Origin of the sequence: Streptomyces abyssalis (assembly GCF_001751365.1) — a bacterium.
Taxonomy (GTDB): domain Bacteria; phylum Actinomycetota; class Actinomycetes; order Streptomycetales; family Streptomycetaceae; genus Streptomyces; species Streptomyces abyssalis.
In genome coordinates this window covers 1,156,170-1,213,721 of sequence record NZ_LJGT01000038.1, presented here as the reverse complement: position 1 = coordinate 1,213,721, position 57,552 = coordinate 1,156,170, and the positions used below count along the sequence as shown (strand labels likewise).

At 71.3% G+C, this 57,552-nt stretch carries 48 protein-coding genes and 1 pseudogene (1 of these 49 cut by a window edge); 28 read left to right on the top strand and 21 right to left on the bottom strand.

From position 1 onward, the window contains the following. Both AN215_RS12570 and AN215_RS12565 read left to right on the top strand, forming a co-directional pair. Positions 1 to 1,033, top strand: the 3' portion of a protein-coding gene (locus AN215_RS12570; RefSeq protein ID WP_070009189.1) for an aminopeptidase P family protein. The gene continues 410 nt to the left of window position 1, outside the view; only the last 1,033 of its 1,443 coding nucleotides appear in the window; its start codon lies off the left edge, out of view; the stop codon is at positions 1,031 to 1,033. 226 nt (positions 1,034 to 1,259) lie between these two features. Continuing rightward, positions 1,260 to 2,261, top strand: coding sequence for a PP2C family protein-serine/threonine phosphatase (locus tag AN215_RS12565; RefSeq protein WP_070009532.1), 1,002 nt, complete (start codon positions 1,260 to 1,262; stop codon positions 2,259 to 2,261). A gap of 15 nt (positions 2,262 to 2,276) precedes the next feature. Here the strand turns inward: AN215_RS12565 and AN215_RS12560 are convergent, their stop codons facing one another. Continuing rightward, positions 2,277 to 2,759 carry an ATP-binding protein gene (locus tag AN215_RS12560; RefSeq protein ID WP_070009188.1) on the bottom strand — a complete coding sequence of 161 codons (483 nt, stop codon included), beginning with the start codon at positions 2,757 to 2,759 and terminating at the stop codon, positions 2,277 to 2,279. Positions 2,760 to 3,006: 247 nt separating this feature from the next. Here AN215_RS12560 and AN215_RS12555 point away from each other — a divergent pair, with 247 nt between their 5' ends. The 6 genes from AN215_RS12555 (at position 3,007) to efeB (ending at position 9,713) form a co-directional block, all read left to right on the top strand. Next, positions 3,007 to 3,900: a hypothetical protein gene (locus AN215_RS12555; RefSeq protein ID WP_070009187.1), complete on the top strand. Its 894-nt coding sequence runs from the start codon at positions 3,007 to 3,009 to the stop codon at positions 3,898 to 3,900. A gap of 121 nt (positions 3,901 to 4,021) precedes the next feature. Further along, a complete protein-coding gene (locus tag AN215_RS12550) occupies positions 4,022 to 4,756 on the top strand; it encodes a YcnI family copper-binding membrane protein (RefSeq protein ID WP_070009186.1) in 735 nt (244 codons plus the stop codon). 106 nt (positions 4,757 to 4,862) lie between these two features. Then, positions 4,863 to 5,534: an SCO family protein gene (locus AN215_RS12545; RefSeq protein WP_070009185.1), complete on the top strand. Its 672-nt coding sequence runs from the start codon at positions 4,863 to 4,865 to the stop codon at positions 5,532 to 5,534. Continuing rightward, the gene (locus tag AN215_RS12540; RefSeq protein ID WP_070009184.1) at positions 5,531 to 6,037 is read left to right on the top strand and encodes a copper chaperone PCu(A)C; all 507 of its coding nucleotides are present in this window, start codon (positions 5,531 to 5,533) and stop codon (positions 6,035 to 6,037) included. The genes AN215_RS12545 and AN215_RS12540 overlap by 4 nt, the downstream gene beginning before the upstream one ends. Before the next feature lie 44 nt (positions 6,038 to 6,081). After that, on the top strand, positions 6,082 to 8,256 hold the full coding sequence (locus AN215_RS12535) for a copper resistance CopC/CopD family protein (RefSeq protein WP_070009531.1): 2,175 nt from the start codon (positions 6,082 to 6,084) through the stop codon (positions 8,254 to 8,256). 206 nt (positions 8,257 to 8,462) lie between these two features. Continuing rightward, on the top strand, positions 8,463 to 9,713 hold the full coding sequence (gene efeB / locus AN215_RS12530; RefSeq protein ID WP_070009183.1) for an iron uptake transporter deferrochelatase/peroxidase subunit: 1,251 nt from the start codon (positions 8,463 to 8,465) through the stop codon (positions 9,711 to 9,713). A gap of 262 nt (positions 9,714 to 9,975) precedes the next feature. Here efeB and AN215_RS12525 read toward each other — a convergent pair whose 3' ends face one another. After that, entirely contained in the window at positions 9,976 to 10,647 is a 672-nt protein-coding gene (locus AN215_RS12525; RefSeq protein WP_070009182.1) for a TIGR03086 family metal-binding protein, read from the bottom strand. Positions 10,648 to 10,822: 175 nt separating this feature from the next. Between AN215_RS12525 and AN215_RS12520 the strand changes: the two genes are divergently transcribed. The 5 genes from AN215_RS12520 to AN215_RS12500 all read left to right on the top strand — a co-directional run bounded on the left by AN215_RS12520 (position 10,823) and on the right by AN215_RS12500 (position 16,809). After that, on the top strand, positions 10,823 to 11,827 hold the full coding sequence (locus AN215_RS12520; RefSeq protein ID WP_070009530.1) for a helix-turn-helix transcriptional regulator: 1,005 nt from the start codon (positions 10,823 to 10,825) through the stop codon (positions 11,825 to 11,827). A 105-nt stretch (positions 11,828 to 11,932) separates the two neighbouring features. After that, the gene (locus AN215_RS12515; RefSeq protein WP_079122928.1) at positions 11,933 to 13,237 is read left to right on the top strand and encodes a GDSL-type esterase/lipase family protein; all 1,305 of its coding nucleotides are present in this window, start codon (positions 11,933 to 11,935) and stop codon (positions 13,235 to 13,237) included. Positions 13,238 to 13,415: 178 nt separating this feature from the next. Next, a complete protein-coding gene (locus AN215_RS12510; RefSeq protein ID WP_070009181.1) occupies positions 13,416 to 13,859 on the top strand; it encodes a helix-turn-helix transcriptional regulator in 444 nt (147 codons plus the stop codon). A 4-nt stretch (positions 13,860 to 13,863) separates the two neighbouring features. After that, positions 13,864 to 14,274, top strand: a complete 411-nt coding sequence (locus tag AN215_RS12505; protein ID WP_070009180.1) for a VOC family protein — start codon at positions 13,864 to 13,866, stop codon at positions 14,272 to 14,274. Between the two features lie 135 nt (positions 14,275 to 14,409). Next, on the top strand, positions 14,410 to 16,809 hold the full coding sequence (locus tag AN215_RS12500) for an ATP-binding cassette domain-containing protein (protein WP_070009179.1): 2,400 nt from the start codon (positions 14,410 to 14,412) through the stop codon (positions 16,807 to 16,809). A 132-nt stretch (positions 16,810 to 16,941) separates the two neighbouring features. Here the strand turns inward: AN215_RS12500 and AN215_RS12495 are convergent, their stop codons facing one another. The 7 genes from AN215_RS12495 to AN215_RS12465 all read right to left on the bottom strand — a co-directional run bounded on the left by AN215_RS12495 (position 16,942) and on the right by AN215_RS12465 (position 24,590). Further along, the gene (locus AN215_RS12495) at positions 16,942 to 17,784 is read right to left on the bottom strand and encodes an HAD family hydrolase (protein WP_070009528.1); all 843 of its coding nucleotides are present in this window, start codon (positions 17,782 to 17,784) and stop codon (positions 16,942 to 16,944) included. 23 nt (positions 17,785 to 17,807) lie between these two features. After that, the gene (serS, locus tag AN215_RS12490) at positions 17,808 to 19,085 is read right to left on the bottom strand and encodes a serine--tRNA ligase (RefSeq protein ID WP_070009178.1); all 1,278 of its coding nucleotides are present in this window, start codon (positions 19,083 to 19,085) and stop codon (positions 17,808 to 17,810) included. Between the two features lie 591 nt (positions 19,086 to 19,676). Continuing rightward, positions 19,677 to 20,606, bottom strand: a complete 930-nt coding sequence (gene pheA / locus AN215_RS12485; protein ID WP_070009177.1) for a prephenate dehydratase — start codon at positions 20,604 to 20,606, stop codon at positions 19,677 to 19,679. A gap of 219 nt (positions 20,607 to 20,825) precedes the next feature. Further along, entirely contained in the window at positions 20,826 to 21,548 is a 723-nt protein-coding gene (locus AN215_RS12480; RefSeq protein WP_070009176.1) for an ABC transporter permease subunit, read from the bottom strand. 14 nt (positions 21,549 to 21,562) lie between these two features. Next, positions 21,563 to 22,480, bottom strand: a complete 918-nt coding sequence (locus AN215_RS12475; protein WP_070009175.1) for an ABC transporter ATP-binding protein — start codon at positions 22,478 to 22,480, stop codon at positions 21,563 to 21,565. A 132-nt stretch (positions 22,481 to 22,612) separates the two neighbouring features. Continuing rightward, the gene (locus AN215_RS12470) at positions 22,613 to 23,551 is read right to left on the bottom strand and encodes an ABC transporter permease subunit (RefSeq protein ID WP_079122927.1); all 939 of its coding nucleotides are present in this window, start codon (positions 23,549 to 23,551) and stop codon (positions 22,613 to 22,615) included. Further along, positions 23,541 to 24,590, bottom strand: coding sequence for an ABC transporter ATP-binding protein (locus AN215_RS12465; protein ID WP_079122926.1), 1,050 nt, complete (start codon positions 24,588 to 24,590; stop codon positions 23,541 to 23,543). The genes AN215_RS12470 and AN215_RS12465 overlap by 11 nt, the downstream gene beginning before the upstream one ends. A gap of 422 nt (positions 24,591 to 25,012) precedes the next feature. Between AN215_RS12465 and AN215_RS12460 the strand changes: the two genes are divergently transcribed. From AN215_RS12460 to AN215_RS12450, 3 genes are all read left to right on the top strand, one after another. Continuing rightward, positions 25,013 to 26,788, top strand: coding sequence for an SDR family oxidoreductase (locus AN215_RS12460; RefSeq protein ID WP_070009526.1), 1,776 nt, complete (start codon positions 25,013 to 25,015; stop codon positions 26,786 to 26,788). 140 nt (positions 26,789 to 26,928) lie between these two features. Then, positions 26,929 to 27,942, top strand: coding sequence for a MerR family transcriptional regulator (locus AN215_RS12455; protein WP_070009525.1), 1,014 nt, complete (start codon positions 26,929 to 26,931; stop codon positions 27,940 to 27,942). Positions 27,943 to 28,172: 230 nt separating this feature from the next. Further along, complete coding sequence (locus tag AN215_RS12450) at positions 28,173 to 29,651, top strand: cryptochrome/photolyase family protein (protein ID WP_070009173.1); 1,479 nt, start codon at positions 28,173 to 28,175, stop codon at positions 29,649 to 29,651. Positions 29,652 to 29,767: 116 nt separating this feature from the next. Here the strand turns inward: AN215_RS12450 and pspAB are convergent, their stop codons facing one another. Continuing rightward, positions 29,768 to 30,457, bottom strand: a complete 690-nt coding sequence (gene pspAB / locus AN215_RS12445; protein ID WP_070009172.1) for a PspA-associated protein PspAB — start codon at positions 30,455 to 30,457, stop codon at positions 29,768 to 29,770. Positions 30,458 to 30,563: 106 nt separating this feature from the next. Continuing rightward, positions 30,564 to 31,478 (bottom strand): zinc metalloprotease HtpX, encoded by a 915-nt coding sequence (gene htpX / locus AN215_RS12440; RefSeq protein WP_070009171.1) that lies wholly within the window; start codon positions 31,476 to 31,478, stop codon positions 30,564 to 30,566. Positions 31,479 to 31,617: 139 nt separating this feature from the next. On the opposite strand from htpX, the gene AN215_RS12435 reads away from it, so the two are divergent. After that, positions 31,618 to 32,550 carry an LLM class flavin-dependent oxidoreductase gene (locus AN215_RS12435; RefSeq protein WP_070009524.1) on the top strand — a complete coding sequence of 311 codons (933 nt, stop codon included), beginning with the start codon at positions 31,618 to 31,620 and terminating at the stop codon, positions 32,548 to 32,550. Between the two features lie 90 nt (positions 32,551 to 32,640). On the opposite strand, the gene AN215_RS12430 is transcribed toward AN215_RS12435, so the two are convergent. Further along, a complete protein-coding gene (locus AN215_RS12430) occupies positions 32,641 to 33,096 on the bottom strand; it encodes a MarR family winged helix-turn-helix transcriptional regulator (RefSeq protein WP_070009170.1) in 456 nt (151 codons plus the stop codon). Between the two features lie 115 nt (positions 33,097 to 33,211). Between AN215_RS12430 and AN215_RS12425 the strand changes: the two genes are divergently transcribed. After that, positions 33,212 to 33,631, top strand: coding sequence for a DUF1398 family protein (locus AN215_RS12425; RefSeq protein ID WP_070009169.1), 420 nt, complete (start codon positions 33,212 to 33,214; stop codon positions 33,629 to 33,631). 254 nt (positions 33,632 to 33,885) lie between these two features. Further along, positions 33,886 to 34,710: pseudogene (locus tag AN215_RS30335) on the top strand (Cof-type HAD-IIB family hydrolase); the annotation flags it as partial. On the opposite strand, the gene cydD reads toward AN215_RS30335, so the two are convergent. The 4 genes from cydD to hisC all read right to left on the bottom strand — a co-directional run bounded on the left by cydD (position 34,688) and on the right by hisC (position 42,419). Further along, positions 34,688 to 38,494: a thiol reductant ABC exporter subunit CydD gene (gene cydD / locus AN215_RS12415; protein ID WP_070009168.1), complete on the bottom strand. Its 3,807-nt coding sequence runs from the start codon at positions 38,492 to 38,494 to the stop codon at positions 34,688 to 34,690. The pseudogene AN215_RS30335 and the gene cydD sit on opposite strands and share 23 nt — an antisense overlap. Before the next feature lie 13 nt (positions 38,495 to 38,507). Beyond that, on the bottom strand, positions 38,508 to 39,509 hold the full coding sequence (gene cydB, locus AN215_RS12410) for a cytochrome d ubiquinol oxidase subunit II (protein ID WP_070009167.1): 1,002 nt from the start codon (positions 39,507 to 39,509) through the stop codon (positions 38,508 to 38,510). Positions 39,510 to 39,556: 47 nt separating this feature from the next. Further along, on the bottom strand, positions 39,557 to 41,086 hold the full coding sequence (locus AN215_RS12405) for a cytochrome ubiquinol oxidase subunit I (RefSeq protein WP_070009523.1): 1,530 nt from the start codon (positions 41,084 to 41,086) through the stop codon (positions 39,557 to 39,559). A gap of 253 nt (positions 41,087 to 41,339) precedes the next feature. After that, positions 41,340 to 42,419: a histidinol-phosphate transaminase gene (hisC, locus tag AN215_RS12400; protein WP_070009166.1), complete on the bottom strand. Its 1,080-nt coding sequence runs from the start codon at positions 42,417 to 42,419 to the stop codon at positions 41,340 to 41,342. A gap of 438 nt (positions 42,420 to 42,857) precedes the next feature. Between hisC and AN215_RS12395 the strand changes: the two genes are divergently transcribed. The 3 genes from AN215_RS12395 (at position 42,858) to AN215_RS12385 (ending at position 46,965) form a co-directional block, all read left to right on the top strand. Then, positions 42,858 to 44,000 (top strand): LacI family DNA-binding transcriptional regulator, encoded by a 1,143-nt coding sequence (locus tag AN215_RS12395; protein WP_070009165.1) that lies wholly within the window; start codon positions 42,858 to 42,860, stop codon positions 43,998 to 44,000. Between the two features lie 278 nt (positions 44,001 to 44,278). Next, a complete protein-coding gene (locus tag AN215_RS12390; protein WP_070009164.1) occupies positions 44,279 to 45,538 on the top strand; it encodes a metallophosphoesterase in 1,260 nt (419 codons plus the stop codon). A 392-nt stretch (positions 45,539 to 45,930) separates the two neighbouring features. Further along, positions 45,931 to 46,965, top strand: a complete 1,035-nt coding sequence (locus AN215_RS12385; RefSeq protein WP_070009522.1) for a hypothetical protein — start codon at positions 45,931 to 45,933, stop codon at positions 46,963 to 46,965. A gap of 56 nt (positions 46,966 to 47,021) precedes the next feature. Here AN215_RS12385 and AN215_RS12380 read toward each other — a convergent pair whose 3' ends face one another. The 4 genes from AN215_RS12380 to AN215_RS12365 form a co-directional block, all read right to left on the bottom strand. Next, positions 47,022 to 48,161 (bottom strand): cystathionine gamma-lyase, encoded by a 1,140-nt coding sequence (locus AN215_RS12380; protein ID WP_070009163.1) that lies wholly within the window; start codon positions 48,159 to 48,161, stop codon positions 47,022 to 47,024. 85 nt (positions 48,162 to 48,246) lie between these two features. Continuing rightward, on the bottom strand, positions 48,247 to 49,164 hold the full coding sequence (locus AN215_RS12375; protein WP_070009162.1) for a fructosamine kinase family protein: 918 nt from the start codon (positions 49,162 to 49,164) through the stop codon (positions 48,247 to 48,249). Beyond that, entirely contained in the window at positions 49,164 to 49,742 is a 579-nt protein-coding gene (locus AN215_RS12370; RefSeq protein ID WP_079122924.1) for a low molecular weight protein-tyrosine-phosphatase, read from the bottom strand. Before AN215_RS12370 ends, AN215_RS12375 begins: the two co-directional genes overlap by 1 nt. A 44-nt stretch (positions 49,743 to 49,786) precedes the next feature. Continuing rightward, a complete protein-coding gene (locus AN215_RS12365) occupies positions 49,787 to 50,164 on the bottom strand; it encodes a phage holin family protein (protein ID WP_070009161.1) in 378 nt (125 codons plus the stop codon). Positions 50,165 to 50,268: 104 nt separating this feature from the next. Between AN215_RS12365 and AN215_RS12360 the strand changes: the two genes are divergently transcribed. Then, positions 50,269 to 50,586 carry a cupin domain-containing protein gene (locus tag AN215_RS12360; RefSeq protein WP_070009160.1) on the top strand — a complete coding sequence of 106 codons (318 nt, stop codon included), beginning with the start codon at positions 50,269 to 50,271 and terminating at the stop codon, positions 50,584 to 50,586. A 247-nt stretch (positions 50,587 to 50,833) separates the two neighbouring features. Next, the gene (locus tag AN215_RS12355; RefSeq protein ID WP_070009159.1) at positions 50,834 to 51,058 is read left to right on the top strand and encodes a DUF5326 family protein; all 225 of its coding nucleotides are present in this window, start codon (positions 50,834 to 50,836) and stop codon (positions 51,056 to 51,058) included. Here the strand turns inward: AN215_RS12355 and AN215_RS12350 are convergent. Beyond that, a complete protein-coding gene (locus AN215_RS12350) occupies positions 51,018 to 52,649 on the bottom strand; it encodes a YibE/F family protein (protein ID WP_079122923.1) in 1,632 nt (543 codons plus the stop codon). The genes AN215_RS12355 and AN215_RS12350 overlap by 41 nt on opposite strands. 212 nt (positions 52,650 to 52,861) lie before the next feature. Between AN215_RS12350 and thiC the strand changes: the two genes are divergently transcribed. From thiC to AN215_RS12330, 4 genes are all read left to right on the top strand, one after another. Further along, positions 52,862 to 54,682 (top strand): phosphomethylpyrimidine synthase ThiC, encoded by a 1,821-nt coding sequence (thiC, locus tag AN215_RS12345; protein ID WP_070009157.1) that lies wholly within the window; start codon positions 52,862 to 52,864, stop codon positions 54,680 to 54,682. A gap of 337 nt (positions 54,683 to 55,019) precedes the next feature. Continuing rightward, entirely contained in the window at positions 55,020 to 55,604 is a 585-nt protein-coding gene (locus AN215_RS12340; RefSeq protein ID WP_070009156.1) for an MTB12 C-terminal domain-containing protein, read from the top strand. Between the two features lie 202 nt (positions 55,605 to 55,806). Continuing rightward, positions 55,807 to 56,901, top strand: a complete 1,095-nt coding sequence (locus AN215_RS12335; RefSeq protein WP_070009155.1) for a cation diffusion facilitator family transporter — start codon at positions 55,807 to 55,809, stop codon at positions 56,899 to 56,901. Positions 56,902 to 56,914: 13 nt separating this feature from the next. Then, positions 56,915 to 57,469: a GNAT family N-acetyltransferase gene (locus AN215_RS12330; protein ID WP_070009154.1), complete on the top strand. Its 555-nt coding sequence runs from the start codon at positions 56,915 to 56,917 to the stop codon at positions 57,467 to 57,469. Positions 57,470 to 57,552 lie beyond the last annotated feature (83 nt).

Sequence of the window (57,552 nt, the reverse complement as noted above, 5' to 3'; positions counted from 1 at the left end):
CGAGCTGTGGGTGGGCCGCCGCCACAGCCTCACCGAGGCGCAGCAGCTGTACGGAATCCACTGCGCCGACGTCCGCGACGTCACCGGCGAACTCCGCGCGGCGACCGGCCCGGTGCGCGTGGTGCGCGGCTACGACTCGGCCGTGGACGCAGCCCTGACCGACAAGGTCACCGCCGAACGCGACAGCGAGTTCCAGGTCTTCCTCTCCGAAATGCGCCTGGTGAAGGACGACTTCGAGATCGGCGAGATGGAGAAGGCCTGCGCGTCGACGGTGCGCGGCTTCGAGGACGTCGTGAAGGTGCTGGACCGGGCGGAGGCCACCTCCGAGCGCTACATCGAGGGCACCTTCTTCCTCCGCGCACGCGTCGAGGGCAACGACATCGGCTACGGCTCGATCTGCGCGGCAGGCCCGCACGCCACGACGCTGCACTGGGTTCGCAACGACGGCGCCGTCCGCTCCGGCGAACTGCTGCTGCTGGACGCGGGAGTCGAGACGCACACCCTCTACACCGCCGACGTCACACGCACCCTGCCCGTCGGCGGCAGCTTCACCGCGCTCCAGCGGAAGATCTACGACGCGGTATACGAGGCGCAGGAAGCGGGCATCGCCGCCGTCAAACCGGGCGCCAAATACCTCGACTTCCACCTGGCGGCGCAGCGCGTTCTCGCCACGAAACTCGTGGAGTGGGGGCTGCTGGACGGCCCTGTCGAACGCGTACTGGAGCTGGGGCTGCAGCGCCGCTGGACGCTGCACGGCACGGGCCACATGCTCGGCCTGGACGTGCACGACTGCGCCACCGCACGCCGCGAGAGCTACGCCGAGGGCACGCTGGAGCCCGGCATGTGCCTGACCGTGGAGCCCGGACTGTACTTCCAGCCCGACGATCTGACCGTCCCGGAGGACTACCGCGGAATCGGTGTGCGCATCGAGGACGACATCCTCGTCACGGCCGACGGCAACCGGAATCTCTCCGCAGGTCTGCCGCGCAGCAGTTCGGACGTCGAGGCCTGGATGGCGCGTCTGAAGGGCTGAGCGGTACATCCCGTCCGACGGCCGGAGGGAACCGGCCCGTGCAGGGACCGGCACGACCGGTCACGACGGATTCCGCACCAGGTTTCGTCGCATCCCTGGCCCTGAATCGGGCTTACATGCCTAACCTTGCACGTGTCCGGCATCCGTCATCGGTCGAGGAAGAGAGCTCAGGGTGGTCACGCTTCAGTTCCGGCCCCGCCTGCTGGCTGCGCTCCCCTTCATCGCCATGGGCAGCGTCGTCGTGGTCGACGTCGTCGCTGGCCCCGCGATCGGCTTCCTCCCGATGATGGCCCTGGGGCCCGCGTTCGCCGGTCTCATCGGGAACGTACGCCGCAGCGTGGTCATCGGAGCGGTCGCGCTGGCGCTGTCGTTGATGCTCAGCATCTACAACTCCCAGGTCGACAACCGCCGCGGCTACACGACACTCATCTCCGTCGCCGGCGTCGCGGTCGCCGGCGTCGCCGCCACGGCGATGCGCAAACGGCGCGAGGCCGAACTGGCCAACGTCCGCTCGATCGCCGAGGCCGCGCAGCGCGTGCTGCTGCGTCCGGTGCCGCGCAGCGCCGGACATCTGCGCGCCGCCGTCTCCTACACCTCGGCGGTGGCGGAGGCGCGCATCGGCGGTGACCTGTACGAGGTGGTGACCTCGCCGACGGGAGTGCGGGTCATCGTGGGAGACGTGCAGGGCAAGGGACTCGAAGCGGTCGAGACGGCCGCGGTCGTGGTGGGCGCCTTCCGGGAGGCCGCGTACGACGAGCCGGACCTGATGGCGGTCGGCAAGCGGCTGGAGAGGGCGCTGGCCAGACACCTGCTGGGTGAGAAGTTCGTGACGGCCGTGCTGGCCGAGGTTCGCGAGCGGGACGGTGCGACGCTTCTCAACTTCGGCCACCCGGCGCCGCTGGTGATCCGCCCGGACAGCTCCGTGCACTTCGCGGAGCCTCCCGAACGTGCCCTGCCGCTGGGCCTCGACATCGAGGAGGGTCCGGCGCCGGAGCCGCACCTGGTGGACTTCGTGCCGGGTGACCAGATGCTCTTCTACACCGACGGCGTGAGCGAGGCCCGCGACCGCACCAACCGCTTCTACCCGCTGGACGAACGCGGCGGCCTCCTCAAGGACCCCGACCCCGACGCGGCGCTGGCGGCCGTACGGCTGGATCTCGCCGATCACATAGGAGCTCAGCCGCACGACGATGCGGCGATGCTGCTGCTGCGCTACCGGGACCAGTAGGCGACCGGTCCCTGCTCAGCCTGCCGCGAGCAGCGGGCTGCCGCCGCTCTGTTCCGTACGGCGGTCGCCTGCCGGAGCGCCGTCCCGGTGCTGCCACTTGAGGGTCTTGTCGAAGGTGACCACCGCTCCCCCGTGGCCGGGCCGGTTCCGTACGCGCACGTGGTCGGCGAGGGACTCGATGAGGAACATGCCGCGGCCGTTCTCCGCGTCCACGGGCAGGCTCCGCGGCAGAGCGGAGGTGCGGAATCCGGGGCCCGAGTCGGCGACCTCGATGCGGCACTGGTCACCGTCGAGGTAGGTGGTCACGCAGTAGGCGTCGGAGTGTTCGCCCCGGCCGTGCTCGACGGCGTTCGCACACGCTTCGGAGAGTGCGAGCGACAGTTCGTACGAGATCTCGCTGTCCACCCCGGCGCTGTCCATGGCATCGAGAAGCAGCCGCCGGGCGAGCGGCACGCTGGCAGCTTCGCGCCTCAACTGGAGACACCACCACATGCTCATGCTCAACCTCCACAGGCCGAGGCTCGACGGTCGGCCCCGCAGGGGCCACCCCGGCCATGGGCATACGTATTGCCGGTTGGGCGGGCGGTACGCACCCGTGTCTGCGCATCCCGTCCTATCGGAGGACGCCGGGCGGTCCGGCTGCGCGGACGCCCTCCCCGGACCAGGGGCAGCGAGTACGCATGATTCCGGGCGTTTCGACCCCTGGGGGTTGCGGATGCGGACTCGGTGAGATGATGACGCCGCCATGACTGCCGGGGCGGATCTCAGACTCGTGCGGGCCGCGGTGTTCACCGCGGTCTGTGTGACGTTGTCCGCCGCCGGTCACTCCCTGACCGGCGGGCAGCGGATGCCGCTGTGGTCGCTGGGGCTCGGTTTCGCAGTCGTCTTCGCGGTCGCGGCGCCGCTGGCGGGGCGGGAGCGGTCGCTTCCGGGAATAGCCGCGCTGCTCGCGGCGGGCCAACTGGCGCTGCACACCCTCTTCGTATGTGACCGTCCGGCTGACGGGGGCGCACCGGCGCGATCGTCCGCCGGGCACGGCGGGGCCGACGCGGGCTCGGCACACGGCGCGGACCTGCGCAGCCTCGCGGCACGGCTGCTGTGCGACGAGCAGTCCGCGCGGACCATGAGCCACTCCAGAGCACGTCAGGTGGTCTCCGACGCCGGACTCGACGCGGGGCGGGCCGGCGGGCAGTCCGGGCACACCGGGCATGCGGCCCACGCGGGCCATGAAGCGGCCGGCAGCGCCGCGTCCTCCGCCGACACCCCTCTGGAGTGCCTGCGCAGCGCCGCTCGCGCCGCGCTCAGCCTGTTCGACGGCCCGATGCTGCTGGGCCACGTTCTCGCCGCGCTCGTACTCGGCTGGTTCCTGCACCGCGGCGAGGCGGCACTGTGGCGCCTGGTCCGGCTCTCGGCACGCTCGGCGCGAGCGGCCGTACGCCATGTGCGGGCGTCGCTCGGCGCGGCTGCCGCCTGCGTACGGGCGCTGCGCGGCGACCTGATTCCCCGGATGCCGGCAGGAAACGGCCGCCGGGACGCGGAAGCGCACGGAACGGCCCGTTCCGTGCTGCTGCACCACTCGGTGAGCAGGCGCGGTCCGCCGCGGTGCCGGCGGCAGGAGAGCTTCGCACTCGCGGCCTGACGCACGGCGCCCCACGACGGAACGACGGCGTGCGCGCTCGCCGCACACCCGCTCATGTGCTGATACGTCCATGACGTACGTCCATCACGCGTTCCGTCGTGTCCATTCAGGAGCAGTCACCATGCAGACCAGTACGCGCCGCCGTGTGACCACCGTCGGCGCTCTCGCAGCCACGTCCGTACTGCTGTGCGCGGGCCCCGCCCTCGCGCACGTGTCCGTCGACCCTGAGAACGCCGAACAGGGCGGCTACAGCGTCGTCAACTTCAAGGTCCCCAACGAGCGCGACAACGCCTCCACGACCAAGCTCGAGGTCAGCCTGCCCGAGGAACACCCGCTCGCGTCCGTGATGCCGCAGCCGGTCCCCGGCTGGGACGTCAAGGTCACCAAGTCCAAGCTGGACAAGCCGATCGAGATGCACGGCGAGAAGATCACCGAGGCCGTCACCAAGATCACTTGGACCGGTGGCGAGGTGAAGAAGGGCGAGTTCCAGCAGTTCCCGGTCTCCATGGGCGAACTGCCCAAGGACGCCGACCAGCTCGTCTTCAAGGCGCTCCAGACGTACGACAACGACGAGGTCGTGCGCTGGATCGAGGAACCCGAGGAGGGTCAGCCCGAACCGGAGAACCCGGCCCCGGTACTGAAGCTCACCCCGGCGGGTGCCGAGGGCTCCGACGCCAAGGGCGGCGCCGCCGACTCGGAGAACGCCTCCGCGCAGAGCGGCGCCTCCGAGGACGGAGCCGACGGCGGCGGAAGCGGAACGGACAGCACCGCCAGGGTGCTCGGCATCGCGGGCATCATCGCCGGTGTCGCGGGGGTCGCGTTCGGCGTCCTCGCGGGACGGCGCCGCGACGCCTAGACCGAAGAGGCGGGCGGGCGCCCGTGCTGCCGTACCCGCGCGGTACGGGCGCCCCGCCACCGTCGACCGTGACGCAGCGTTTCAAGTCAGAAAGCCATTGCTCTGTATGCGTAAGACCACGACTCTCACCGCCGCCGCCCTCGCCACCGCGGGCGTCCTCGCCCTGGCCGGGTGCGGCGGCCCGGGCGGCGGAAGCGGCCAGGAAGGCGGCAGCGACAAGGCCGTCGCCTCCTCCGAGCCGCAGAAGAAGGGCGGGGTGGTCCTCGACCAGCCCTTCGAGAAGCCCGACCTCACCCTCACCGACACCAAGGGCGAGGAGTACGACCTGATCGAGGAGACGAAGGGCAAGCCGGTGCTGATGTACTTCGGCTACACGCACTGCCCGGACGTCTGCCCGCTGACGATGAGCAACATCGCCGTCGCCAGGTCCAAGCTCACCGCGGAGCAGAAGAAGAAGCTCCAGGTCGTCTTCGTCACCTCCGACCCCGAGCGCGACAAGCCGAAGGAGCTGGGGAGCTGGCTTCGCGGCCAGGACCCCTCCTTCACCGGCCTGACCGGGGACTTCGACACCATCCGCGCGGGCGCGCGCACCGTCGGCGTCAGCATCGAGCCCTCGTACGAGAAGAAGAACGGCGACGTCGTCTCGACGCACGGCGCACAGCTCCTCGCCTTCTCGCCGAAGGACGACAAGGCCCACGTCATCTACACGGAGGGCAACACCACACCGGAGATCCTCGAGAAGGAACTCCCCGCGATCATCAAGGGGGAGAAGCCGTGAACTCCAAGGCCTTCCGTGGACGCCGCTGCGTCGCGCTGCTGTCGGTGACGGCCGGACTCGCCGCGCTCGGCGCGTGCGGCCCCGGTCCGGGAGCCGGTCCGGACACCGACTCCGTCTCCGGCTCGGGGGACTCCAAGCCGAAGCTGTCCGTGAGCGGTGCCTACATGCCCGAGCCCGTGACGGGCGACATGGCGGGCGGCTTCCTCACCGTGAGGAACGCCGGCGGCACCGCCGACAAGCTGACCTCGGTCGAGAGCAGCGCCTTCGGTGAGGCACAGCTGCACAAGACCTCCAACCAGCAGATGCAGCAGGTGAAGTCGCTGCCGGTGCCCGCGGACGGAACGCTGCGGCTGAGCCGGGGCGGAAACCACATCATGTTCCTCGAACCGGAGCGGAAACCGGTCAAGGGAGAGAAAGTGCAGGTGACGCTCCACTTCAAGAAGTCCGGCGACATCAAGGTGTCGATGCCGGTCGAGGCGACGAACTTCGTACCGAAGAAATGAGGGACTGACCCGTGCCGCTCACCACCAGGCGTCCCCTCCCGCGAGTGCGGTCGCACCCGCGGCGGCACCCCCGTGCGGGCGCCGCCGGGCGCCGTGCGACACCCGCGGCGCTGCTCCTCGCGCTGCTGGGCACGGTGCTGTGCGCGCTGCTCACCGTGCTGGCCACCGCCGCGCCGGCGTCCGCGCACGCGGTGCAGACCGACAGCAGCCCGAGCGAGGGGCGGGTGGTGAGCAGCCCGCCCGAGCAGGTCACCGTGACCTTCTCGGAGGGCGTCTCGATGTCGGACGGTTCGATACGTGTGCTCGGGCCGGACGGCAAGCGGCTCGACACCGACAAGGTCCGCGAGGTGGCCGGCAAGGCGAACACGCGTGCCGTGAGCCTGAAGCCCGACGGGCCCAAGGGGACTTACACCGTCGCTTGGAAGGCCGTATCGGACGACAGCCACCCCGTCTCGGGGGCCTTCACGTTCTCCGTGGGTCATCCGTCGCAGACCTCGGCGAACGTCGCGGACGAGACCCAGGGGACGGGCGGCGGCCCGGTCGGAGCGACATATCACACGGCCCGTTACGCGGCATATGCGGGCTTCGTCCTGCTGGTCGGCGGCGGTGCCTTCGTCATGGTGTGCAGGCCGCAGGCCGCCGCGGTGCGGCGGGTGCAGCGGCTGGTGGTCGCGGGCTGGCTGACGCTCACCGCCGCCACCCTGCTGATGCTGCTGCTGCGCAACGCCTACACGGGAACAGGCCAGTTGAGCGAGGTCTTCGACCTCGGCGGCCTGAAGAGCGCGCTCGGGTCGAAGCCCGGCGCGGCCCTCGCCGCGCGGCTGCTGCTCCTTGGCACCGCGGCCGTGATCGTCTCCGTGCTGTTCGGCTCGTACGGCCGGCGCCAGGACGAGCAGGAGGAGCGGGCCGCGGGCCGGGACGCTGAGCTGAACGAGACCCGGGACGAGACCGGCGACGAGGCCGGGGATCTGGAGCACGGCCGCGACGTCACGCTCGGGCTCGTACTCGGCGGCGGCGTCGTCGCGGTCGGGCTGGCGGCGACCTGGGCGATCGCGGAGCACGCCTCCACCGGTCTGCAGACCCAGGTGGCGATGCCCGTCGACGTCGTTCACCTGCTGGCCGTCGCGGCGTGGCTGGGCGGACTGGCCTCGCTCCTGACGGTGCTCCACCGCGGGCCGTCCCCCGAACGCGCGGTCGTACAGCGCTTCTCACAGCTCGCCTTCGGCAGCGTGGTGGTGCTGGCGGTGACGGGGCTGTACCAGTCGTGGCGGCAGCTCGGCTCGTTCACGGCGCTCACCGGCACGGAGTACGGGCGGCTGCTGCTGGCGAAGCTGTTCCTGGTGGCCCTGCTCATCGGCATCGCCTATGTCTCCCGCAAGTGGACGGCACGGCTCGGCGATGTGCGCGAGGACGCCGCGGACAAGGGCGCGAGCGCGGACACCGCGGTACGGGCGGAGGCGCCTGCCGCCGTCGGGGCGTCCGTGCGCGGTGCCGCGGGCGCGGACGCCCGCACGGACGGGGGACCCGGTACCGAAGCGGCCAACGAGCCCGGTGCCGAAGCGGGGCCGGACACCGCCACCGGGCCCGGTGCCGAGCCCGGCGCCCAGCCTGGTCCAGGCACCGGCGACAGGGCACGGAAAGCCCAGCTCGCCCGCCAGCGCGCCGCCGTCGACCGCGAGCGCCGCCGCAAGGAGCGCGAGGCCGACCCGGAGCGTGCCGGTCTGCGCCACTCCGTACTCATCGAGACCGCCGTCGCCGCCGTGCTGCTCGTCGTGACGACGGCACTGACGAGCACCGAGCCCGGCCGTACGGAAGAGCTCACCGCAGCCGGAAACAAGCCGGGCGCCGCCACAGGACAGACGCGTGTCGGCACCTCGATCCAGCAGAAGATCCCGTTCGACACCGGCGGGAAGAACGGCAAGGGCACGGCCGTGGTGCTGCTGACCCCCGGTCAGTCGGGCGGCAACTCCCTGCGGGTCATGACGGAGGGCAAGGACGGCAAGCAGCTGGCCACCGAAGAGGTGAAGGCGTCGCTCACCCTTCCCGAGCAGGACCTCGGCCCGTTCTCCGTCGAGTTCGAGCGGATCAACAAGGCGAAGGGGCGCTGGCGTTCGGAGACGGTGCAGCTGCCGATGCCGGGACGGTGGAAGGCCTCCGTCACCATCCGCACCTCCGACATCGACCAGGTCACCGAGAGCAAGACGATAGAGATCAAGTGATGCGGCACAGGACCCACGGCGGACATGACGCGGACCCGCACACGGATCATCCATGTGATTACCGCGATGTCCCAGGAGATATAGCTGAACAGCACGGACGCGGAACGACGTCCAGCCGGGAGCACGAACCCCGGCACGCATGAACGGGCGAAGCCGAAGGCCCGCCTGCGCACCCCGCCCATGCCGGACCACGCCAGGAAGCATTCATGACTCAGCACGACCACGAACCCCAGGGCGTCTCACGCCGTCGCCTCGTCAGCACAGTCGGAGCAGCGGGCGCCACCGGTATGGCGGTCGGCGCCACGGGAGGTGCGGTCGCCCAGGCGGTGGCCCGGACCGATCGCAAGGCCCCCACGCCGCTGTCGTCCGTCGGCTCCACGCGAGTGCCCTTCCACGGCAAGCACCAGGCCGGCATCACCACCCCGCTGCAGGCCTTCGGCCATCTCCTCGCCTTCGACCTCGTCTCCGGAGCGGGCCGTAAGCAGGCCGCGAAACTGCTGAAGCGCTGGTCGAGGACGGCACGCGAACTGATGGCGGGCGAGTCGACGGCGGACTCCACGGGCATCGCGCTCGACGCCGGGCCGTCCTCGCTGTCCGTGACCTTCGGCTTCGGCCGCTCCTTCTTCTCCCGTACGGGCCTGGAGAAGGAGCGTCCCCGCGAACTGGCGCCGCTGCCCGACTTCTCCGGGGACGCCCTCGACAAGGACCTCTCGAACGGCGACCTGTGGGTGCAGATCGGCTGCAACGACGGGCTCGTCGCCTTCGACGCGCTGCGTGAGATCCAGCGCCAGGCGGACGGCACGGCACGGCTTCGCTGGCAGATGAACGGCTTCACCCGCACTCCCGGTGCCACCAAGCGCCCCATGACGATGCGCAACCTGATGGGGCAGGTCGACGGAACCAACAACCCGAAGCGCTCCGAGGAGGACTTCGACAGACGCATCTTCGTGCCCTCGTCGTCCTCACCGGCGTGGATGGCGGACGGCTCGTACGCCGTCGTACGCCGCATCCGGATGCTGCTGGACACCTGGGACAAGGAGTCGCTGAGCGAGCAGGAGAAGGTCATCGGCCGCCGCAAGTCCGACGGCGCCCCGCTCACCGGTGGCACCGAGGACACCGACCCCGACCTCGAGAAGCGGGACGCCGACGGCTCCCCCGCCATCGCCGCGGACGCTCATGTACGGGTCACCGCCCCCGCCACCAACGGGGGAGCCGCGATGCTGCGGCGGCCCTTCTCGTACCACGACGGCTTCCGCGACGACGGGGCGCCGGACGCCGGTCTGCTCTTCATCGCGTGGCAGGCCGATCCGCAGCGCGGCTTCGTGCCGGTGCAGCGGAAACTCGACCGGGGCGACGCGCTCTCGCGCTTCATCCGCCACGAGGCCAGCGGGCTGTTCGCCGTTCCGGGCGGGCCCTCGAAGGGCGAGTACGTGGGGCAGCGCCTGCTGGAGGGATGATCGCAGCGCGCCGGTACGGCCTGTCCAGGGTTGCCGTCCCGGCGCGCTGCTCTGTTTCGGCGCGGCTTGTTCTGTGCGGCTTGTTCTGCGCGGGTGTCCTGTGCGGCTGCTCCTCCGTGACCGGTCCTCGCGGTTGCCGTGCGCACCGCACGCGCTCCCCCGCTACGGGCGCGGACTCCGCCGTTCCTCCTGCGGCACGTGGCCAAGTGCCCCGTTGTGGAAGCGGAACAGGTTCACCGGGGCCGTCGAGCGGTTGGCACCGTCACCCACGGCCGCCGCCCTGAGGGGTGCCCTGCGTCCGCGTGCTGTGCGCTTCGGGTGTCCTGCCCAGCCAGGCGGCCAGCAGGCCGTACTCGTCCGCGCCTTCCGGTACGTGCACCGGAGGGCCGAACGGAATGCCCTCGCCGCGTTCCTCGGGCACCGCCCGGCGGGCCACGCCCAGCGCGAACGTCGCCAGAGCGGGATCGAGCAGATCCTGCCGTCCGAGCGCCTGCGCCAGGTCCCAGGAGTGGGTGACCGTTTCCATCACGCTTCCCGCCACGGCGAAACGGCCCGGCATCGTGCCCCACGGGACCGTGACGGGTGCGTCCAGCTTCGCGTCGTCGGCCCAGGCTGCCGCGAAGCGCTCGCGGGCCCGCGCGTACGGCTCCGTCCAGCCGTCCTCCGGTACGCCGGAGACCCCCGAGTCGACCTTCGCCTCCGGGTCGACCTCGCCGGGGCCGCCGCCCTCGCCGGCCTGGGCGATGCGGAGGGTGCCGCCGACGACATGGCTGAGGAGACCGCCCACGTCGAACTCCTCGCAGGGTGTGGGGGCGGTGAGCTGTCCGGGCTGGACCGCGGCGAAGAGAGAGGTCATCTGATCGGCGGCGCGCTCGAAGAGCGGACGCGGATCAGATGACGGGTCCGGAGTGGCGGCGGACGTTTCGGCGTTCATGGAGACAGCTCCGTTCGGGAGTTGAGGAGTTGAGGTCTTGAGGAGTTGAGGAGATGAGGGCTTGCGGAGTTGAGGCGTCGGGGAGTTGCGGTGCCGAGCGCTCCGGCCCGCGGACGGAGAGACCCTCCCCCCATTTCCTGACACCGGCCGTCAGGTTTCCGGCAAGCTGGTGAACGTGAAGTCGGACCGTCTGCTCTCGATCCTGCTGCTGCTCCAGACCCGCGGCCGGGTGCGCGCCGACGAGCTCGCCCGGCGTCTCGAAGTCTCGACCCGCACCATCTACCGCGACGTCGGCTCCCTCTCGACCGCGGGCGTCCCCGTCTACGCAGAGCGCGGCAGGCACGGCGGCATCTCGCTGCTCGCCGGGTTCCGCACCGACGTCACCGGCCTCACCTCGGACGAGGCACGGGCCCTGTTCGTACTCGCCGCGCAGGGCGCACACTCCGCGCTCGGCCTGGACGGCGCACTCGGCTCCGCCCTGCGCAAGGTGATGGCCGCCCTGCCCGCACCCCACAGGCCCGCCGCCGAACTCACCAGCCGCCGCATCCTTGTCGACCCGGACCGCTGGCTGACCCGTCCGCAGCCCTGGGTGGACCTCGACACCCTCAACACGGCCGTCTTCACCGACCGGCGGCTGCGCATCCGCTACCGGCACGGTGGCGAGACCGCCACGCACACCTACACCGTCGACCCGTACGGGCTGGTGGCGAAGGCCGGCACCTGGTATCTCGTCGCGGACAGGCGCCGGCGCGCGCAGCTCTTCCGCGCCGACCGCATCCTGGACGCCACCCTGACGGAGGCGCCCGTACAGCGCAGACAGGGCGTCGAACTCGCCGACGCCTGGGAGGTGTTGCGGCGCCAGGTCGAGGAGCGGCCCGCGAACGTACCTGTCGAGGCCAGGGTGCGGCGGGAGCGCCTTGAGATGTTCCGCCGCATCGTCGGCCCGTTCGTACTGGACGAGGACGGTGACGGTGACGGTGACGACGGTCCGGCAGGCGGCGACTCGGCGGAAGGGGATGCCGAGGGCTGGGTCCCCGTACGGCTCGCCTACCCGGTGCTGCGAGCGGTGCGCCAGCTCCTGCAGTTCGGCGGGGACGTCGAAGTGCTCGAACCCGCCGCCGCCCGGACCGAGCTGGCCAGCGCCGCCGCGGCGGTCACGGCGATGTACGCCGAGGACTGACTCCGCCGCCCCACGACGGAACGCCGCGCCCTGGGGAATTCCGTGCGGACGCGGCGGGCCGGAAACCCATGTGCGGATCGGCCACCCGGATGACAGGTTGAGGTCATGAACGCCCAGCAAGATCCCGTTCACGGGCCGTCCGGCGCACCGAGCGCATCAAGCGAATCCAGTACGTCCACGGCGACCGGCTGGATCTCCACCCCCGTCACCGCGGACCTCCTGCGCGGCGCACTCGACGTCGAGAGCACCGGGCACGGCGTGCTGCCGCACCGGCTGCCCGCCCGGGCCCGCGCCCAGTGCGCCGACCGGCAGCTGGCCGTCGCGGAGGCCCAGCCGTCGGGCGTCCGGCTGGTGTTCCGTACCCGCGCCACCGCAGTCGAACTGGACACGCTGCGCACCAAGATGGCCTACGTCGGCGCCCCGCCCCGCCCGGACGGGGTCTACGACCTGCTCGTCGACGGCCGGCTCACCGGGCAGGCCGGTGTGACGGGCGGCAACGTGCTGACGGTGGACATGACCACCGGATCGGCGGAGACCCGGTCCGGCCCGGTCGGCACGGTCCGCTTCCCCGGCCTGCCCGGCGGTGTGAAGGACGTCGAGATCTGGCTGCCGCACAACGAGATGACCGAGCTGATCACCCTGCGCACCGACGCCCCCGTCGAAGCGCTGCCCGACCCCGGCCGCAGGGTGTGGCTGCACCACGGCAGCTCGATCAGCCATGGTTCCGACGCGGCGAGCCCCACCGGCACATGGCCCGCGCTGGCCGCCTCCCTCGGCGGCGTGGAACTGATCAATCTCGGCCTGAGCGGCAGCGCCCTCCTCGACGCGTTCACCGCACGCGCCATGCGCGACACCCCCGCGGACCTCATCAGCGTCAAGGCGGGCATCAATCTGGTCAACACCGATGTGATGCGTCTGCGGGCCTTCACCCCGGCCGTGCACGGCTTCCTCGACACCGTCCGCGAAGGACATCCGACCACGCCGCTGCTGGTCGTCTCGCCCGTCCTGTGCCCGATCCACGAGGACACCCCCGGTCCCAGCACCCCGGACTTCAGCGAACTCAGTGAGGGGCGTCTCCGGTTCCGGGCCGCGGGCGACCCCGCGGAGCGCGCCGCCGGGAAGCTGACGCTCGGCGTCATCCGCGGCGAACTGGCCCGCATCGTCGAGCAGCGGGCCGCCGACGACGCGAACCTGTACTTTCTCGACGGCCGCGAGCTGTACGGGGAGGCGGACTTCGCCGAGCTGCCGCTGCCCGACCAGCTCCACCCCGACGCCGCCACGCACCGCCGAATCGGTGAGCGCTTCGCGGCCCTGACGTTCGGCTCCGGGGAGCACTCGGCGTGGGGAAGCCAGGAGCGCCCCCGCCCGGCAGCCGCCGGAGGAGCACCGTTCGCTGCCCGGGGCGCATGAGCCCTCTCCCGCACCGCCCGGAGGGGAACCGGAGCGCTGGGCAACTCCCCCACGTCGTGGCACGATCGCTCATGTGACCAGCAGTCCCTCCTCCGGAGCCGCGCGCCCGCCGGCGTCGGCGGCCGGGTCGCCTGCCGGGCGAGGCGAGGGTCCCCCGGCCGTGCGAGGGGGAGGGGGAGTGCCCCCGGCCGCCGCGCAGCGCTTGCGTGATCTCGCGCGGCTGCGCCGGGTGCGTGACCGGATCGACCGCGAGTACGCGCAACCGCTGGACGTCGAGGCCCTGGCCCGTGGCGCGCACATGTCGGCGGGACATCTGAGCCGGGAGTTCCGGCGCGCCTATGGCGAGTCCCCCTACGCGTACCTGATGACGCGGCGCATCGAGCGGGCGATGGCGCTGCTGCGCCGCGGCGGCATGAGCGTCACCGAGGTGTGCTTCGCGGTCGGATGCTCGTCGCTGGGCACGTTCAGCACGCGCTTCACCGAGCTGGTCGGTGTGCCGCCCAGCGTCTACCGGCAGCAGGCGGCGCTTGCGACGGCGGGGATGCCGCCGTGCGTGGCGAAGCAGGTGACCAGACCGGTCAGGAATCGAGAAGCACCGGCGGGCGGGCCGCGTCTAGCGTGACGGCATGGACATCACCATTCACGCGAGCTTCCTTCCGCACGACGACCCGGACGCATCGCTGGCCTTCTTCCGCGACGCCCTCGGCTTCGAGGTGCGCATGGACGTCGGCTACGAGGGGATGCGCTGGATCACCGTCGGCCCCGCGGGCCAGCCCGGCACATCCATCGTGCTGTACCCGCCGGCCGCCACCCCCGGCATCACCGACGAGGAGAGCCGCACCATCGCCGAGATGATGGCCAAGGGCACCTTCGCCAGTCTCCTCCTGGCCACCCCGGACCTCGACTCCGCCTTCGAACGGCTGCAGAGCGGCGACACCGAGATCGTCCAGGAACCCGTCGACCAGCCCTACGGCGTTCGCGACTGCGCCGTACGCGACCCCGCGGGCAACCTCATCCGCATCCAGCAGCAGCCCTGAACCGGCCGGCGGACCGTTGCCACGGCCGCGCGGACGAAGTAGAACCAGACCTACCACTCGAAGCCGGTCAGATCGGGCCAGGCGACGCCGACGGGGGGCGGCCCAGCACGCCCCCGCCTGAGAGACGGAGACACCATGAGCACCGCCACCGGGGGGGACACGCAGCCGCCTGAGCTGCACGTCGCCGACAGCCACGATCTGATCCGCGTGCACGGCGCGCGGGAGAACAACCTCAAGGACGTCAGCATCGAGATCCCGAAGCGCCGGCTGACGGTGTTCACCGGCGTCTCGGGCTCGGGCAAGAGCTCGCTGGTGTTCAACACCATCGCCGCCGAGTCGCAGCGGCTGATCAACGAGACGTACAGCGCCTTCGTGCAGGGCTTCATGCCGACGCTGGCCCGGCCCGAGGTCGACGTGCTCGACGGCCTGACGACCGCGATCATCGTCGACCAGCAGCGGATGAGCGCCGACCCCCGCTCCACGGTCGGCACCGCGACCGACGCCAACGCGATGCTTCGCATCCTCTTCAGCCGCCTCGGAGAGCCGCACATCGGCTCGCCCAACGCGTTCGCCTTCAACGTCCCCACCGTGCGGGCGACCGGTGCGATCGCCGTCGGCGACAAGAAGGCGGTGAAGCAGTCCTTCACCCGCACCGGCGGCATGTGTGCCCGCTGCGAGGGCCGCGGCACGGTCTCCGACATCGACCTCACCCAGCTCTACGACGACTCCAAGTCGATCTCCGACGGCGCTTTCACCATCCCCGGCTGGAAGTCGGACAGCTGGTGGACCGTACGTACGTACGCGGAGTCCGGCCTCCTCGACCCGGACAAGCCGATCCGGGAGTTCACCAAGAGGGAGATGCAGGACTTCCTCCACCGGGAGCCGACCAAGGTGAAGGTCGAAGGTGTGAACCTCACCTTCGAGGGACTCATCCCCAAGATCCACAAGTCGTTCCTCTCCAAGGACCGGGAGGCGATGCAGCCGCACATCCGGGAGTTCGTGGACCGGGCGGTCACCTTCACCACCTGCCCCGAGTGCGACGGCACCCGCCTCAGCGAGGCGGCCCGGTCGTCGAAGATCGAGGGGATCAGCATCGCGGACGCCTGCGCGATGCAGATCAACGACCTGGCCGCATGGGTCCGCGGCCTTCAGGAGAGATCGGTCGCACCGCTGCTGACGGCGCTGCAGCACACGCTCGACTCGTTCGTGGAGCTCGGGCTCGGCTACCTCTCGCTCGACCGGGCGTCCGGCACGCTCTCGGGCGGCGAGGCGCAGCGCGTCAAGATGATCCGCCACCTCGGCTCCTCGCTCACCGACACCACGTACGTCTTCGACGAGCCCACCATCGGCATGCACCCCCATGACATCCAGCGGATGAACGATCTGCTGCTGCGGCTGCGCGACAAGGGCAACACCGTGCTCGTCGTGGAGCACAAGCCGGAGACGATCGCCATCGCCGACCACGTCGTCGACCTCGGCCCCGGAGCCGGTACGGCGGGCGGCAGCGTCTGCTTCGAGGGCACCGTCGAGGGGCTGCGGGCCGGCGGCACCGTGACCGGCCGCCACTTCGACGACCGTGCCGCCCTCAAGGAGACGGTGCGCGAGTCCACCGGAAAGCTGGAGATCCGCGGCGCCGCCACCCACAACCTGCAGGACGTCGACGTGGACATCCCCCTCGGGGTGCTCTGCGTGGTCACCGGCGTCGCAGGCTCCGGCAAGAGCTCGCTGGTGCACGGGGCGCTGGTCAAGACGCCGGGCACGGGCGGCGAAGGGCTGGTGTCGATCGACCAGGGCGCCATCCGCGGCTCACGACGGAGCAACCCGGCGACGTACACCGGACTGCTCGACCCCATCCGCAAGGCCTTCGCGAAGGCCAACGGCGTCAAGCCGGGCCTCTTCAGCGCCAACTCCGAGGGCGCCTGCCCCAACTGCAACGGCGCCGGGGTCATCTTCACCGACCTGGCGATGATGGCCGGCGTCGCCACCACCTGCGAGGAGTGCGAGGGGAAGCGGTTCCAGGCATCGGTGCTCGAATACCACCTCGGTGGCCGCGACATCAGCGAGGTGCTCGCGATGTCGGTGGCCGAAGCCGAGGAGTTCTTCGGCGCGGGCGAGGCACGGCTCCCCGCCGCGCACCGCATCCTCGACCGGCTCGCCGACGTCGGGCTCGGCTACCTGCACCTCGGCCAGCCGCTCACCACGCTGTCCGGCGGCGAGCGGCAACGGCTCAAGCTGGCCGTCCACATGGCCGAGAAGGGCGGCGTCTACATCCTCGACGAGCCGACCACCGGCCTCCACCTCGCCGACGTTGAGCAATTGCTCGGCCTGCTCGACCGGCTTGTCGAGGCCGGGAAGTCCGTCATCGTCATCGAGCACCACCAGGCGGTCATGGCGCACGCCGACTGGATCATCGACCTCGGCCCGGGGGCCGGCCACGACGGCGGCCGGATCGTCTTCGAGGGCACCCCCGCCGATCTCGTCGCCGACCGCTCCACCCTCACCGGCGAGCACCTCGCGGCGTACGTCGGCTCCTGACCGGAAGCGGCCGACGGACTGGGCGTCGCGGAAGGGCAGGGGAGGACGCGGAAGGACGCCGGGGACGCGGGAGGACGAGGGGAGGTACGGGGAGGCTCAGGGGTACGCGGACGGACGGGCGCCTGCCGTGCGTCACTCGCTCAGCAGGCGCTCCAGCACCACCGCGATGCCGTCCGCGTTGTTGGATCCGGTGATCTCGTCCGCCACCGCCAGCAGTTCGGGATGCGCGTCGGCCATCGCGACGCCGTGTGCCGCCCACGCCAGCATCGGGATGTCGTTCGGCATGTCGCCGAAGGCGATCGTCTCCCGCGCGGAGACGCCCAGCCGCCGGGCCGCGATGGAGAGGCCCTTCGCCTTGCTGAGCCCCAGCGGCAGCATCTCCACCAGGTCCTCGCCCGACACCGTGATGCTCACCAGGTCGCCCGTCACGGTGCGGGCGGCCTTCGCCAGCTCGTCGGTGCCGAGGTCGGTGTGCTGCAGATAGAGCTTGTTCAGCGGCGCCGCCCACAGCTCGTCCCGGTCGGCGCACACCACCGCCGGCAGGCCCTTGCCCTGGTCTCGGTAGCCGGGCCCGACCAGCACCTCGCCGTCGATGCCGTCCTGCGACGCGGCCAGCAGGAGCGTGGCGCCCGTCTCGGCCTCGATCTTGCTCACGGCCAGCTGTGCCAGCCGCCGGTCCAGCGTGACCGACGTGAGCACACGCCCGGCGCCCGCGTCGTAGACCTGCGCGCCCTGCCCGCACACGGCCAGGCCCTTGTAGTCCAGACCGGCCAGGATGTCCTTCGTCCACGGCACGGACCGGCCCGTCACGGCGATGTGCGCCACGCCCCGGGCGGACGCCGCGGCCAGCGCCGCGCGCGTACGGGCCGAGACCGTCTCGTCGTCGCGCAGCAGCGTGCCGTCGAGGTCGGTCGCGATCAGGCGGTACGGGAACGAGCCGCCGTCGCCGGTGCCGTGAGAGGGCGCGCGTGTCACGCCGCTCACGCCGCTCGTCCCGCTCACTTGCCCACCGGCTCCAGGAGCTCCCGTCCGCCCAGATACGGACGGAGCAGCTCCGGAACCCGCACCGAGCCGTCCGCCTGCTGGTGGTTCTCCAGCAGCGCGATGATCGTGCGGGGCACCGCGCACAGCGTGCCGTTGAGCGTCGCCAGCGGCCGCACCTGCTTGCCGTCGCGCATCCGGATCGACAGCCTCCGCGACTGGAACTCGGTGCAGTCCGAAGTCGACGTCAGCTCGCGGTACTTGCCCTGGGTCGGGATCCACGCCTCGCAGTCGTACTTGCGGGCGGCGGAGGAGCCGAGGTCGCCCGTCGCCACGTCGATCACCTGGAAGGGCAACTCAAGACCGGTGAGCCACTGCTTCTCCCACTCCAGCAGACGCAGATGCTCGGCCTCGGAGTCCTCCGGCACGACGTACGAGAACATCTCGACCTTGTCGAACTGATGCACGCGGAAGATCCCGCGGGTGTCCTTCCCGTACGAGCCGGCTTCGCGCCGGAAGCAGGGCGAGAAGGCCGCATAGCGCAGCGGCAGCCGGGAGACGTCGACGATCTCGTCCATGTGATAGCCGGCGAGGGGGACTTCGGAGGTGCCGACCAGGTACAGGTCGTCCTGCTCCAGGTGGTAGACGTCCTGCGCGGCCTGGCCGAGGAAGCCGGTGCCCTCCATGGTCTGCGGCTTGACGAGCGCAGGGGTCAGCATGGGCGTGAAGCCGGCCTCGGTGGCCTGCGCGACAGCGGCGTTGACCAGCGCGAGTTCGAGCAGGGCGCCGATACCGGTGAGGTAGTAGAAGCGCGAGCCGGAGACCTTGGCGCCGCGCTCGACGTCGATCGCGCCGAGCAGCTGCCCCAGTTCGAGGTGGTCCTTCGGCTCGAAGCCCTCCGCCGCGAAGTCCCGGGGCGCACCGATCGTCTCGCGGACAGCGAAGTCCTCCTCGCCGCCGACCGGAACGTCGGGGTGCACGAGGTTGCCGAGCAGGCGGAGCAGACGCTGGGTCTCCTCTGCCGCTTCGTCCTGCTCGGCGTCGGCGGCCTTCACCGCGGCGGAGAGTTCGCCTGCCTTCTTCAGCAGGTCGGCCTTCTCGTCGCCCTCGGCCTTGGGGATCAGCTTGCCGAGCTGCTTCTGCTCGGAACGCAGTTCGTCGAAGCTGACGCTGGACGACCTTCGCCGTTCGTCGGCGGAGAGCAGCGCGTCGACGATGCCGACGTCCTCTCCACGGGCGCGCTGGGATTCGCGGACACGGTCGGGGTCGTCGCGGAGCACTCGGAGGTCAATCACCCCGTCAGGGTACCGGTGGGGGCACGGCGACTCGACCGAGTACCCGCCGCCGCGGAACTCCCTCAACCCGCACGCCTCTTGAGGGATTCGCGCGCACCGCGGGCCGGCCCTGCAGCCTCCGCGTACGGCTTTCCGCGCGGCCGCGGGAGGCGCTGCGACCAGCCATCTCACGTCTGCCGGACGGGAGTTGGGAGGGGGAGACAGGAGAAGGTGCGGGAAGTGGGGGGTGGACGAGGAGAAACTTATCCACAACCCCGCCCCCACCTCCGAAATATTATCCACAGGGTTCCCCGGGGGGCTGTGGATAGTGGAGGGGGTCGTTCCTCGAGGCTCGCGCTCGACCCGGAAATCCCGTAGCAAACCTGTAATAAGCACTCATTCGAGGGGGGTTGACTCACACCGAAGAGTGACTCAGGAGAATACCTGTGACGAAGCCGAACAGAACGGCCTGGGGACACGTTTGTGGTCTCCATGGGGCTTTGTCGATAATGACCGTTTCGGTTTCCCGAGTTGTGCACAGCCCGCCCGGCACCCTGTGGATAACTCTGCGGGCTGCACCGACGCCCCTTGCACGGCCCCGTAGCGGCCCGTTCAGCCGCGCCCGTCCAGGCACCGCGTCAGCCAGTCCGCCGACTCCACGAACTCGGCGTCCGTCGTGCCGGGCCGCTCCGCCGCGTGCCCGCCGTCCGCACGCGGGTACGAGCCGAGATAGCGCACCTGTTCGCAAGAGCGCTTCAGCCCCATGAGCACGTCCCCCACCCGGCGGTCCTGCAGATGGCCCTCGCAGTCCACCGAGAAGCAGTAGCGCCCGATCCCCTCACCCGTCGGACGCGACTCGATGCGCATCATGTTCACACCGCGCGAGGCGAACTCCTGCAGCACCTCCAGCAGCGCACCCGGGTGGTCGTCGCGCAGCCAGAAGACGACCGAGGTCTTGTCGGATCCGGTCGCCGCCGCGGGCCGCGCGGGGCGTCCCACGAGAACGAAGCGCGTGGCCGCGTTGTCCACGTCGTGGATGTCCGTCACCAGCGGCTCCAGCCCGTACGTGGCCGCCGCGAACTCCCCGGCGAACGCCGCGTCGTAGCGGCCCTCCTGCACCAGCCGCGCCCCGTCGGCGTTGGACGCCGCCGACTCCCACACCGCGTCCGGGATGTGCTCCGCCATCCAGCGCCGCACCTGCGGCTGCGCGACGGGGTGCCCCGTCACCGTCTTGATGCTCTCCAGCGGGGTGCCGGGCCGGGCCAGCAGCGCGAAGGCGATCGGCAGCAGCACCTCGCGGTAGATCATCAGCGGGCGGCCGCTCGCCAGCTCGTCGAGCGTCGCGGTGACGCCGCCCTCGACCGAGTTCTCGATGGGGACGAGGGCTGCTGCCGCCTCCTTGTTGCGCACGGCGTCCAGGGCCGTGGGAACGGACACCATCGGCGTCAGCTCACGGGTGGCGGCCTCGGGGAGGGAACGCAGGGCGGCCTCGGTGAAGGTCCCCTCAGGGCCGAGGTAGGTGTAGCGGCTCGCTGGTGACATGAGGCCACGTTAGCCGCGCCGGCGGCGGGACGTGCCGGGGCGTCTCACCTGCTGGTCGAACGGCCGCCGCACCCGTTGACGGACGGCACCGGGGCACCCCCGCCGGGCGGACTCCCGGGTGCCCCGCCACCCCCGGGTGAGGACCCCGCAGGGGTGGGGGCTACGGTCACGCGTGACCGTAGCCCCCACCCCTGCCTGTGCCGCGGGCGGTGTGCGCTCTCACTCCTCCCCTGCGAGCGTGAAGACGCGCAGCCTGCGGCTCGCATACCAGGCGCCGCCCACGGTGGCGGCGGCCAGCAGCGTCACGCCCATCGTCAGGCCCACCTCGGAGGTGATGCCGGCGCCGCTGCCGCCGATCTTCTGCGCCAAGGTCAGGGCCCACTGCTGTACGGACAGCTCCCGTGCCCCCGGCACCATGCTGCCGAAGAGGGCCTCCCAGATCAGCGCGTAGACCAGGCCGATCACGACGGCGTGCCGGGAGACCGTGCCCAGCAGCAGGAACAGCGCGCTGTAGGCGACGGATGCGGCTGCGGCGGCAGCCGCGTAGGCCACGGCGATCTGCTGGCTGTTGCCGTTGAGGATGTAGCCCGCGAGGAACACCGGGATCGCCGAGAAGGCGACGGTCACGCCGATGGCGACGATCAGTTTGGTGATGATGATGCCCGCGCGCCTGGTCGGTTTGGCCAGCAGATAGACGACCGAGCCGTCGTCGATCTCCGGGCCGATGGCGCCCGTACCCGCGACGACGCCGATGAGCGGGACGATGGTGGCCATCGCGAAGCCGCCCAGCAGCTGCTTCGTGACGTCGTCGTCCACGTCGCCGAGGAGGCGCACGGCGACGGCCACGACGAGCAGCAGCAGCGGCAGCGCGAACAGCAGCAGCGCGCGGCGGCGCCCCAGCAGGGCCTTGTAGGTGAGCCGTGCGACTGTCTGGTTGTACATCGTGAAGGCTCCCTTCAGGCCGCGACGAGGTACGAGAAGACGCTCTCCAGGGACTCGTCCGAGGGCGAGACCGTGTAGAGCCGGATGCCGTGCTCGCGGGCGAGCCGGGGAAGGACGTCCGTGAACCGGCCGAAGTCGATGGCCTGGATCTGCAGGGCCTTCTCGTTCCAGTCGAGCTCGATCCCAGCCGTCGAGGCGTCCGCGATGAGGGCCGCCGCGAGGCGCCGGTCGTCGCTGGAGCGTACGAGGTAGCGGTGCGGCCGGTCCGTCATCAGGCGGCGGATCTTCCGGAAGTCGCCGCTGGCGGCGTGCCTGCCGGCGACGACGACCTCGATGTGCGAGGCGAGCTGCTCGACCTCCTCCAGGATGTGCGAGGAGAAGAGCACGGTGCGGCCCGTCTCGCCCATCTGCCGCAGCAGCTGCATCAGTTGCATGCGCTGACGCGGGTCCATGCCGTTGAACGGTTCGTCGAGCAGCAGCACGGACGGGTCGTGGACGAGGGCGGAGGCCATCTTCACGCGCTGCCGCATGCCCTTGCTGTACGTGGAGATCTTGCGGTCCTGCGCGTCCGTCATCTCGACGGTGGCGAGCGCCTTGCGGGCGGCCGACGCGGGGTCGGACAGCTTGTGCAGCTCGGCGTTGGCCAGCACGAACTCCCAGCCGGTGAGGAAGTCGTACATCCCCTCCCGCTCGGGTACGAGACCGATCTCCTTGTACGCGTTCTGGTTGCGCCAGATCGGCGCCCCGTCCAGCGTGACGCCCCCGGTCGAGGGGGGCAGGAAGCCGCCCATCATGTTGATGAGGGTGGACTTGCCGGCGCCGTTCGGGCCCAGGAGGCCCGTCACGCCGGGCCCGATGTCCATGGTGATGTCGTTGACGGCCACGACGTTCCCGAACCAGCGGGAGGTGTGGTCGATATGAATAGTCGTCATGGGCGCAGCCCATTCCTTCCGAGGGTGGCGGCGGGCGACGGGTGGGACGTCATGGGCGCAGCCCGTTCCTTCCGAGGGTCGCGGCGGCCTTGGGGTCTCCCGGGCGCGGAGCGCGAGGGGACGGGTGGCCGGTCACAGCCCGGCCTTCCGGTAGCGCCGCAGCAGCAGGGCGTACGTGCCGGCGATGAGCAGGACGGTGAGCAGCGCGTAGGCGGAGGCCTGCGCGCCGGTCAGGTCCGGCGGCCCGCCCGGGAAGGAGTGCTTGCCGTCCAGGAACTTGCTCTGCAGGCCGTCGACGAGCGATCCGGGCGACGCCAGGCCGAGCCAGCCGACGGCCGGGTCGTTGTCCTGGGAGGCGACGATCGCCTGAAGGGCGTTGACGAGCATGTACGGAATCGTCAGCACGGCGATGATCGCCGCGACGCCGAATCCGCGCCGCGGTGTCGCCGCGGCCACCGCCAGCGCGATGCCCGCGTGCAGCACGGAGAACACGAGGCAGCACACGAGCCCCAGCGCGAAGCCCTTCGTCTCGTCGCCGAAGTCGAGCTTGGCCAGCAGCGCACCGACGTAGAGGATGAGCGCCGACGTCGCCGTGAAGACGAAGATCGCGGCGGCGAGGGCCGCGTACTTCGCTCCGACGTAGTCGCTGCGCTCGATGGGGCGGGAGAAGTACAGCGGTACGACGCGGAAACGCAGGTCGAGCGAGACGGCCTGGGGTGCCATGGCCGCGATGAAGACGCCGATGACCGGCTGCATGATGATGACGTACTCGTTGTAGCCGACCGGCATCTCCTTGGCCTTGGTGAAGACCGTGACGGCGACGACGATCGCGGCGGGCACGCACATGACCGCGAAGAGGATCATCGGCAGGACCTTGGACTTGGCCGAACGGCCGAGCCCGTACGCACCGCGCAGGGACTGCTGGAAGAGGGACGTCCGTGCGTAGCGGCGGCCGAGGCGGGCGCCCTCGTAGTTGCGGTAGCCGATGTTGTGGATGACGTCCTCGCCGCGCTGCCCCGGCGGCTTGCCGGCGGTGGCGACGGGCGTACCGGCGTGAGGCTCAGACGGCATCGCCGCTGCCCCCCTTCTGCGGCTGGAGTTCGCGGTCGTGGGCGGCCGGGACGCCGGCGGGAGCGGCCGCGGCGGCTCCGTCACCGGCGTCGGACGCGCCGGCGCCGCTGTCCGTGTGGAAGACCTCGGCGATGTGGTGGCGGCGCTGTTCCATCCGCACCAGGCCGAGGCCGAGTTCTATGACGGTGTCGCGGACGGTGTCGTACGCCGACTCGTCGGTGGCGTCGACCATGAGCAGGTGTCCGGCACCGGGTGCGCCCGCCGCGCCGGGTGCCTGCGCGGAGAGCCCGGCGGCGACGAGCGCGGCGCGCAGCGCCTCCGTACCGTCCGGGTGGGCGTCGGTGTCGGTGACCTCGACCGCCAGGGACGGGGTGCTCTTGGTGAAGTCGGCGGTGCTGGAGGCGCGCAGCAGCCTGCCGCCGTCGATGACGACGACGTGGTCGCAGGTGCGTTCCAGCTCGCCCAGGAGGTGGGACGTGACCAGCACGGAGATGCCGAAGTCCGTGTGGACGCGGCGGATCAGCGCGAGCATCTCGTCCCGTCCGACCGGGTCGAGGCCGTTGGTCGGCTCGTCGAGCAGCACCAGCTTCGGGTCGTGCACGAGGGCCTGGGCGAGCTTGACGCGTTGCTTCATGCCCGTGGAGTAGCCGCCCATGGGGCGGTAGCGCTCCTCGTACAGGCCGACGTGGCGCAGGGTGTCCGCCGTGCGTTCACGGGCGGCGGTGAAGGGGAGCCCGGACATGCGCGCCATGTGGACGACGAACTCGGTGGCCGAGACGTCGGGCGGCAGGCAGTCGTGTTCGGGCATGTAGCCGACGCGCTCGCGGATCGCCGAGCCCTCCCGTGCGACGTCCAGGCCGAGCACGGTGGCGCCGCCCTCGGTCGCGGGGGAGAGTCCGAGCAGGATCTTGATGAGGGTCGATTTACCGGCCCCGTTGGCGCCCACCAGGCCGGTAACACCCGGTGTGATGCCCACGGTCAGCCGGTCCAGGGCGGTCACCCGTGGGTACCGCTTGGTCAGGCTTTCGATAGCAATCACAGTCACCCCCCAGACGCTAGGGCCTCACAGCCGTGTGTCACGTCCGCCCTGGGGGCTGGATCCGACTGGTACCGAAGGGTGATGCTCCCTTAAGGGGGTCGTAGGACAAGTGGGGCCAAAGCCCTGCCGGTCAGGCGCGCAGCCCGTGCTTACCCCCGGTATCCACAGGCTCGGGAGGTCCCATTGACGCCGCCATCGTCCGTTGTCACATTGAACGGTGTCGAATACGCGGGCACGGCGGGCACGTTGGATTCCGCCGGCCCAGACCGGGTGGGGGAGCTGTGAGCGAGCGGTACGGCGACGAGGGCACCGGCGGCAGCGAGGCCCGGGGCCGGGACACGGGCCGGGGTCCGGGCGCGGGTCAGGGCCGGGGTCCGGGCGCGGGCACCGGTACCGGTACGGGCGTCGACCTCGATCCCGGTCTGGAAGGCGCGCGGGAGCGCCGGGTGCGCACTCCGGAGGGCGTCGAGCTGTGCGTCGCGGAGCTGGGTGACGCTGAGCTTCCCACCGTGGTGCTGGTGCACGGCTATCCCGACAGCAAGGAGGTCTGGTCGAAGGTCGCCCGGCGGCTCAGCGAACGCTTCCACGTGGTGCTCTACGACGTACGGGGCTGCGGCCGCTCCTCGGCGCCCAAGCCGCTGCGCGGCGGATTCACGCTGGAGAAGCTCACGCAGGACTTCCTGGCCGTGACCGGTTCGGTCTCCCCTGGGCGGCCGGTCCATGTGGTGGGGCACGACTGGGGGTCCGTACAGGGCTGGGAGTTCGCCACGGCGCCGGAGACCAGAGGCCGGATCGCTTCCTTCACCTCGATGTCGGGTCCTTCCCTCGACCACCTCGGGCACTGGATCAGGAAGCGGGTGAGCCGGCCGACGCCGCGGCGGCTGGCGCAGACCCTCGGCCAGGGCGCCCGCTCCTGGTACATCTACGCGCTGCACACCCCGGTCCTGCCGGAGCTGGCGTGGCGGGGGCCGCTGTCGCGGTACTGGCCGAAGCTGCTGCGCAGGGCCGAGAAGCTGCAGGCGGACGGATATCCGACGTCGTCGCTGCCGCGCGACGCCGCGCACGGCGCGTGGCTCTACCGCGACAACATGCGCGCGAGGCTGCGTCACCCGCGTGAGGACTGCCACGCCCACGTGCCCGTACAGATGATCACGCCGACTCGCGACGTCTTCCTGAGCGAACGGCTCTACGACGACGTGGAGTTGTGGGCGCCCGGGCTCACGCGGCGCACGCTGGACGCCAAGCACTGGATTCCGCGCACCCGGCCCGACCAACTGGCCGTCTGGATCGGCGACTTCGTCGATGCACAGGAGTCCGGCCGGGCCGGCGGCTCCGAGCAGCCGGTGCGGGCCACCGCCGGCAGAGGGGCGTTCGCCGAGCGGTTCGGCGGCAGGCTGGTGCTGGTCACCGGCGCGGGAAGCGGCATCGGGCGGGCCACCGCCCTGTCCTTCGCGGCGGCCGGTGCGCGGGTCGTCGCCGTGGACGTGGACGGGGAACGGGCCGCGCACACGGCGCAGTCGGCGGAGCGCGCAGGTGCGCCGCGGGCATGGGCCGAAACCGTCGACGTCGGCGACCAGCAGCAGATGGAGAAACTGGCGGCCAGGGTCGCGGAGGAGTACGGGACGGTTGACGTCCTCGTGAACAACGCGGGCATAGGCGTCGCGGGTCCGTTCCTCGACACCAGCGTCGAGGACTGGAAGCGGACGCTCGACGTCAACCTGTGGGGTGTCATCCACGGCTGCCGCCTCTTCGGCGCACAGATGGCGGAGCGGGGCCAGGGCGGCCACATCGTCAACGTCGCCTCGGATGCGGCCTATCAGCCGACGAGGCTGCTGCCCGCGTACGGCACGTCGAAGGCGGCGGTGCTGATGCTGAGCGAGTCGCTGCGCGCGGAGCTGGCGGGGCGGGACATCGGCGTCACGGCGGTGTGTCCGGGCCCGGTCAAGACCGACATCACCAGGACGGCGCACTTCGTCGGCCTCGACGAGGCCGGGCGGCGACGCCGCCGGGCGCGGGTGACCCGGCTGTACGAGCTGCGCAACTACCCGCCGGAGAAGGTCGCCAAGGCGATCATGCGCGCCGTCGTACGCAACCAGGCGGTGGTCCCCGTGACACCGGAGGCGCGCGGCGCACGGGTGCTCGCCCGGGTCTCGCCGCGTCTGCTGCGCGCCATCGCCCGGATCGAGCCACCGCTGTGACCGCCGCCGGGGGCGAACCCCGCGTGGACGGGCGGGACGCGGGGCGGCCGGACGACGGAGAGCGGGAGGCGCGCGGTGGAGGTGAGCCGGGCGGTCGCGCAGGAGGTGAGCCGGGCGGTCGTGCAGGAGGTGAGTACCGCATCGAGGACTTGGCGCGGCACAGCGGCGCCACCGTCCGCACGATCCGTGCGTACCAGGACCGGGGCCTGCTCCCCCGGCCCGGCCGCCGGGGGCGGGCGAACCTCTACGACGACTCGCATCTGACCCGGCTGCGGCAGATATCCGCCCTGCTGGAACGCGGATACACCCTGGCCTCCATCAAGGAGCTGCTGGCGGCCTGGGACGAGGGCCGCGGGCTGAGCGGAGTGCTGGGCCTCGTCTCGGAGGTCGAGCGGCCGTGGTCGGAGGAGGTGCCGGAGCGTCTCAGCCTCGACGAGCTCGACGGGCTCTTCGGCAAGGGCTCGGCCCGCAGCGAGGACGCCGTCGCCGAGGCCGTCGAACTGGGGGTGCTGGTGCCGCTGCCCGAGCGGCCGGGGGAGTTCCTCGTGCCCAGCCCTCAGGAGCTGGCCGTCGCCGCCGAACTCCACCGTGCGGGCGTGCCGTTGCTGGCGCTCACCGGACATCTCCGCGAACTGCGGGCGCAGGTGGAGCACATAGCGGCCCGCTTCATGGACTTCACGGGTCAGCACATCTTCGGACGCTGTCCGCAAAGCGGCCCCACGGACGAGGAGGCTTCGGAGGCCGCGGGTCTCGTACGCAGGCTGCGCCCGCTCGCCAAGCAGACCGTCGACGCCGAACTGGCCCGCGCCATGCGGACGTTCGCCTCGCGCAGCCTGCGCGAGCACCTGCGGCAGGGGGCGTACGGGGCGGAGGGGGAGGGCGGGGGTGGGGGCGGGGGGCAGGGGGTCGGCCAACCGGGAGCAGGGATCGCCGAAGCCGCCGACAGCACCGAAACCAGCGCGAGCGACGAAGCCGCCGGGAGTGCCGAAGCCGCCGACAACGCGCCGGTCACCGAACCGGTGCTTCTCCCAGCGGGGACCCTCGCCTCGGTGAGGGCCCTGGTCGGTGCCGAGCAGGCTGCCGCCTTCATCGCCTCGGCCGCGGAACGCGAGGTGCACGCCCGCACGATGGACCGCCTCGCGGCCGGTTCCTGAGGAGACGTCCGGCGAGGACTGCCGTCCTTGTTCCGCGCACGCTCCGGGTGTCTGCCGGCGTGTGCCGGTTTCTGCTCCACCCTGGCCCGGTGTCTGCTGCATACCGGCCCGGTGTCGCCCCGTCCCCGCCCGGTGTCGCCCCGCCCGAGCCCGGTGTCGCCCCGTCCCCGCCCGGACTCTGACGGGCGCCTGCGTGTGCGGAGCCTGCCGCGCTGCAGCAGTGTGGACGGATGGCAGACCCAGAGCGCCGGTGGTGTTTCGCAGATCAGCTCGGCCCGCACTTCCTCGACGGGAAGAGCCAGCCGGTACTGCTGATCGAGTCCCGAGCTGTGCTGCGTCGCCGGCGCTTCCACCGGCAGAAGGCACATCTGGTGCTCTCGGCACTTCGGCACAGGGCCGCGGAACTGGGCGAACGGGCCCTGTTCGTACAGGCCGGGACTTACCGCGAGGCACTGGACCGGGTTCACGGGCCCCTGACGGTGTGCGGGCCCACCTCCCGCGCGGCCGACGGGTTCGTACGGAGTCTCGACGGGGTGACGGTGCTGCCCTCGCGCGGATTCGCCACCAGCCGCGACCACTTCGAGGAGTGGGCCGCGGGGCGCGGGAAGAGTCCGCTGCGCATGGAGAGCTTCTACCGGGGCGCCCGGGCCCTGACCGGCCTCCTCATGGACGGCGGCGAACCCGCGGGCGGGCGGTGGAACCTCGACAGGGAGAACCGGGAGCCCCCGCCCTCGCAGGACCGCCTCCGGCTGTCCCCGCCGTACCGCCCGCAGGAGGACGACATCGACGCGGAGGTGCGGGCCGACCTGGACGCCGCCGAACGGCGGGGTGAGGTCTCCTTCGTCGGCCGCGACGGACCGCGGATGTTCCCCGCCACCCGCGCCGAGGCACGGAGAGCACTGAAGCACTTCGTCGAGAAGCGGCTGCCGGCATTCGGACCGTACGAGGACGCCATGCTCTCCGGGGACCCGGCAATGAGTCACAGCACCCTGTCCGCGGCGATGAACCTGGGACTGCTGCACCCCTTGGAGTGCGCACGTGCCGCCGAGTCCGCGTGGCGGCAGGGCAAGGTGCCCCTGCGCAGCGCCGAGGGCTACATCCGTCAGCTCATCGGCTGGCGCGACTACATGTGGCACGCCTACTGGCACTTCGGGCGGAAGTACACACGGCGCAACGCCCTGCGTGCGCGACGCCACCTGCCGGAATGGTTCTCCGAACTCGACGCCGAGGACGTGCGGGCCCACTGCCTGTCCGACGTGCTGCGCAACGTACGCGACCGGGCGTGGACCCACCACATTCCGCGTCTGATGGTCCTGGGCAACTACGGCCTGCAGCGCGGATGGAACCCCGCCGAACTCAGCGACTGGTTCCACCGCTGCTTCGTCGACGGCTACGAGTGGGTCATGGCCGCCAACGTGATCGGGATGTCCCAGTACGCGGACGGCGGGACCATCACCACGAAGCCGTACGCGGCAGGCGGCGCCTACATCAACCGTATGAGCGACTACTGCCACGACTGTGTCTACCGGCCCGCCGCGCGCTCCGGTGACGACGCGTGCCCGTACACGGCCGGGTACTGGTGGTTCCTCGCCCGCAACGAGGAGCGGCTGGCCGGGAATCCGCGGCTGGCGCCGCAGCTGCGCAACCTCCACCGCATCGCGGATCTCGACGACGTCGTGGCGGGCGAACGGGCCCGGCACCGCCCCTGACCGGGCAGCGAGGGAGAGGGAGGCGAGGGGGCGCGAGATGGGCGAGGGAGAGGGAGGCGAGGGGGCGCGAGATGGGCGCGGGAGATGGGCGCGCGGGAGGTGGATGCGGCAGAGGGCTAGATTCCGGGCGCCCCCCAGACGGGGAACCAGCGGCCCAGGTCAGGTTCGACCGGCAGGTCGTCGGTCAGCAGCCCGCGCATCTGCAGCTCCAGTGCGCTGTCCCGCTTCTCCTTCCGTCCCGGCTGAGGGGCGAACGGATAGAACGTGCCGCGCTTGTAGAGATAGACGAGGGCGAGCGAGCGGCCGTGCGCCGCGGCGTCGGCCTCCGCTCCCGCCCCCTCACCCGCATCGGTCCTGCCGTCCCGCTCGGCCGCCCTGAAGCCGACGAGCGAGCAGAGCAGCTGCGGCCCGAATCCGTTCTCCTCCAGCAGGGTGTTCACGGCGTGCAGGTCGTTGACGAGCTCGCCCAGCTCCTCCGGTGCGTGCCGTGCGACCAGCCACGTGTAGCCGTACTCGTCCTGGCTGAACTCCACGGGGATTCCGCCCTGTTGAGGGCGTTGAGGGCCCTCCCCCTCGCTTCCCCGGGGGTCCGGGGCCACATCCGCGTCCAGCAACTGCCGTACGTCGCGCTGCAGCTGCTTGAAGGCGCCGCCCTCGACGCTCGCGAAGCACACCGACCCCAGCCCCGTCGGGAGGAGGTCCGCGCCCGCCTGGAGCGTCACCGCGGCGGCAGGCAGGGCGAAGAGCTGGTCGAGATCGGGGCGTACGGGCTTGCTGCGGCCCAGTAGCGCGTCGAGGAGGCCCACGGGGTTCACGTCCCTCGTACCGAGTCGGGGCGGTGTTTCTGTTCTCTGTCGGTCTGCCGGCCGGTCTGCAGTTCGGTCTGCCGGCCGGCCTGTCCGGAAGGTGGCGTCACTGCTGCCGGCCGAGCTGCTGCGAGATGCGGCTCAGCTGCTCCAGGCGCCGCTCCAGCGGGGGGTGCGAGGAGAAGAGCGTCGCGACGGTCTCGCCGGAGAAGGCCGGTGCGAAGAAGAAGGCGTTGAAGGGCTCGGCCTTGCGCAGATCGCGCGTGGGGATACGGGCCATCTGTCCGGTGACCTTCGTCAGCGCGGAGGCCAGCGCGGAGGGGCGTCCCGTCAGCAGGGCACCCGCACGGTCGGCGGACAGCTCGCGGTAGCGCGAGAGCAGCCTGGTCAGCAGGAAGCTGAGGATGTACACGAGGATGCTCACCAGCGGGATCACCAGCAGGATGATCCCGGCGCCGCTCTGGTCGTTCCGCCCGGCGCCGCTCAGGCCTCCCCACAGCGCGACGCGTGTCAGCACTCCCGCCAGTACGCCCAGGAAGGAGGCGATCGTCATCACGGCGACATCGCGGTGTGCGACGTGCGAAAGCTCGTGGGAGAGGACGCCCTCGACCTCCTCCGGTTCCAGCCGCCGCATCAGGCCCGTCGTCGCGCAGACCATCGAGTTGCGCTGGCTGCGGCCGGTGGCGAAGGCGTTGGGCACGTCGCTGTCGGCCATGGCCACCTTCGGCTTCGGCACGTCCGCCAGCGCGCACAGCCTGTCGACCGCACCGTGCAGCTCGGGTGCCTGCTCGGGCGTGACCTCCCGGGCTCCCATGCTGAAGGCCGCGATGCGGTCGCTGAACCAGAACTGCGCGACGAAGAGGCCACCCACCGCGATCACGATCAGTGGCCAGGCGTTGCTCATCGCCGCGATCAGCGAACCGACCAGCACCACGTAGAGCAGCCCGATGAGAAACATCGTGACCACCATGCGGCTCGTCAGCCCACGGTCGGCGACGTATCGCCCACGAGCTGCTGCCATGACGGACGCTCCTCCCTCGCCCGAGGTCACCTATGAGGTAATTGTCCTCTCTTTACTTCCTTTGTGACGAATGACCGAGAGCAGCCGTGACCTGACCCGGCGCGACCGTCCCGCGCGCCACGGCCGTAGGCTCGGCGCCATGGTCTCCTCCCCTCGTCCCGCGCACGTCCCGCGACTGAGCACCGTGATCCTTCCCGTCCAGCGCTGGCACGAGGGCGGGTGCCGTCGGTGGCAGCGCGCGGAGGAACTGGGCTTCCACGCCGCCTACACCTACGACCACCTCTCGTGGCGGGCCGAGTTCCGGGACGGACCGTGGTTCGGCGCCCTGCCCGTCCTCACCGCCGCCGCGGCCGCCACTTCGCGGCTCCGCCTGGGCACCCTCGTCACCTCGCCCAACTTCAGGCACCCCGTGACGCTGGCCAAGGAGCTGATGTCCCTGGACGACATCAGCGGCGGCCGCCTCACCCTGGGTGTCGGCGCGGGCGGCAACGGCTTCGACGCGACGGCGCTCGGCCGGCAGCCGTGGACGCCGCGTGAACGCGCGGACCGCTTCGCCGAGTTCGTGCCGCTGCTCGACCGGCTGCTGCGCGAACCGGTCGTCTCCTACGACGGCACCTTCTACTCGGCTCACGAGGTACGCGGCATCCCGGGCTGTCTGCAGCGGCCCCGCCTCCCCTTCGCCGTCGCCGCGACCGGCCCCCGCGGCATGCTGCTCGCCGGACGCTACGGCCAGGCATGGGTGACCACGGGCGACCCCCGCGTCGCCGCGGGCGGCACCCCCGCCGAGGGACTGCAGGCCGTACGCGACCAGATCGTCCGCCTCGGCACGGCCTGCGACCAGACCGGGCGCGACGCCTCGGAGCTGGAGAAGGTCCTGCTCACGGGATTCGTTCCCGGGAGCCCCCTGGAGTCCGTCGACGCCTTCGTGGATTTCGCCGGGAAGTACGCGGAGGCGGGCATCACCGAGATCGTGCTGCACTGGCCGATCGCGGACACGCAGTTCGCGGCCGACGAAGCGGTCTTCGAACGCATCGCCACCGAGGGGCTCGCGCAGCTGCGCGGCGCGGCGTGACTCCGCCGGCGCCCCCGGTCCGCCCGGCAGGGGCACATCCAGTCCGTCGGGCCGGGCACATCTGATCCGTCCGGCCGGGCCCGGTGTCGTCTAGTCCGCCGGGCCGGGCCCCGGGTCGTCCTCCGGCGTCCGCAGCCGCCCGATGAGGCGCCGCAGCAGCGCGCGGGCGGCGGCGATCTCGCCGGGCGGGATGCCTGCGGTCAGCGTGCCGTTGAGCCCCGCGGCGCGGGCGGTGATCCGGCTCAGCGTCTCCTGCCCCTCGGCGGTGAGCGACAGGAGCGGTGAGCTCCGGTGATCCGGGTTGGCCTCGAAGACGGCCAGTTCCTCACGGACGAGGTCGTTGGCGACGCGCTGCACCCCCTGCCGTGAGATGCCGAGCCGGCGCGCCGCCCGGGCCACGCTGAGCGGGCCGGCGGAGACGACGCTGAGCAGCTGCCACCGAGCCTGCGTCTGACCTTCCTCCGCCGCCACCGCCTCCCCGGACCGGCGCAGCAGACCCGCCGCCTCGTAGACGTCCGCGACCAGCAGGGCCATCTCGTCCGGCATACGACACCGCTCTCATTGACAACATGTTGTCACTCCGTATATCTGTTGTCATCCTAGCCGCGGGGAGACCGCACACCCGCACCGGCCCCCGCACCAGCCCGCACAGGAGACGAGAATGAGCCACGCGATCACCAACCTGAAGGCCGCCCTGGAGCGCGCGGACGCCGTCCGCCCGAAGTCCGACGGCTTCCCCTACCTCGCCGAGACGCTCCGGCAGTCGGGGGTCACCCGTTGCCGGATGGCTGTGCCGTCGAACGCGATGCTCTACCTCACGGGCGCCGGGCCCGTGGCCGTACAGGGCACGCCCCTGGTCACGGGCATGGCGGGCGTCCCGGGGTTCGACCGCCGTGCGGTGATCGCGGCACTCCGCGCCGACCAGGCGGGCGAGACCACGTTCCCCGAGTTCGTCCAGGGCTGCTGGAACGCCGGCGTCGTCTGGTACGACGTCGACCTGGACGCACGCACCTGCACCTATTTCGGCGCCGACGGCGACAGCTACACCGAGACCTACCCCGAGGTCGAGGTCCGGCGGTGACATGGCGCGACGAAGGCCCGGACACCCTGTCCGCTCATCGGGGGAACCCTCCGCACGGGTGTGCGTACATATGCGGGAAGATGGTCGCTGTGACTGAGCCGCCCGCATTCCGAGCCACCAGCGCTCCCCCCACCGATCCGGCAGTCGATTCCCGCGTGGCCTCGCCCTTCGGCGACGCCCCGCCGGCCGCCCCCACGGCCCCCTCGGCCCCCGCTGCGTCCTCGGCCGTCGCGGCGCCCTCGGCCGTCGCGGCTGTGGCGCCCGGCGCGTCCCGTCCGGTACGCCCCCGCCTGATCGCCACGGACCTCGACGGCACCCTGCTGCGCAACGACAAGACCGTCTCCGAACGTACGGTCGCCGCGCTCGCCGCAGCAGAGGCCGCGGGGCTCGACGTGTTCTTCGTGACCGGCCGCCCGGCCCGCTGGATGGGCGTCGTCAGCGACCACGTGCACGGCCACGGGCTCGCCATCTGCGCGAACGGTGCCGCGGTCGTCGACCTGCACCGCGGACGGCAGGTCGTCGAGGTCCGTGCGCTGGACCGTTACGACGCGCTGGCGGTCGTCCGCGCGCTGCGGGAGGCCGCGCCCGGAGTGAGCTTCGCCATCGAACGCACCGGCGGCATCCACTTCGACCCCGAGTACCCGGCACTCCACCCCGACCCCCTCGGGATCGTCGCACCGGCGGAGAAGCTTCTCGGCCCGGAGCACGAGGAGCCCGTGCTCAAGCTGCTCGCACACCACCCGGAGCTGGAACCGGACGCATTCCTCGCCCTGGGACGCAAAGTGGCGGGCGCGCACGCCCAGTTCACGCGATCCAGCAAGTCAGCGCTGCTGGAGATCAGCGGCTCGGGCGTCAGCAAGGCCAGCACGCTGGCGCGGTGCTGCGCGGAGCGGGGCATCCTGCCGGAGGAGGTCGTCGCCTTCGGTGACATGCCCAACGACCTGGAGATGCTGAGCTGGGCGGGCACGTCCTACGCGATGGCCAACGCCCATCCCGACGTGCTCGCCGCGACGACGGACCACACGTCCTCCAACGAGGCCGACGGAGTCGCCGAGATCATCGAGAGGCTGCTGCTCCGGCACGGCCGCCGGCGGCCGGACGCCGCTCCCGGCGGGACGCCGGGTGGTCCGGGTGGCCGTGGCGGTCCGGGTGGCCGCGGGGGTCCTGCGGTCCGGGGTGCCGCTGGGCGTCGCTCGCCGCTTCACGGGCAAGCATCCGGCTGAACGGCCCTCCGGCGCCGGCCAGTTGACCGTACGTACCGCGTTCGACGGTGCGGCCGCCGTCCAGCACGATCACCTCGTCCACCGCGTCCAGGCCCTTGAGCCTGTGCGTGATCAGGACCGTCGTGCGCCCCTCGGTGGCGGCCAGCAGGTCTGCGGTGAGGGAGTCGGCCGTGGGCAGGTCGAGGTGTTCGGCGGGCTCGTCCAGTACGAGGACGGGGAAGTCCGCGAGCAACGCACGGGCGAGCGCCAGCCGTTGACGCTCGCCGCCTGACAGGCGCGCGCCGTGCTCCCCGACGAGCGTGTCCAGGCCGTCCGGAAGCATGTCCGTCCAGGTCTCCAGCCGCGATGCCGCGAGCGCCTTGCGCAGGGCGGCGTCCGTGGCGTCCTTGCGCGCGAGGAGGAGGTTCTCGCGCAGCGAGCTGTCGAAGACGTGCGCGTCCTGCGCGCACAAGCCGACGAAGCGGCGCACGTCGTCGGAGTCGAGGGCGGTGACCGGTACGCCCGCGCCCTCCGGACCGCCGCCGAGCGTGTACGAGCCGCTCTCCGCGTCCAGGAAGCGCAGCAGCGTACGGGCGAGAGTGGTCTTGCCGGAGCCCGAGGCGCCGACGACGGCGACCCGGTGGCCGGGCGTGAGCGTGAGGTCGAACGCGGCGAGCGGCGGAGGCGCCCGGTACGCGCCCTGACCGGCGCCGTCCGCGTGCTCCCTGCCGGTACGCGTCCCGCCCGTACGCTCCCGGTCCGTACGCTCCTCGTCCGGGTATCGCACGGTCACCCCCTGGAGCGTGACCGGGAGCGGCGAGGCGGGGGCGGGCACGGGCAGCGCCGGCTCCCGTACGGGTTCGGGGGCGTCCAGGACGTCCTGGAGGCGCTCGGCGGAACGGCGCGCGCGCTGCCGGTACTGGACGGCGAGCGGCATTCCGTTCACGGCCTCGAACGCGGCGAGCGGTGTGAGCACGACCGCCGCGAGCCACACCCCTTCGAGCCGCCCCGCGTGCACCGCCGCAGTCCCGGCCCACGCGGCGGCGGTCACGGTGAGGCCGCACACGAGGGCCGACAGTCCGGAGCCGAGGGCGGTCGCGGCGGCGGAGCGGGCGGCGATCCGGGTGAGGGAGCGGTCGGCGGCGCGTGCCGCCTCCTTACGTGCGGGCAGCGCACCCGCGACCGTCAACTCGCCGGTACCGGTGAGGAGATCGACCACCCTGGTCGTCAACGCGGCCCGCGCCGGGGCGAGTCTGCGCTCCGTACGGCGGGAGAGCGCACCGGTGACGGCCGGAACGGCGGCACCGGCCAGGAGCAGCCCGGCGGCGAGCGCGGCACCGGCGGCGGGCAGCAGCGCTCCGGTGAAGGCGACCGCGGCGAGACCGGTGACCGCTGCGACGGCGGCGGGCAGCAGCCAGCGCAGGAAGCGGTCCTGGAGGGCGTCCACGTCGCCGACGAGCCGGGTGAGGAGATCGCCGCGGTGGGTGCGGCCGAGGGCGGCGGGGGCGAGGCGTTCGAGCCTCCGGTAGACGCGGACGCGTACGTCGGCGAGCACGCGGAGCACGGCGTCGTGCGAGACGAGCCGCTCGGCATAGCGGAAGACGGCGCGGCCGATGCCGAACGCGCGGGTCGCGGTGACCGCCACCATCAGGTAGAGGACGGGCGGCTGCTGGGAGGCGCGGGAGATCAGCCAGCCGGAGGTGGCCATGAGGCCGACGGCGGAGAGGAGGGCGAGCGAGCCGAGGGCGGCCGACGCGGCCAGGCGGGGGCCGCGCGGCACGCGCCCGGCTACAGCGCCCCCGGCGACAGCTTCCCCGGCGACCACGTGACGGGCGGCTTCGGCACCGGGCCGTTCCGGCTCCGCCGCCCCTTCCGTTCCCCCCGCGCCGTCGTCCCGCTGCGGTTCAGACCGCGCCGGCGCGCCGGGTCCTTCGGACACGTTCCCCGCCGTCCGCGCTGCCGGCTGCCGCTTCGTGAGGAGCGGTGCCGCGGCCCGGGGCGCCGGCAGGGTGACCACGCGGTCGGCGGCGGCCAGGAGGGCCGGGCGGTGGGTGACGAGCAGGACGGTGCGGTCCTCCGCGTGCCGGCGGAGCGTTCCGGCGACCGACGCCTCGGTGTCGCCGTCCAGGGCCGCCGTCGGCTCGTCGAGCAGCAGCAGCGGCCGCCCGCTGAGGAACGCCCGTGCCAGGGCGACGCGTTGACGCTGGCCCGCGGAGATGCCGGTCCCGCTCTCGCCGAGGACGGTGTCCGGGTCGAGACCGGCTTCCGCCGCGGCGAGGGCGGCTGAGACCTCGGCGTCGGTGGCGTCCGGGTCGGCCAGGCGTACGTTGCCGGCGACCGTGCCCGCGAAGAGGTGCGGGTGCTGGGGCACCCAGGCGATCTGCGCGTGCCAGTCCGGGAGTTCGAGCTCCCGCAGGTCGGTCCCGTCGACGCGTACGGCGCCCGAAGCGGGCCGTGCGAAGCCGAGCAGCGCGTGGAGCAGGGTGGACTTCCCCACGCCGGAGGGCCCCGTCAGGGCGACCGTCTCTCCCGGCCGCAGTGTCAGGTCCGTCGCCGGGAGGGAGTCGTGGTCGCGGCCCTCGTGGCGTACGCGGAGCCCGTCGACGGTGATGACGGCACCGCGCAGGTCGGGGGCGGCGGCACCGTGGGACCCCTCCCCCTCGCTGCGCTGGGGGGACCACGACCCGGGCCGAGAGGCCCGCGGGGAGTGCGGCAACGGCTCGGCGAGGACGGCGAAGACCTCCTCGGCGGCGGACAGCCCCTCGGCGGCGGCGTGGTAGTGGGTACCGACCTGGCGCAGCGGCAGATACGCCTCCGGCGCGAGCACGAGGACCAACAGGCCCGTGTACAGGTCGAGTTCGCCGTGTACCAGGCGCATGCCGATGCCGACCGCCACCAGCGCCACGGAGATCGTGGCGAGCAGTTCCAGCACCAGCGAGGAGAGGAAGGCGATGCGCAGGGTGCGCAGGGTGGCCCGGCGGTAGTCGGCCGTGATGGCACGGATGTTGCGGGCCTGCGCCTTGGCGCGGCCGAAGACCTTGAGCGTGGGCAGGCCCGCGACGACGTCGAGGAAGTGACCGGAGAGCCGGGAGAGCAGCCGCCACCGGCGGTCCGTGTGGGTTTGCGTCGCCCAGCCGACGAGGGCCATGAAGAGCGGGATGAGGGGGAGCGTGACGAGGACGACCACCGCCGAGACCCAGTCCGCCGTCACGATGTGCGCCAGCACGGCCACGGGAACGACGACGGCCAGGGCCAGTTGGGGAAGGTAGCGGGAGAAGTAGCCGTCGAGGGCGTCGATCCCGCGGGTGGCGAGCGTCGCCAGTTCGCCGGTGCGCAGGTCCGCCTGCCCGTAGGGCCCGAGGGCCGCGGCGTGGTCCAGCAGCCGGGTGCGCAGCTCGGACTTGACCGCCGCGCTCGAGCGGTGCGCCGCGAGTTCGGTGAGCCAGGAGACCAGGGCCCGGCCGGCCGTGACCGCGACGAGCAGCAGCAGCTGGGTGCTCACCGCGGCGTCGTCCTGGAAGGCCCGGACGACGATGTCCGCGATCAGCACGGCCTGCCCGATGACGAGCAGCGCCGAGGCCAGCCCCAGCACCACCGACGCGACGAGGAAGACGCGGGTGGTGCGCGCGTAGGTGAGCAGGCGGGGGTCGACGGGCCTCACCGGTGCCTCCCCATCAGTGGTTCTCCGCGATGTGCTGGGTGCCGATCCGCTTGCGGAAGACCCAGTACGTCCAGCCCTGGTAGAGCATGACGACGGGCGTGGCGACGGCCGCGCACCACGTCATGATCTTCAGCGTGTACGGGCTGGACGCGGCGCCCTCCGCGGTCAGGCTCCAGCGCGGGTCGAGCGTCGAGGGCATGACGTCGGGGAACAGCGCGAGGAACAGGGCGGCCACCGTCCCGGCGATGGTCACCCCGGACAGCCCGAAGGCCCAGCCCTCACGTCCGGCTGCGTTGGCGGCGACGGCGGCGAGCAGCGCGAGGACGGCGGCCGCCGCGGCGACGAGGCTCCTGCCGTCGCCGGAGTGAAGCTGCGTCCAGGTGAGGAAGACCGCGGTGAGAACGGACGAGCCCAGGCCGAGGACGGTTGCCAGACGCCGGGCGCGCGGCCGGATGCCGCCCGTCGTCTTCAGCGCCGTGAACACCGCGCCGTGGAACGTGAACAGGGTGAGGGTGACCAGCCCGCCGAGGAGCGCGTACGGGCCGAGCAGATCGGCCAGGCCGCCCGCGTAGTCCTTGTCCGCGCCGATGGGCACGCCGTGGACGATGTTGCCGAAGGCGACGCCCCACAGGAACGCGGGCAGCAGCGACGTGACGAACAGGGCCGCCTCCCAGCGGTCCTGCCAGCTCTTCTCCGTGCGCTTGACGCGGTACTCGAACGCGACACCGCGGACGATCAGGCAGACCAGGATGACCAGCAGCGGCAGATAGAAGCCGGAGAAGAGCGTGGCGTACCAGTCGGGGAAGGCGGCGAAGGTGGCGCCCGCGGCGGTGAGCAGCCAGACCTCGTTGCCGTCCCAGACGGGGCCGATCGTGTTGATCAGTACGCGCCGTTCGCGGCGGTCGCGGGCGAGGAGCCGGGTGAGCACGCCCACGCCGAAGTCGAAGCCTTCGAGGAAGAAGTAGCCGGTCCACAGTACGGCGATCACCGCGAACCAGATGTCGTGAAGCTGCATCGCGTGCTCCTCAGCAGGAGGCGTCAGGGGACTGCGTCGGCAGGAGGTCAGTAGGAGAAGGCCATGGGACGGTCGGGGTCGTCGGCGTCGTGACCGCCGATCCGGGTCGGCGGATTGAGGTCCGAGTCCGTCAGCTCGGGCGGTCCGGCCTTCACGTACTTCGCCAGCAGCTTGACCTCGATGACGGCGAGCACCGCGTACAGGGCGATGAAGACGCTCATCGAGGTGACGACCTCCGCCTGGCTGACACTGGGCGAGACGCCCGCGGCGGTCGGCAGCACGCCGTAGACGACCCAGGGCTGCCGGCCGGTCTCGGTGAAGATCCAGCCCCACGAGTTGGCGATCAGCGGGAACGCCAGGGTCAGCAGGGCGAGCCGCCAGTACCAGCCGGTGAGGGCGGGGCCGAGTTCGCGCTCGCGGGTGAGGGCGAGGCGCGGCACCTCCTCGTCCGACGTGCGCAGCCGTGGCGAGAGCCAGAGCCGGCGGCGGGTGAGATACAGCCCGGCGGCGCCGAGCGCGAAGGAGGACATCCCGAAGCCGATCATCCACCGGAACGACCAGTAGGCGAGCGGGATGTTGGGCCGGTAGTCGGCGATGTCGAACTTGTCGCCGTACTTCTCACGCAGCGCGTCCTCGGTGTCCTTGATGCCGGGGACGGGTTCGGAGAAGTTGTCGTGTGCCAGGAACGAGAGCAGCCCGGGGATCTCGACGGCGACCTTGTTGTGGCCGGTCTTCGGGGGACCCACGTCGCCGTAGGCGAAGAGCGAGAACGGCGCCGGCCCCTTGGTCTCCCACAGCGCTTCGGCGGCGGCCATCTTCATCGGCTGCTGGTCGTACATGATCTTCCCCAGCCGGTCGCCGGTGACGGCGGTGAGCACTCCGGCGAGTGCCATCGTGACGAGACCGAGCCGCAGCGAGGAGCGCATCACGGCCACATGCCGTCCACGCATCAGGTGGTACGCGGCGATGCCGACCATGAACGCCCCGCCGGTGAGGAAGGCGGCGGCGAGTGTGTGCGCGAACTGCGCGACGGCCGTGTTCTGGGTGAGCACCCGTACGAAGTCGGTGAGTTCGGCCCGGCCGCTCGAAGGGTTCATGCGGTAGCCGACGGGGTGCTGCATCCAGGAGTTGGCCGCCAGGATGAAGTACGCGGACAGCACGGTCCCGACGGCCACCATCCACATGCAGGCCGCGTGGATCCGCTTGGGCAGCTTGTCCCAGCCGAAGATCCACAGACCGATGAAGGTGGACTCGAAGAAGAAGGCGATGAGCGCCTCGAAGGCGAGGGGTGCGCCGAAGACGTCCCCGACGAAACGCGAGTAGTCCGACCAGTTCATGCCGAACTGGAACTCCTGCAGGATGCCGGTCACCACACCCATGGCGATGTTGATCAGGAAGAGCTTGCCCCAGAACTTGGCGGCCCTGAGGTACTTCTCCTTGCCCGTGCGCACCCACGCCGTCTCCAGGCCCGCGACGAGCGAGGCGAGCGAGATCGTCAGGGGAACGAACAGGAAGTGGTAGACGGTCGTGACGCCGAACTGCCAGCGCGCCAGGGTCTCCGGCGCCAGGGCTGTCATCTCCACCGGCTGTCTCCTTTGCCTCGCGGCTGTGGCCGGCGTCCGGCGAGGAGTTTCGTCCGCGTTCGGACAGGAATGACCGGACCACAAGTGGTGCTCGTGAATGAGTTCACATTCACAAGAAATACTACGACCGGTCTTTTCGGACACGACGAGCGGGGTCCGGAAACAGACCCGGCGGCCACCGCAACCCTGGTGCGGCGGCCGCCGGCGGACGCGGAGCGCGGGCGTCAGGCAGCCCGGAGCGCCGGCGTCAGAACTCGCTCTTGCGGAAGGCGGCGGCGGTCTGCAGGAAGATCTCGTTCGCCTCCGTCTCCCCCACGGAGACCCGCACGCCCTCGCCCGGGAAGGGCCGGATCATCACGCCCGACTGCTCACAGGCCGCCGCGAACGCGCTCGTACGGTCACCGAGCCGCAGCCAGACGAAGTTGGCGTGCGACTCCGGCACCGTCCAGCCCTGGGCGACCAGCTCACGCGAGACGCGCGCACGCTCGGCGACGAGCGACTCGACCCTCTCCAGCAGTTCGTTCTCGCTGCGCAGTGAGGCGACCGCGGCGTCCTGGGCGAGCTGGCTGACGCCGAAGGGCACGGCGGTCTTGCGCAGGGCGGCGGCGACCGGCTCGTGGGCGACGGCGAAGCCGACCCGCAGGCCGGCCAGACCATAGGCCTTGGAGAAGGTGCGCAGCACACACACGTTGGGGCGGTCGCGGTAGAGATCCAGACCGTCGACGACGCCCTCGTCCCGTACGAACTCGCGGTAGGCCTCGTCCAGCACGACCAGCACGTCGTCCGGCACGCGGTCGAGGAACCGCTCCAGGGCGTCCCCCGGGATGGCCACGCCCGTGGGGTTGTTGGGGTTGCAGACGAAGATCAGGCGGGTGCGGTCGGTGACGGCGCCGGCCATGGCGTCCAGGTCGTGCTCCTCGCCGTCCGTCAGAGGCACCTGCACAGAGGCGGCGCCGGAGATCTGGGTGATGATCGGATAGGCCTCGAAGGAGCGCCAGGCGTAGATCACTTCGTCGCCGGGGCCTGCCGTGCACTGCAGCAGCTGCTGTGCGACGCCGACCGAGCCGGTGCCGGTGGCCACATGCTCGACGGGGACGCCGAAGCGGTCCGCGATCGCCTCCATCAGGCCGGTGCAGGCCATGTCCGGGTAGCGGTTGGCGGCGCCGGCCGACGCCGTCAGCGTCTCCAGCACGCCGGGGAGCGGCGGGTACGGGTTCTCGTTCGAGGACAGCTTGTACGCGGCGGGCCCGGAAGCGGCCGGCCTGCCCGGCTTGTAGGTGGGGATGCCTTCGAGCGCGCTGCGCAGCCTGGGCTTCTTCTCGCTCACCGCTGACTCCTCCTCGTACCTGCCTCCGACATCAATACTGCTAACCCTAAGAGGAATCGGGCAAGGGAGCGTCGGCGAGGCGGTGCCGTATTCCGCGGGCCCCGGGAGGGGCGGAGTACGGACGGAGTCCGCCGGAGGACTGCGAGGACGCCCACCAGGGGGCGCGTACGTAAATGCCGCGAGCCCCATGACGCACTGCCGCGCCGGTGGCTTGAGCCGTGGCGCGCGTCACTCATGAAGGTGAGTTGAGACCTCCTCGCAACATCGCCGTATCCGTGGGCACAATCGCCCGCCGAGTCGGCCAAAGTTCATGATGCGTCGTCAACTGTCGTGTATTCCAAGGCAGTTGGCTGCCGTCGCACATGCAGAATCGTGCCTTCTGGGGTCCCCCGGAAGTGGCCAGCACCCCCTCCGTGGCGGGCCTACGATCGGGGCGCCATGACAGCAGCAGAGAAGCATCAGGTGGGCCGGGCAGCGGCCTCGCGCCGGGCACACGGGGGAAGCCGGCTGAGCGGGCGCGCGGGCATCCGCGATGTCGCCGCCGCGGCCGGCGTCTCGATCACGACTGTCTCCGACGCGCTCAACGGCAAAGGCCGCCTCCCCGACGCCACCCGCAGCCATGTGCGCGAGGTGGCCCAGCGCCTCGGCTACCGGCCCTCGGCCGCCGCCCGCACACTCCGCACAGGCAAGTCCGGCCTGATCGGGCTCACGGTCACCACGTACGGCGAAGAACCGTTCACCTTCACCGAGTTCGCGTACTTCGCCGAGATGGCCAGGGCCGCCACCTCGGCGGCGCTCGCCCGCGGGTACGCACTGGTCATCCTGCCCGCCACCTCGCGGCACGACCTGTGGTCGAACGTCGCGCTCGACGGCACCGTCGTCATCGACCCCTCCGACGAGGACCCGGTCGTCACCGAACTCGTGCGCTCCGGGCTTCCCGTCGTGTCCGACGGGCGCCCCGCGGGCTCGCTCCCCGTCACGGCCTGGGTCGACAACGACCACGAGGAAGCCGTCCAGGGCCTCCTCGACCACCTCGCCGAAGCCGGCGCCCGCCGCATCGGCCTGCTGACCGGCACCACCACCGACACCTACACACGGCTGTCGACCACCGCGTACTTCGACTGGTGCGCCCGCGTCGGCCAGGAACCCGTCTACGAGACCTACCCGGCGCACGACCCGTGCGCGGGCGCCGTCGCCGCCGACCGGCTGCTGGCCAGGCCCGACCGACCGGACGCCGTGTACGGGCTCTTCGACCCCAACGGCACGGACCTGCTCGCCGCGGCCAGGCGCTACGGACTGCGCGTACCCGAGGACCTGCTGCTCGTCTGCTGCAGCGAGTCCAGCGTCTACGCCACGACCGAGCCGCCCATCACCACGCTCTCGCTCAAGCCCGGCCGCATCGGCAACACGGTCATCCAGCTCCTCATCGACGCCATCGAGGGCATCGGCCAAGACGCACCCGTGCAGCAGGTGATGCCGACCGACCTCATCGTCCGTACGTCGTCGCAGCGCCGGCCGCCCCGCACCACCGTCAGCGCGCCGCGCTCCCCCGGCCCCGGGCCCGGAGCCGGTACGGACTGATCCGGCAAACGCCTGACGGACATTCGGGCCACGGCAGCACCCGAGGACGAGAGGGGAATTCCCGGAGGAATGCGCCACCCCCTCGCGGCCGGGCCGCAATTGCCACCCCCAGGTGCGTCACAAGCCGCTACCGGCGTTCCTATGATGGGTCGCACGACACCGGAACCCGATCCCGGTCTGTGCGACCGTGGACCCGTGGGTCGGCGTGACAGGCAACGGGCGGGAGTCCCCGCCGAAGCAGGCAGGGCGAGGTCCGGACAGGTGCACGGCGGCGCGCGATGGTGGAGGGGTCGATGACTCAGGGGGCCGGTCAGGGACCCGGGATGTTGCAGGGCGGCGGTGCCGCCGCGCACGGCCCCGGAGCCCCGGGAACACCGGGCGCACCGGGAACACCGGCCGCAGATCCGGCGCACCGCGCGCAGACCACACCGCCGGCGCTGCCGGAGACCGCTCCGCCGGCACCCGCCGCCGCGCACTCTCCGGCCGGTCCGGCCGGTGCCGCGGCTGCCGTGCCGCCCTTCTCCGCGCACCGGTCGTCGGCTCCCGCGCGTGAAGAGGGCAGTTCCGAGGAGCCCGACGACGGATACACCCCGACGGAACGCGATCTGCCGGTCATCGGTTCCGGCGCGCAACCCGAAGGGCACGAACCGACACTCGTCGACGTGGCCGCGCATCCCGCCGCGGAAGAGGGCGAGGGCCCGCTCTACGTCGTCGGCGACGTCCACGGCTACCTCGACGAGCTCCGCGCCGCACTGCACGGTGCCGGAATCACCGACAGCCAGGACAACTGGGCCGCCGGCAGCACCCGGCTGTGGTTCCTCGGCGACTTCACCGACCGCGGGCCCGACGGCATCGGTGTCATCGACCTCGTCATGAACCTCTCCGCGCAGGCCGCCGCGGCCGGCGGCTACTGCAAGGCCCTCATGGGCAACCACGAACTGCTGCTGATCGGCGCCAAGAAGTTCGGGGACACACCCGTCAACTCCAGCGCCGGCACTGCCTCGTTCCAGGCGGCATGGCTGCTCAACGGCGGTCAGCGCTCCGACATGGAACGGCTCGAGGACCACCACATCCAGTGGATGTCACGCCTCGACGCGATGGCGCTGGCCGACGGGCACCTCCTGCTGCACTCGGACGCCACCTGCTATCTCGACTACGGCAACACGATCGAGGGCGTGAACGACGCCATCACCGAGGCCCTGCAGCGCAACGACGCGGACGAGACCTGGGACCTGTTCCGCAAGTTCACCAAGCGTTTCGCCTTCCGCGACGAGACGGGCTCCCTGGCGGCGCGCGAACTGCTCACCGTATTCGGCGGCCGTCAGATCGTGCACGGGCACAGCCCCATCCCGTACCTGCTCGGGGAGTTCGCCGCCAACGGTGCCGGCGAGGCCGCCGACGGCGCGGACGCGGACGAGGACGTCCTGCCGGAGGTGACCGGCCCGCACCTGTACGCCGACGGGCTGGCCATCGCCATGGACGGCGGGGTGACCATGGACGGGAAACTCCTCGTCACACAGCTGCCGTTGGCTGACTAGCCGGGCTCTCTCTCCCGCTCGTACAGCTGGGGGACCCCCACCTCGCACGGCTGGGGCACCCCCAGATCGCACAGCCGGGGGACGCCCACCGGGCCGCCGGGCCCAGGAGGAAGGCGGGCGTACGCGGGCACGGGCGGGCGCGCAGGGGCGCGGAACACGTTGCCGGGAAGAGGCAATTACCGGAAACTCTCTCTCAGGAAGTGCCGGACTCCCACTAAAATCGGTTCTGCTGCTGCGAATTCGCCTACCCTCGCTGTGGCTGCCCCGCCCTCCCCCTGGGTCTGTCGGCCCGGGTGGGGGTCCTCCCTGGGGCCCTCCACGCGAAGCGTGGGGGAGAAGCCAGGGAGTGCCCCCTCGGCACCGAAGGCCCTACGGAGCATCGGGGGATGCACATGAACACCGCTCCTCACCTGCTGCCCGAAGACCGGCCCGACTTCGAACGGGCCGTCGACGAGGCCCTGCGCGAGGCAGACAAGCGTCCTGCCCTGGCGGCAGTGGGCGAGCAGATCAGCGCACAGCAGCTGCGCGTGATGGCGCTCAGCGCCGCCACCGCCATCGCCGCGGACGCCGCCGAGGAGTACGAGCAGTACGTCGCGCTGCGAACTCAGCTGCGGCAACCGGCAGTTGACACTGCCTCTCCGTCGTCACGGGCAACGTCGTCCTCGTCGTCGTCGCATCCGCAGGCCAGGGACGAGAGCGGCGAGCCCGGGGAGGACGGCGAACGGCGCGACGGCGGAGGCGGGTTGAGCCTGGCCGGTGTGGGCGAGGGCGTCGGCGAGACGACGGGAGCGGGACTGCTCGCGATGGTCTCCGTGCTGGTCCCGCTGCTCGCGGGGACGGCGGCCGTCATCTTCCTGCTGATCGGCAACCTGCTGCGAGTGGTCTCGCCCGAACCGTCCATCGCGGAGCCGATGCGGGGCGCGGGCTGGGTCTTCGCGATACTGGCCGCCGCCGGGATCGTCGTCGCCATGGCGGAGCTGTGGCTGACGGCCGTGCGCAACGGCGCGGGCGCGCGCCGGAACCGGCCCGGTGACGCCACGGCCGCGAGCGGCACCGATGACGACACGGCAGCCGAGTCCCGCCTGGCCAGGGAGGTTTCGGCGGCCCGTGCGGTGTGGCGCGAGACGCTGCTGGAGCGCGGCATAGTCCCGTTCCTCGCGGAGGCGCTGGCCGGGTATCCGTCCGGCGGCGGCAGCCACGGCGCGGGTGCCGGCAGCGGCCACGAGGGCGCCGGTGCTGCCGCCGCGCCGTCCACCCATGAGGCACCGCGGGCCGAGGAGCGCACGCCGCGGCTCGGCTACTCCGGCCCGGACTTCTCCAGCCGCAGTCCGTCGGACGGCAAGGAGCACGAGAGCCTCCGCCCCCGGTATTCCAGCCCGGATTACTCGAGTCCCGACTACGGCGGGCCCGAGCACAAACCGGAGTAGAGGGGCAGGCAGGGCAGGCAGCACAGGGCAGGCCACGAACGGCCGGGGGCGCCGCCCTACCCGGCGGCCACGTCCAGTGCGCGCAGGACATCCGCGACGAGATCGTCCGGGTCCTCCACGCCCACCGACAGCCGCACGAAGCCCTCCGGCACGGCGTCCCCGCCCCACCGTCCGCGCCGCTCCGCCGTCGAGCGGACACCGCCGAAGCTGGTCGCCTCGTCGACGAGGCGCAGCGCCCCGAGAAAGCGCTCGGCGTGCTCCTTGCCGGGCAGCGTGAAGGAGACGACGCAGCCGAACCGCCGCATCTGCCGCACGGCGGTCCCGTGCGCGGGATCGCCGGGCAGCCCGGGATGGCGTACGCCGGTGACCTCGGGGCGGTCCAGCAGCGCCCCGGCGACCGCGAGCGCTCCGGCCGCCTGCCGCTGCGTACGCACGTCGAGCGTCGCAAGCGAGCGGTGCGCGAGCCAGGCCTCCATCGGCCCGGGGATCGCACCCACAAGCTTGCGCCACTGACGTACCGAGGCGGCCAACTCCGCGTCACGGCAGCTGACATGGCCCAGCAGCACATCGCCGTGCCCGGTGAGGGCCTTCGTGCCGCTGGCCACGGAGAAGTCCGCGCCGAGTTCGAGCGGGCGCTGACCCAGCGGTGTCGCGAGGGTGTTGTCGACGGCGACCAGCGCGCCGCGTTCATGTGCGGCGTCGGCCAGCCGCCGGATGTCGCACACGTCGAGGCCGGGGTTGGAGGGCGATTCGATCCACAGCAGCGACGCACCGTCGAGCCTGCCGAGCTGGGCGTCGCCGGCGGTCGGCGCGGTGCGCACCTCGACGCCGAGACCGCTCAGCCGCTCCCGCAGCGGCACGAGGAGGTTGTAGCCGTCGTCGGGCAGCACGACGACGCCGCCGGGGCGCGCCCGGGAGAGCAGCACGGCGGAGATCGCGCCCATGCCGGAGGCGAAGGCGACCGTGTGCACCGGCTCCTCGCCGGCTCCGGGTGGCGACTCCAGTTCGCCGATGGCGCGTTCGAGGGCGCTCCAGGTGGGGTTGGCGTCGCGCCCGTACGCGTAGGGAGCGGCGGCGACCTCGCCGGGCAGGTGGTAATGCGCCGCGAAGACGGGCCCGGGCAGCGGCGGCTCGTACGGCTGCTCGTCCGGGAGGCCCGCCCGTACGACTCTGGTGGCGTCGCTGTCGCTGGTCATGGTGGCTCTCCTGTGGTGGCCGGCCGGTGCCGTGCCGCTGTCAGGGCGCGTACCGGTGCCTGCCCAGTGGGTGCGTCTGCCGGTCTCAGCCCAGGGCGGCGCGGGCAGTGGCCCCGCACAGCGCGCCGTACCCCGAACCGAACAGGACCGCGTGCACGAGCAGATGGTGGAGCTGGTGGAGGGGGACCCGTTCGGCGCGGCCCTCGATGTGACGTACTTCGTCGTACGCGGCGAGGATACGGGAGATCTGCGGGCAGCCGAACAGCTGGAGGAAGGCCAGGTCGGTCTCCGGATGGCCGCCCTGCGCGGCGGGGTCGATGAGGCGGGCGCGGGCGCCTGCCGTGCCCCCGGCGGCGCCCGGCTGGCCGGTCGTCCAGTGCACGTTGCCGGACCACAGGTCGCCGTGGATGAGCGCCGGAGGCTGCGGCGGCCCGGCGATCTCGCCGATGCGCTCGCACAGCCGCTCGACGTCACGGGCGTCGTCCGCTTCGATGCCGCCGCCGTCGACGGCCTGCCGCAGGAACGGCAGCAGGCGGTACTCGGCGTGGAAGGCGGGCCACCCGGCGGGATCGGTCACGGGCGCGGAGGGCGAGGGCAGCGTGAGAGGGCCGATGTAGGCGGTACGGCCGGGAGTCCCGTAGGACAGAGCGGTCGTGTCGTGCAGCGCGGCCAGGTCACGCCCGAGGCGGTCGGCCTGCTCGGCGGTGGCCTCTCCCGGCTCCAGCCACTCCAGTACGAGCAGGTCGTCCTCCACGGCGAGCACGTCCGGCACGGCCACCGTGCCCGTCACCGCGAGCAGGGTGAGCCCGGCGGCCTCCGCGGCGAAGAAGCCGGGCGGGCTGTCGGACAGGGTCTTCGCGAACACCTTGCGGTGCAGGCCGTGCGGGCCGCCGCGGAGCTGGATGCTCCAGGCGTCGCAGATGTCCCCGCCGTCGACGGGGAACGCACGGGTGGCCTCACCGGCGCCGGTCAGCTGCGCCACACGGTCGGCGAGCGCGGTCATCAGCCGGCCTCTTCCCGGTGCCGGTCGCCGGACGCGCCCCGCGCGGCGCCGGCGGCGTGCCCGCCCTCCACGGGTCTCTCGCCGCCGTCCAGCGTCGCGGCCACCTCGGAGAGCAGGCCGGGCACGGCGGCCTCCACGAGCCGCAGCACGTCGTCGAAGCCCTGGGTGCCGCCGTAGTACGGGTCGGGCACGTCCAGCCCGAAGCCGTCGCGCTCCGAGGCGGTCGGGTCGTAGCTGCGCAGCAGCCGTACCTTCGCGGCGTCCCGCGGGGTGGGGGCCATGGCGCGCAGTTCGCGCTCGTGCCCCTCGTCGAGGGCCACGACCAGGTCGTACTCGTCGAACCAGCCGGGGTCGAACTGCCTTGCGGAGTGGACCAGTTCGTATCCGGCGGACTCCAGCGCGCCGGCCGTGCGCGGGTCGGCCGGATCGCCGACGTGCCACCCGCCGGTGCCGGCGCTGGACACCGTGACCCGGCCCTGAAGACCCGCGTCCGTCACATGGGAGCGGAAGACGGCCTCGGCCATGGGCGACCGGCAGATGTTGCCGGTGCAGACGAAACAGACGCTGAAGGTGTCCATGCGCTCTCCGTGCTCGCTGTGTGCGTCCTCGGTCGCTTCGTCCGTCAGTCCCGGTCGGGGAGGACCATGTGGAGCGCCCACGCCACGATCGAGATGATCAGGCCGCCGAGGAACGCCGTACCGAAGCCGTCCACATGGAAGCTCACGTCGAGCTGGTCCGCCACCCAGGAGGTGAGCATCAGCATCAGTGCGTTGATCACCAGCGTGAACAGGCCGAGGGTGAGCACCAGAAGCGGCAGCGAGATGAACTTCAGAAGCGGCTTGACCACGAAGTTCACGACGCCGAAGATCAACGCCACGACTATCAGGGTCACCGTCTTCGAGCCGGTGTCGGTGCCGGTGAGTTCGATGCCGGACACCAGCCAGGTGGCCACCGCGAGGGCGGCCGCGTTCGCGAGCGTCTTGATGAGGAAGTTCGTCATGGTGTGATCGTGGCAGAGCCGGACTCCCGGGTCACAGGTGGGCCGTAAAGTCGGCCACCGGCGTACGAGCGGGATGAGACGAAGGACAAGGGGTGGGCGGGGATATGAAGGAGTTCCGGCTGGAGGAGCTGGAGGCGCAGCGGCTCGTGCACGACGGGGCGTACCTTCAGTTCCTGCGGGAGCGCCACATGTCCGTCGGGCTCTACGCGCTGGACCGGGGCACGGCCGACACCCAGCAGCCGCACAAGCAGGACGAGGTGTACTTCGTCGTCAGCGGCCGCGGCGCGATCACCGTGGGGAACGAGACGACCGCGGTCGCGCGGGGCAGCATCGTCTACGTGCCTGCCGGGGTGCCGCACAAGTTCCACCACATCGCCGAGGACCTGCGGGTGATGGTCGTCTTCGCGCCGCCGGAGAGCTGAGCGGGCCGGTCGAGCGTGCACGCGTGCCGTGTGGTGCCGTGCCGTGCCGTGGGGTGCCGTTGCAGGTCCTGGCGGCTCAGGGTCCCGGTGGGGGACGGTTCAGGGAAGGGCCGGGGTCGTCGGCACTCCCGGCACGCTCCCGGGCGCTCTAGCATCGGTGGTGAGCGGCGGCGGAGTGGTGCCGCCGGCGCAGCCGTACCGTGCCGGTCCGCGACGAGCGGTCCGGCCCTGCCGACAGGAGCCGAGCATGGACGCCAAAGGGATCATGAGAAGCCTGCCGTGGTGGGTGAAGTGGGTCGCGATCCCGGTCGTCGCCGTCATAGTCTTCGGCGGCCTGATCGCCAGCATCGTCGGCTTCCTGATCGGTGTTCTCTTCAAGGTGCTGATCTTCGCCGCCCTGGTCGGCGGTCTCATCTACCTCGTGCGTCACTTCACTTCGGCTTCCTCCTCTTCCCGCCGCGACGAGTGGTGACCTCGGTCTCCGCACGTACGGGCACTGCCGTACGGACGGACGGGTCCGCGCCTGCGGGTGGCCCCGCGGTGACGCCCGCGCCGCCCGCGCCGCCCGCCGCGGACGGCACCGGCGGCCCGGCCGGAGACCCGGCGGCCGCCGGACGGTGCCGGTCGGAGGAGACCACCAGGGCGGCCAGCATCGTCGTCACCGGCACCGAGGCGACCAGCCCGATCGAGCCGACGAGCGTACGGACGATCTCCTCCGCGACGACCTCGCTCGTCGCCACCGTCGTCACGCCGCTGCGGGCGATGGAGAACAGCAGCATCAGCGGCAGCGCCGCACCCGCGTAGGCCAGCACCAGGGTGTTGACCACGGAGGCGATGTGGTCGCGGCCGATGCGCATCGCCGCTCCGTACAGCTTCCGCCAGCCGGCGCCCGGATCGGCCTCCTTCAGCTCCCACACCGCCGAGGTCTGCGTGACGGTCACGTCGTCCAGCACGCCCAGCGAGCCGATCAGCACTCCGGCCAGCAGCAGGCCCTGAATGCCGATGCCGGGGAAGAGGCCGTGCACCAGGCCCGTCTGGTCGTCGGTGTTGCCCGTCAGATGCGCCCAGCCGATGAAGAGCGAGCCGAGCACGCCGATCAGCAGCAGTGAGATCAGCGTGCCCAGGACGGCCACGGAGGTACGGGCGGACAGCCCGTGGCACAGATACAACGTCGCCAGCATGATCGCGCTGCCCCCGACGACGGCCACCACCAGGGGATTCGACCCCTGAAGTATCGCGGGCAGGATGAACAGGCTCAGCACGGCGAAGCTCAGTGCGAGGCCGACCAGCGCCCGCACGCCGCGCAGCCGTCCCACGAGGACGACGAACAGCGCGAAGACGCCCGCGAGCAGGACCATCGGCAGCTTCCGGTCGACGTCGATGACGCTGTAGCGCAGTTCCTTCGGCGCCTTCGCGGAGTACGCGACGACCACTTCCTGCCCGGTCGAGAAGGTGCGGGTGGCGTCCGGGGGGACGACCTCGGTGAACGTGCTGCCCTTGTCCTTGCCTGCTGCGACCTCGACGGTCGCCTTCTTGCAGGTGCCGCCGCCCTTGCCCGCACCGTCCTGGCCCCCCGCGCCCGCGGACTGGCCCCCGGACTGGCCCGGCTGCTGCTCCGGCGGCTGTGCGTTGACGTCCTTGCAGTCGACGACCTGCACCGCGGTCACGCGCGCCGGCAGAGTCGGCCGGTCGAAGCCCACTCCTTCAGGGCCGCCCTTCTCCGGCACCCCGCCCGGCCACAGCAGCACGAGCCCGGCGATGACGGCCACGGCGAAGGGGATCAGCACCGCCCCGATGACCTTGCGCAGATGCCGCGAGACGGGTGCGGGCGGGCCGTGGCCGTGCGCGTGCGCATGCCCGTGCGCATGTGCGTGCGGGGGCGGTGGCGGCGGTTGCCCGTGCGGGTGCGGTTGCCCGTGCGGGTGCGGTTGCCCGTGCGGGTGCGCCTGTGCGCGGGCCGGTGTGTGCGCCCCGTCGCGCTCCTGTCCCGGAACCGGAACCGGAGCGGCTTCGGAGGAGCCTGGTGCGTGCCGGTCCCAGGGGGACCGCGGAGTCGGAGTCACGCCCCGATCATCGCAAAGCTCTGGCCGAAGGGTGGTCTGTTCATCACCGAGGTCATACGACTAGCGTGGCGGTGCCTTTGCACACCGCGGGAGCTCCGAGCACGGGGCTGAGAGGGCGCTGACCTCCGCGGCCCGGATCAGCGGGCCACGGAAAAGGCTGCGTCGACCGCCGAACCTGTTACCGGGTAATGCCGGCGTAGGGAGTTGGTCGCATGACCATGCAGGATGCACGTACACCCTCGGCCGAGAGCGAGACACGTGAACTCGGCTGGCACAAGGGCTACTTGAGCGGATCACGACCGGACCTGCGGGTCCCGGTCCGCCGTGTGCACCTCACCAGCGGCAAGGATGTGACGCTCTACGACACATCCGGGCCGTACACCGATCCCGCCATCGACACCGACGTGCGCCGCGGGCTGCCCCCGCTGCGCCAGAACTGGATCACCGAACGAGACGACACCGAGGAGTACGCGGGACGCGAACTGCGTCCCGAGGACGACGGAATCAAGCACACCACGCCACGCGGTGGCCTGGTCCGGAAGGCGGCGACCGATCTCGCCGGGCTCGACGCCGTCTTCCCGGGCCGTCCCCGCCGTCCGCGCCGTGGACGCGAATCCGCCGGCGGACGCGCTTCTGTCTCCCAACTCGCCTACGCCAAGCGCGGCTTGGTGACGCCGGAGATGGAGTACGTGGCGCTGCGCGAGAAGCGCGCGCCGGAGTTCGTACGGGACGAGATCGCGGCGGGCCGTGCCGTACTGCCCGCCAACGTCAACCACCCGGAGACCGAACCGATGATCATCGGTAAGAACTTCCTGGTGAAGGTCAACGCCAACATCGGCAATTCCGCCGTCACCTCCTCCATCGAGGAGGAGGTCGAGAAGATGACGTGGGCGACCCGCTGGGGCGCCGACACCGTGATGGATCTCTCCACCGGCCGGAACATCCACACCACACGCGAGTGGGTGCTGCGCAACTCCCCCGTGCCCATCGGCACCGTCCCCCTCTACCAGGCGCTGGAGAAGGTGGACGGCAAGGCGGAGGAGCTGAGCTGGGAGGTCTACAAGGACACCGTCGTCGAGCAGTGCGAGCAGGGCGTCGACTACATGACGGTGCACGCGGGCGTGCTGCTGCGCTACGTACCGCTGACGGCCCGCCGCAAGACCGGCATCGTCTCGCGCGGCGGCTCGATCATGGCCGCCTGGTGCCTCGCGCACCACCAGGAGAGCTTCCTCTACACGCACTTCGCGGAGCTCTGCGAGATCCTGCGCGGCTACGACGTCACCTTCTCGCTCGGCGACGGACTGCGTCCCGGCTCGGTCGCGGACGCCAACGACGAGGCGCAGATGGCGGAACTGGACACCCTCGGCGAACTCAACCGCATCGCGAGGGAGCACGACGTCCAGACCATGATCGAGGGCCCGGGCCATGTCCCGATGCACAAGATCAAGGAGAACGTCGACCGTCAGCAGGAGGTCTGTGACGAGGCGCCCTTCTACACGCTGGGCCCGCTCACGACCGACATCGCGCCGGGCTACGACCACATCACCAGCGGCATCGGCGCGGCGATGATCGGCTGGTGGGGCACCGCGATGCTCTGCTACGTCACGCCGAAGGAGCATCTGGGCCTGCCCGACCGGGACGACGTCAAGACGGGCGTGATCACCTACAAGATCGCGGCTCATGCGGCGGACGTCGCCAAGGGCCATCCCGCCGCCCAGGAGTGGGACGACGCGCTCTCCGACGCCCGGTTCGAGTTCCGCTGGGAGGACCAGTTCAACCTGGCCCTCGACCCGGACACGGCACGCGCCTTCCACGACGCGACGCTGCCCGCCGAACCGGCGAAGACGGCGCACTTCTGCTCGATGTGCGGGCCGAAGTTCTGCTCGATGAAGATCAGCCGCAGCATCAACGAGCAGTTCGGCTCGGACGACGGCGGAACGCTGACGGAGGACGAGGTGAGGGAGGGAATGCTCGCCAAGTCCCGCGAGTTCGCGGAGGCCGGGAACCGGGTCTATCTGCCGATGGCCGAGTAGTAGAGCGTTGTTGAGGAGCCGGCACCGGATGTGTACTTCGTCCGGTGCCGGCTTCGGCTCTCGATAGCCGACCGGCACCGCGACGGCTGATCTTCACCGACCTGGACTGCTCGCAGTTGTGGTTGGTCGGTACCGTCGGTCGGGTGTGCGCTGTGCGCCGTCGTCTGCCTCGACGGCTCACGGTCCGGGTGCGCAGTCGAGGGGGCGTGACATGCCGCGTCCCCGTGCACGGGCCCCTCGGGGGACCCTGCTGTACCTACCGCTGCGACCGACGTTCGTCCACGGGTGAGGGCCGGGTGATTCGGGTAGGTCTGTCGTGGCGTACAGAGGAGAAATCATGGCCTCGCCCGCACGGTGTCAGCTCGCTCGCCACCTGCCCGCTGCCGTTGCTGCACTCGTTCTTGTCGGCGGCTGCTCGGACGGTGAGGACAAGGGGCGCCCCGACGACTCCACGAGCCCGAAACCAGCCTCCTCAAGCAGCCGCCCCTCGCCGGACGCCAGCACGTCGCCACCACAGTCGAAATCCCCGACCCCCACCGGCAGCGCACCGGAACACCCTCTCCGGGCCGAGTCAGAGGTCAGGAACGCATGGCAGAAGTTCTTCGACCCCGGAACATCCGTCGATGAGAAGGTCGACCTCGTCGAGGACGGCGAGCAGAACGAACTGATGATCCGGCCGCTCTTCACCGACCAGCGCTCCAAAGAACTCCGAGCCGCGACGACCAGCGTGACCTTCCGCAGCTCCCAGGACGCCGAAGTCGCATACCGGCTCACTCTGGACGGGCAGGCGCTCGAAGACGGTGACCCTGGTGGAGCCGTCCTCCAGGACAAGAAATGGAAGATCACCCTGCAAACCGTCTGCGCGCTGACCAAACACGGCAGGGACGTCCCCCAGGCACCGGCTTGTGACGAGCCGCAGTAGCCGACGAGCCGACGAGGCAGTCCAGCCCTTCTCCAAACCGCCAGCAACAAGCTCAAGAAACGCCTTCATGCCTTGGTGCAGTCTCTGTCCGTGGTCGAGCCACGCTGATACCCCCCAAGGGTAATTGCGACTGTATCGCAGCTGGTCAGAGTAGGTATGACGGCTGTAGCTGCAATGGGATCTCTGTGCCACGGTGTCTGGCATGGAGGGGAAACAGCACGATCACACCACCGGCCACCACCACGATCACGGGCACGAACGGGGGTCCCGAAAAGCGAGACTCCGGCACCGGTTCGCCCACGTCCTCACGCCGCACAGCCATGAGGCCGCTGACAAGGTGGATGCAGCAATGGAGACCTCCCGGGAAGGGATGCGCACGCTGTGGATCTCTCTCACCGTTCTCGGCCTCACCACCCTGATCCAAGCGGTCATCGTCGCCGTGTCCGGCTCGGTAGCCCTGCTCGGGGACACGATTCACAATGCCGCAGACGCGCTGACCGCCCTGCCATTGGCCATCGCATTCGTGCTCGGGCGACGAGCGGCCAATCGCCGCTACACATATGGCTATGGCCGCGCCGAGGACCTGGCCGGCATCCTCATCGTCGTCACCATCGCCGCCTCTGCGGCCCTCGCGGCATGGGCAGCACTGGACCGGCTGTTCCACCCCCGGGACATCAGCCACCTGTGGGCTGTCGCTGCCGCGGCCCTCGCGGGTTTCGTGGGCAATGAGTGGGTTGCCCGCTACCGCATCCGCACCGGGCGGCGGATCGGTTCAGCCGCTCTGGTCGCCGACGGCCTGCACGCACGCACCGACGGCTTCACCTCCCTCGCCGTTCTCCTCGGCGCGGGAGGCGCGGCCCTCGGCTGGCGGTACGCGGACCCGGTCATCGGCCTGCTCATCACCGCGGCCATCCTGTTCGTCCTCAAGGACGCGGCGCGAGAGGTGTACCGGCGCCTGATGGACTCCGTCGATCCGCACTTGGTCGAGCGCGCGGAGAACGCGCTGCGTGAGGTCGACGGCGTCCGAGGAGTGGGCCAGGTGCGAATGCGATGGATCGGTCACGCACTGCGCGCAGAGGCGGACATCGTCGTCGACCCGCACCTGACCGTCGTGACCGCGCACCGGCTGGCGGTCGAGGCCGAACACGCCCTGATCCACGCGGTACCTCGGCTGACCGCCGCAACAGTGCACACCGACCACACCCCGACCGGCGACGACCCGCACGCACCCCTCAGGCACCACGCCCCGGCTGATCATCCGATGACGACACGAAGAGGTGCTGTCAGTGCCCGATGAAACGATCAGCCCGATGAGAAAGGCCGCCGCCAGCTGCCCGCTGGTCCTCAAGCAGTGCACAGCGCCTGACCAAGTCACGCCGCAACTGCGGGAAGCGCTCGCGGACTGCTGGGTGGAGGTCACCAACGCCGGCGGCGCAGCCGGCTTCCCCTTCCCACCCATCGATCGGTCGCACGCAGTGCCCGCCGTCGAGAGGATCGCGGACGGGCTGGCACCGGACACCAGTCGACTGCTCACCGCCTGGCACTCCGACGAACTGGTCGGCTGGCTCAGCGTCCGGCGCGACACCTTCGAGCTGATCGCGCACTGGGGAACACTGCACCACGTACAGACCCGGCCGACAGTGCAGGGGCAGGGTTTCGGCGTCACAATGATGCGCGAGGTCCACCGCATCGCCCGGGACGAAATGGGCCTGGAACAACTCCACCTCGCCGCCCGGGCCAAGGCCGGACTGGAGCACTTCTACGGACGTCTCGGATGGAGAGAAATCGGCCGATGGCCCGGCGCCCTCCGGCTCGCAGACGGGGACGACCGCGACGAGATCCTGATGCTCCTCGCACCGCTCTGACGGGCACCGGCCCAGCGGAACAGGGCATGAGCCTAAAGGCGGGCCACGAACTTGAAACCGTCGAGGCAGCGATGTCTCCGTGG

Excerpts from the sequence above, each read along its gene's own strand:
- AN215_RS12525 (WP_070009182.1), bottom strand. The coding sequence starts at position 10,647 with ATGAACGCCGAAACGTCCGCCGCCACTCCGGACCCGTCATCTGATCCG.
- thiC (WP_070009157.1), top strand. The coding sequence starts at position 52,862 with ATGACCATGCAGGATGCACGTACACCCTCGGCCGAGAGCGAGACACGT.
- AN215_RS12480 (WP_070009176.1), bottom strand. The coding sequence starts at position 21,548 with ATGTACAACCAGACAGTCGCACGGCTCACCTACAAGGCCCTGCTGGGG.
- AN215_RS12430 (WP_070009170.1), bottom strand. The coding sequence starts at position 33,096 with ATGCCGGACGAGATGGCCCTGCTGGTCGCGGACGTCTACGAGGCGGCG.
- AN215_RS12515 (WP_079122928.1), top strand. The coding sequence starts at position 11,933 with ATGAACGCCCAGCAAGATCCCGTTCACGGGCCGTCCGGCGCACCGAGC.
- AN215_RS12470 (WP_079122927.1), bottom strand. The coding sequence starts at position 23,551 with ATGCCGTCTGAGCCTCACGCCGGTACGCCCGTCGCCACCGCCGGCAAG.
- AN215_RS12385 (WP_070009522.1), top strand. The coding sequence starts at position 45,931 with ATGAACACCGCTCCTCACCTGCTGCCCGAAGACCGGCCCGACTTCGAA.
- AN215_RS12405 (WP_070009523.1), bottom strand. The coding sequence starts at position 41,086 with ATGACAGCCCTGGCGCCGGAGACCCTGGCGCGCTGGCAGTTCGGCGTC.
- AN215_RS12360 (WP_070009160.1), top strand. The coding sequence starts at position 50,269 with ATGAAGGAGTTCCGGCTGGAGGAGCTGGAGGCGCAGCGGCTCGTGCAC.
- htpX (WP_070009171.1), bottom strand. The coding sequence starts at position 31,478 with ATGGCAGCAGCTCGTGGGCGATACGTCGCCGACCGTGGGCTGACGAGC.
- AN215_RS12330 (WP_070009154.1), top strand. The coding sequence starts at position 56,915 with ATGAGAAAGGCCGCCGCCAGCTGCCCGCTGGTCCTCAAGCAGTGCACA.
- AN215_RS12450 (WP_070009173.1), top strand. The coding sequence starts at position 28,173 with ATGGCAGACCCAGAGCGCCGGTGGTGTTTCGCAGATCAGCTCGGCCCG.
- AN215_RS12565 (WP_070009532.1), top strand. The coding sequence starts at position 1,260 with ATGGGCAGCGTCGTCGTGGTCGACGTCGTCGCTGGCCCCGCGATCGGC.
- AN215_RS12335 (WP_070009155.1), top strand. The coding sequence starts at position 55,807 with ATGGAGGGGAAACAGCACGATCACACCACCGGCCACCACCACGATCAC.
- pheA (WP_070009177.1), bottom strand. The coding sequence starts at position 20,606 with ATGTCACCAGCGAGCCGCTACACCTACCTCGGCCCTGAGGGGACCTTC.
- AN215_RS12435 (WP_070009524.1), top strand. The coding sequence starts at position 31,618 with ATGGTCTCCTCCCCTCGTCCCGCGCACGTCCCGCGACTGAGCACCGTG.
- AN215_RS12560 (WP_070009188.1), bottom strand. The coding sequence starts at position 2,759 with ATGAGCATGTGGTGGTGTCTCCAGTTGAGGCGCGAAGCTGCCAGCGTG.
- AN215_RS12500 (WP_070009179.1), top strand. The coding sequence starts at position 14,410 with ATGAGCACCGCCACCGGGGGGGACACGCAGCCGCCTGAGCTGCACGTC.
- AN215_RS12370 (WP_079122924.1), bottom strand. The coding sequence starts at position 49,742 with ATGGACACCTTCAGCGTCTGTTTCGTCTGCACCGGCAACATCTGCCGG.
- AN215_RS12380 (WP_070009163.1), bottom strand. The coding sequence starts at position 48,161 with ATGACCAGCGACAGCGACGCCACCAGAGTCGTACGGGCGGGCCTCCCG.
- AN215_RS12505 (WP_070009180.1), top strand. The coding sequence starts at position 13,864 with ATGGACATCACCATTCACGCGAGCTTCCTTCCGCACGACGACCCGGAC.
- AN215_RS12395 (WP_070009165.1), top strand. The coding sequence starts at position 42,858 with ATGACAGCAGCAGAGAAGCATCAGGTGGGCCGGGCAGCGGCCTCGCGC.
- AN215_RS12340 (WP_070009156.1), top strand. The coding sequence starts at position 55,020 with ATGGCCTCGCCCGCACGGTGTCAGCTCGCTCGCCACCTGCCCGCTGCC.
- cydB (WP_070009167.1), bottom strand. The coding sequence starts at position 39,509 with ATGCAGCTTCACGACATCTGGTTCGCGGTGATCGCCGTACTGTGGACC.
- AN215_RS12390 (WP_070009164.1), top strand. The coding sequence starts at position 44,279 with ATGGTGGAGGGGTCGATGACTCAGGGGGCCGGTCAGGGACCCGGGATG.
- AN215_RS12375 (WP_070009162.1), bottom strand. The coding sequence starts at position 49,164 with ATGACCGCGCTCGCCGACCGTGTGGCGCAGCTGACCGGCGCCGGTGAG.
- AN215_RS12550 (WP_070009186.1), top strand. The coding sequence starts at position 4,022 with ATGCAGACCAGTACGCGCCGCCGTGTGACCACCGTCGGCGCTCTCGCA.
- AN215_RS12475 (WP_070009175.1), bottom strand. The coding sequence starts at position 22,480 with ATGACGACTATTCATATCGACCACACCTCCCGCTGGTTCGGGAACGTC.
- AN215_RS12545 (WP_070009185.1), top strand. The coding sequence starts at position 4,863 with ATGCGTAAGACCACGACTCTCACCGCCGCCGCCCTCGCCACCGCGGGC.
- AN215_RS12555 (WP_070009187.1), top strand. The coding sequence starts at position 3,007 with ATGACTGCCGGGGCGGATCTCAGACTCGTGCGGGCCGCGGTGTTCACC.
- AN215_RS12425 (WP_070009169.1), top strand. The coding sequence starts at position 33,212 with ATGAGCCACGCGATCACCAACCTGAAGGCCGCCCTGGAGCGCGCGGAC.
- AN215_RS12365 (WP_070009161.1), bottom strand. The coding sequence starts at position 50,164 with ATGACGAACTTCCTCATCAAGACGCTCGCGAACGCGGCCGCCCTCGCG.
- efeB (WP_070009183.1), top strand. The coding sequence starts at position 8,463 with ATGACTCAGCACGACCACGAACCCCAGGGCGTCTCACGCCGTCGCCTC.
- AN215_RS12355 (WP_070009159.1), top strand. The coding sequence starts at position 50,834 with ATGGACGCCAAAGGGATCATGAGAAGCCTGCCGTGGTGGGTGAAGTGG.